This window comes from Mycobacterium sp. 852002-51152_SCH6134967 (assembly GCF_001667105.1).
GTDB classification, from domain to species: Bacteria; Actinomycetota; Actinomycetes; order Mycobacteriales; family Mycobacteriaceae; genus Mycobacterium; species Mycobacterium neumannii_A.
On the sequence record NZ_LZIK01000044.1, the window covers coordinates 56,369 to 101,047 of the forward strand.

Below are 44,679 nucleotides of genomic sequence, written 5' to 3' on the forward strand. Positions count from 1 at the left end.
CCGGTACTGCACGCGAACCAGTCGCCGACCGCCTACTCGAAGGCCGCCGCCGAGGCCGGCTTCGAGGCGCCGCACTACCGCATCGAGGGCCCGCACCGACTGGTCAGCACCTCGGGTGTGCGCGCCTGGGAGATGGCCGACGAGATGCGCAAGCCGATCGAGGACATCTGCCAGAGTGGATTGTTCGGGCCATGGGACAAACCGGATCTGGGGGAGATGCCCGCCGGCCTGAACCCGGCGAAATGCGATCCGTGGGGCCTTGATTCGTTCCAGTTGTTCCCGAACTTCGTGATCTTGTTCTGGGGGCAGGGTTGGTACCTGACCTACCACTACTGGCCGACGTCGTACAACACACACCTGTTCGAGGGCACCGTCTATTTCCCGCAGCCGCGCACTCCCCGGGAGCGCATCGCGCAGGAACTGGCCGCGGTGTCGTTCAAGGAATACGGGTTGCAGGACGCCAACACGCTGGAGGCCACCCAGTCGATGATCGAGTCGCGGGTGCTCGACGACTTCCTGCTCTGCGATCAGGAGGTGCTGATCCGCCACCTGCACAAGGAGACCGCGGCGTGGGTGGAGAACTACGAACGCAAGACGGCGGGTGTGTGAGATGACGACCGCGACGGCCAAGTTGCCACCCGAATTCGCCGACCTGGAACAGTTTTCGGACTGGTGCCTGGGGTCGGAGGCCGAACGCTATGCCAAGCGGCTGTCCTCGACGATGACCGAGATGCAGGCCTTCTACGACGCCATTACCGCGCGCGCCGAAGAGGCCATCGCCTACTGCGACAAGTTCTCCCTGGACGATCTGCCCGAGGACGTGCTCAACCTGATGCACCTGCTGTACTCGATGATTCAGGTGTCCTTCCCGGTCGAGTGCTGGAAGCAGCCGAAGGTGCCCGATTCGGGTGCCACGACGCTCGACTGCGTTTCCGAACCGGTTCCGTGACGGATCGAATCGTCCTGCGCGCTGCGCGCTGGGGCGACGTCGAGGCCGGTGAGGTGCGCTCGCCGGCCGTGGTGGTCGTCGAAGGAAACCGCATAGTCGCGGTCAATCCACCGGAAACACAGGACGATCCGGTGACCGAGATCGACCTCGGAGATGTCACGCTGTTGCCGGGCCTGATGGACATGGAGCTCAACCTCCTCATCGGAGGGCCCGGCGGGCCGGAGGGCTTGCCCAGCCCGATGCACGGTGTGCAGGACGATCCCGTCTATCGCACGCTGCGCGGGGCGGTCAACGCGCGCAAGACGCTGGAGGCCGGCTTCACCAGCGTGCGCAACCTCGGCCTCATGGTCAAGACGGGCGGCTACCTGCTCGACGTCGCGTTGCAGCGGGCGATAGACCAGGGGTGGCACGTCGGCCCACGGATCTACCCCGCCGGGCATGCGGTCACCCCGTACGGCGGCCATCTCGATCCGACGGTGTTCCAGCGGCTGGCTCCGGGGATCATGCCGTTGTCGGTGGCCGAGGGCATCGCCAACGGCGTCGACGACGTGCGCGCGTGCGTGCGCTACCAGGTCCGCCACGGCGCCAAGCTGATCAAGGTGTCGGCCTCCGGCGGGGTGATGTCGCACAGCACCGCTCCTGGCGCGCAGCAGTACTCCGACGCGGAACTCGCCGCCATCGCCGACGAGGCACACCGTGCCGGCGTCCGCGTCGCCGCACATGCGATAGGGGACAGCGCGATCCGTGCGTGCATCAAGGCAGGCATCGATTGCATCGAGCACGGATTCCTCGCCAGCGACGACACGATCCAACTGATGGCCGACACCGGAACCTTCCTCGTCTCGACCACCTACTTGACCCAGGCGATGGCCATCGACCGCATCGCGCCCGAGCTGCGCAAGAAGGCCGAGGAGGTGTTCCCCCGGGCACAGGCCATGCTGCCCAAGGCGATTGCGGCCGGTGTGCGCATCGCCTGCGGCACCGATGCCCCGGCGATCCCGCACGGACAGAACGCCAAAGAACTGTGTGCGCTCGTCGAACGGGGCATGACGCCGATGCAGGCGATCCGCGCCGCCACCGTGACCAGCGCCGAGCTGATCGAGGCCGACGACGAGCTGGGCCGCTTGGCGCCCGGCTACCTCGCCGACATCATCGCGGTGCCCGGGGATCTGACCGACATCGCCGCCACCCTCGATGTGTGCTTCGTGATGAAGGACGGTCACGTCTACAAGCACGAAGAGGGGTGACGGCAGTGGCTGGGGAAACAGACGCAGAACTGGGCATGGAACTCGGTGACAACACCCTGTGGCATCTGAAGCAGGCTTGGTACTTCGCGCTGACCGCCGTCAACGACGCGGTCGGCCAGCACGGCGTCAGCACCGCCCAGATCGGTGTGCTGCGTCAACTGGCCAATGAGCCGGGCCTGTCCGGAGCCGAACTCGCGCGTCGCCTGCTGATCACCCCGCAGGGGGTGCAACTGGCGGTCAAGTCTCTTGAGCAGCGGGGGCTGGTCGAACGTAAACCCGATCCCCAACACGCGCGAATCCTGAAGGCGTACCTGACCTCTGAGGGACGCAAGGTCGCAGGCGCGGTCGTCAGCGATGCCATCGCCGCCCACGAAGCCGTCTTCGGCGTCCTCACCGAAGAAGAGCAGCAGACGCTGCGTGACCTGCTGGCCCGGGTGGTCGTGAAGGGTACCGGGCACACGATGGCCGATGACCACATCGGCGACTGATCGACTCAGCCGTTGCCGAAACCGATGTGGCTGCGAATCAACGGAAGATCCGCCATCGTCGCGAATCCAGCGGGCGCCGCGACGATCGCCGGCACCGCGTTGAGCACCTGCATCGCCGTCGCCACATTCGCCGACCGCACGTGCTCGGGCATGCCCGCATCGCGGCTGAAGCTGGCGAGCGAGAAGAAGTGGGTGCGCATCGAGGGATCACCCTCGATGGTCAGCGTCCAGCCGTGTTGTGGCTTCGGCCAATGCGTGGGGTACTCGTTGCCGACCGTCCACAGCGTCTCGATCTCGACCAACGTCTCACCGTCGCGTCGGCCCGACCAGGTCCACCGTTGGCCCGCCGTCGTTCCCGCGGCCAGCACGCGGTCGAAGATCTGATGGTCGGACGTGGCCGCGACGGCGTCGACCGAGGCGGTCACCTCGTCGATGCCCGCGTTGAGCGCATCGGCGATGAGCCAGACCTGCTCGCTGAAGATCGCGCTGTTGAACGCGAGGAAGTCGGTGCCCGCGGGGCTGATGGTCTCGACGGGTTCTCCGAAGCACATGTTGTCGAAGGTGATCGCCGTGCTGTCGTAGACCGACCAGTCGGCGCGCTCCTGCAGGGTGACCCTGTCGATGGTGCGGCTCATCCCCGACAACGCCAACGGCAGCACGCCGGACAGGTTACCCGGATTCAGGCCGCTTCCGTGCACGGTGCTGTTGCCGGTCTTGCACGCGTCGAGCAACCGATCGCGGTCCGCAGGCCGGGTGCGACGCGGGTGGAACAGGAATGCCGTCGTGGCCACGTTCTTGCCGCTGGCCAGGATCGCGCACACCTCGTCGACATCGGTGTTGCGGGGCGTGTACAGCACGCAGTCGGCGTCGAGGGCGAGTATCTGGTCCACGTCGGTGGTGGCGGCGACGCCGATCGATTCGCGGCCGGCCAGCGTGCCGACGTCGACACCGTCCTTAGCCGCGGAATACACACGCGCCCCGACCAGATCGAACGCCGACCGGTTGTCCAGCACCGCGGTGATCATCTCGACGCCCACGGCGCCGGTGCCCCATGCGATGACACGATGCCGTTGCATCCGGTCACGCTACGTCACCCGCACACGAGGCCGCATCAAGTGCTTGAGATCAATCGCAAGTACTTGATACTGTGGTGACGATGTCCGACGACGAGTTCGCCCCACTGCGCATCAAACGTGTGGTGCACGAAACCAGCGACGCCGTGTCGCTGGTTCTCGATGTTCCGGCGGACTGCTCCGATCGCTTCGTCTACAAGGCGGGTCAGTTCCTGACGCTGCAGGTCAGGGTGGACGGAGACGACCACCGGCGCTGCTACTCGATGTCGTCGTGCCCGCATAACGGCAACGACCTGCAGATCACCGTCAAGCGCGACCCGGGTGGGCTGGTCTCGAACTGGCTCAACGACACCGCGCAGGTCGGCGTCGAGATCCACGCTTCGCCACCCGACGGTCGATTCCTGCTCGGCGACACCGAGCGCGACATCGTCGCATTCGCCGGCGGCAGCGGTATCACCCCGATCTTTTCGCTGATCGGTTCGGCGTTGGTGAGCACCCGCAGGCGCGTCAGGCTGTTCTACGCCAACAGAAGCCGCGATTCGGTGATCTTCGGCGAGCCACTCACAGCGCTGGCCGCCGCCAACACCGAGCGCCTGTCGGTGACCAACCACTTCGACGACGAAGCCGGCGTCGTGCAGGCCGCGGCGGTCGAGGCATTCGCATCGGCGAGCGGTGACGTCGACTACTACATCTGCGGTCCTGGGCCGTTCATGGACACCGTGGAGAACACGGTGTTGGGCATGGGCGTGCCGCGCGAGCGGCTTCACCTCGAACGGTTCACGGTGGCACCGGTTTCCGACGAGGTCACCGCCACCTCGGAGCAGACCGAGGAGGTGGTCATCGAACTCGATCGCAAGACCATCACCGCGCCCTACCGGTCGGGTAACACGCTGCTGCAGACCGCGCGCATGGCGGGGTTGCGTGCGCCCTCGTCATGTGAGACGGGTTCATGCGGAACGTGTATGGCGCGGATCGTGTCCGGAAGCGCCCGCATGCTGAACAACGATGCGCTCGATGACGACGAAGTGGCCGAAGGTTGGGTGCTGACATGCCAGTCGCTGCCGACGAGCCGAACGGTCCACATGATCTATGAGTAGAAGACGAGGTCGACTGATGGGACGGACGCGATGACCCGGGTCGCGGTGGTGACCGGGGGCGCCTCGGGCATGGGGGAGGCGACGTGCCACGAGCTCGGCCGTCGTGGGCACAAGGTGGCCGTACTCGACGTCAACGGTGAAGCGGCCCAACGGGTCGCCGAGAAACTGCGGGCGGACGGCGTGACGGCTCTGGGGGTGGCCGCCGACGTGAGCGATCGTTCGGCGGTCGAGGAGGCCTTCGCGAAAGTGCGGAGCGAGCTGGGGCCGGTGCACATCCTGGTCACCAGCGCCGGTGCCGTGGACTGGGCGCCTTTCACCGACATCACGCCCCAGGCGTGGCAGCGGCTCATCGACGTCAACCTCACCGGAACGTTCCACTGCTGTCAGGTGGCCGTGCCCGACATGCTCGACGCGGGCTGGGGTCGCATCGTGATGATCTCGTCGTCCAGTGCGCAGCGCGGCTCTCCCCGGATGGCGCACTATGCCGCGTCCAAGGGCGCACTGCTCTCGCTGACCAAATCGCTTGCGCGCGAGTACGGCCCGGCCGGGATCACGGTCAACAACATCCCGCCGTCGGCCATCGAGACACCGATGCAGCATGCCGGTCAGCAGTCCGGACACCTGCCGTCGAACGAGCAGATGGCCGCGACGGTCCCGCTCGGCCACCTCGGCACCGGCGACGACATCGCCGCGGCCGTGGGCTTCCTGTGCTCTGAGGAGGCCGGTTTCATCACCGGTCAGATTCTCGGCGTCAACGGCGGGTCGGTGCTGTGATGGCCGCCCCGCTTTCCGCATACCAAACACGACACGGAGGTTTCCATGGCTAAGTGGCCCAAGCCGGCCGAGGGCAGCTGGACTGAGCATTATCCGCAGCTGGGGACCGGACCGATCTCGTTCCGCGACTCGATCTCGCCGGAGTTCTACGAGCTCGAACGCGAAGCGGTCTTCAAACGCGCCTGGCTCAACGTCGCGCGTGTCGAGGAGCTGCCGCGCGTCGGAAGCTACCTGACCAAGGAGATCGACGCCGCCAAGACGTCGGTGATCGTGGTACGGGGCAAGGATCAGCAGATCCGCGCCTTCTACAACATATGCCGTCACCGCGGAAACAAGTTGGTGTGGAACGACTTTCCCCACGAAGAGGTCAAGGGCACCTGTCGACAGTTCACCTGCAAGTATCACGGGTGGCGCTATGACCTCAAGGGCGATCTGACCTTCGTGCAGCAGGAGGGCGAGTTCTTCGGCCTGGACCACCAGCGGCACGGGTTGAAGCCGGTGCAGTGCGATGTCTGGAACGGGTTCATCTTCATCAACTTCGATCCCGAACCGCGGTGGACGCTGCGCGAGTTCCTCGGCCCGATGATCACCGCGCTCGACGACTATCCGTTCGAATTGATGACCGAGCGTTACGAATTCGAGGCGCGCAACAACAGCAACTGGAAGATCTTCGCCGACGCGTTCCAGGAGTACTACCACGTGCCCTCGCTGCACTCGCAGCAGGTGCCCAGCGCGGTGCGCCAGCCGAACGCGACGTTCGAATGCGGTCATTTCCAGATCGACGGACCACACCGCCTGGTGTCGACGGCGGGCACCCGGCGCTGGCTGCTCGACCCGGAGTACATGTATCCGGTCGAACGGGTCACGCGCTCTGGGCTTGTCGGGCCGTGGCGCACCCCCGAGACGCATCAGTCGGCCGGGCTGAACCCCGGTGGCATCGAACCCTGGGGTATCACCAACTTCCAGATCTTCCCGAATCTGGAGATTCTCATCTATCACGGCTGGTATCTGCTGTACCGGTACTGGCCGACGTCGCATAACACCCATAAGTTCGAGGCGTACAACGCATTCCATCCCGCCCGCACCGTGCGCGAGCGCATCGAACACGAGGTCGCTTCGGTGGTGCTCAAAGAGTTCGCGCTGCAGGACGCCGGAATGCTCGGCGGCACCCAGGCGGCGCTGGAGTACGGCCTGGGGGAGCCGATCGTCGACGACTATCCGCTCAGCGATCAGGAGATCCTGGTGCGCCACCTGCACCACGAGGCCGTCAAGTGGGTCGAGGAGTACAAGGCCGAACGCTCACCGGTGGGGGTGTGACCATGACGCGTCTGCCCAGTGCGTTCGCGGAGTTCGAATCGTTCGCCGAGACGTGGTGCCTGCCAACTGAAGCCGAGAGGTGGGCCACCCGGATGGCCACCCCGATGTCGCAGATCCGGGAGTTCTACGACGCGTTCACGCCGCGCTTCGAGGAAGCGATCGACTACTGCGACAAGTTCCCGCTCGACGACCTGCCCGAAGACGTGCTGAACCTGCTGCATCTCATCTACTCGATGATCATGGTGTCGATGGCCGTCGAGGTGTTCGGTACCCAGAAACCCGCCGACTCCGCCGACGCGGTGATGAACCGCGTCAGCGCGCCGGTGCCATGACGAAGGAGACACCATGAGCCTGCTCACCATCAACAAGCTGACCGCATCGGTCGGCGCGGAGGTGACCGACGTCGACTCCGACGCGCTGGCCCACGACGACGCGCTGGGCGCCACGATTCTGGATGCGTTGGAGGACAACGGTGTACTGGTGTTCCCCGGGCTCGGGCTGACGCCGGAGGCTCAGGTGGCGTTCTGCCGGCGCCTCGGCGAGATCGACCACTCGTCGGACGGCCACCATCCGGTCGCCGGCATCTACCCCGTGACGCTCGACAAGTCGAAGAACGCCTCGGCGGACTATCTGCGGGCCACGTTCGACTGGCACATCGACGGATGCACGCCCACCAACGACGAGTGCCCGCAGAAGGCCACCGTGCTCTCCGCCAAGCAGGTCGCCGAGACCGGCGGCGAGACCGAGTTCGCGAACTCGTACGCCGCCTACGAGGCGTTCACCGACGAAGAGAAGGAGCGTTTCGGGGCGTTGCGGGTGGTGCATTCCCTCGAGGCCTCCCAACGCCGGGTCACGCCGGACCCGTCGCCCGAGCTGGTGGCCAAGTGGCGGTCGCGACCCACCCATGAGCACCCGTTGGTGTGGACTCACCGCAGCGGCCGCAAGTCGCTGGTGCTGGGCGCGTCGGCGGATTACGTCGTCGGCATGGACGTCGACGAGGGTCGGGCGCTTCTCGCCGAACTCCTCGACCGCGCCACACAGCCACAGCTGGTGTACAGCCACCGCTGGTCCGTCGGCGACACGGTGATCTGGGACAACAACGGGGTCCTGCACCGCGCCGCGCCGTACGACCCGAACTCACCCCGCGAGATGCTGCGCACCACGGTGCTGGGTGACGAGCCCATCCAGTGAATGGCGTCGGGGCATAGCCGCTGGGCGCCCCGGACTCGCACGCCCACGCGTTGACGCAGGGCGTGCCGCTATGGAAATCTGATACCCAGATATGAGAATCACGTTCTCGTACGTTGAGATCGTCGAAATGGAGGGCGCATGACCGAGGACCTCACCACGGTCGACTTCTTCCGGGACGGGCGCCTGACGGATGACCCGTACCCGTTCTACGAGGCGCTGCGCAACAAGTGCCCGGTCGCCCGTGAGGACCACTACGGCGTGACGATGGTGACCGGCTGGCAAGAGGCCGTGGACGTCTACAACGACGCCGAGACGTTCTCGTCGTGCATCTCCGTGACCGGTCCGTTCCCGGGCTTTCCCGTTCCGCTCGAAGGGGACGACGTCACCGACCTGATCGTCGAACACCGCGACGAGATCCCGTTCAGCGACCAGCTGCCCACGCTCGACCCGCCGACGCACACCAACCACCGCGCCCTGCTGATGCGGCTGATCACGCCGAAGCGCCTCAAGGAGAACGAGGACGCAATGTGGCAGCTCGCCGACGACATCCTCGACGATTTCCTCGCATCCGGCGAGGGCGAATTCATCAGCGGTTTCGCCGCTCCGTTCACCCTGCGGGTGATCGCCGATCTGCTCGGGGTGCCCGACGAGGACCGGCCCGAGTTGCTCGAGCGGTTGGCCCGCGGCACGCACGGCGGCGGGCTGGGCAACGCCGACAAGACCCTGACGAAGACACCGCTGGAGTACCTCTACGAGGTGTTCGCCGAGTACATCGAAGACCGTCGTCGCGAACCGCGCGACGACGTGCTGACGGGTTTGGCGACCGCGACGTTCCCCGACGGCACGGTGCCGGAGGTGGCCGACGTGGTCCGCGTCGCCACCAACGTGTTCTCCGCCGGCCAGGAGACGACGGTGCGGCTGCTCTCGACCGCGCTGAAGGTGCTCGGCGACCGGCCCGACATTCAGCGCAAGCTGCGCGACGATCGCAGCCTGCTGCCGAACTTCATCGAGGAGTGCCTGCGCATCGAGAGTCCGGTCAAGGGTGACTTCCGGTTGTCGCGGGTGCCGACGACGGTGGGCGACCAGGCCCTCGGCGCCGGATGCACCGTAATGGTGATCAACGGTGCGGCCAACCGCGATCCGCGCCGCTTCGAGGATCCGGACAGCTTCGATCCGGAGCGCAAGAACGCCCGCCAGCACCTGGCGTTCGGCCGCGGCATCCACAGCTGTCCGGGCGCGCCGCTGGCCCGGGCCGAGACCCGGGTCGGGCTCGAGCGACTGTTGGACCGCACCACCGACATTCGGATCAGCGAAGCCCATCACGGACCCGCGGGGGAGCGTCGCTACAACTACATCCCGACCTACATCCTGCGTGGGCTGACCGAACTTCATCTGGAGTTCGACGTGGTCTCGGGTGATGCCGAATGAAGGTCACCGTCGACGAGGATCGCTGCGCAGGACACGGCATGTGCCTGACGCTGTGTCCCGAGGTGTTCGAGCTCAACGACGACGGTTGGGCGGTGGCGAATCCGGAGGAGGTTCCCGCCGAGCTGGAATCCGCGGCGCGCGACGCGATCGCAAACTGCCCGGAACGCGCAATCCGCGAGATCGACTGACAAGCACGTCGGCGCGGTGCCGGCATCCAACACGAAGGAGCTCGAATGGCGAAGGCGTACATCCTCATTACCGAGGACGTCAAGGATCCGGACGGTATGGCGGAGTACGGCAAGGTGGCCAGCCAGACGATGGCGAGCGCGACGCTGCTGGCGTTCGATCAGAAGGCCGAGGTGATCGAGGGCAGCTGGCACGGCACGCAGACCGTGCTGCTCGAGTTCGAGTCCGAGGAGGCGGCCAAGGCGTGGTACTACTCCGACGAGTACCAAGCCGCCGCGAAGCTGCGTCAGGCCGCCGCCGACTGCAACGGCGTCATCCTGCACGGGCTGGGCTGATATCGCTGTCGCCCAAACCGACGTTTCGGCGGGAAAATTCGAGCAAAAGCCGCCAAAACGTCGGTCTCGGCGCAACTTCAGGCGGAAACCAGCGGGCCGGCCGGTGTCGTCGTGGTGGCGTGGACCAGTAACTCGGCCAGTTCTCGCGGTCGGCTCAGGAACGGCGAGTGCGAGGCGTCGATGGTCAACTGTTCGACGCCGAGGCGACGGGTCACCGTGTCGGCCAGCCAGCGCGGCATCGACCGGTCCTGCAGACAACGAATGAAGCTGCGGGGAAGATCGGCCTCCCAGAACCGCGGCACGGATACCGGCGTCACCGTCGTGTCGCCGAAGCGTTCGGGACCGAGGCGCTCGAACGCCCAGCGCGCGGTGGCCTCGTCGCAATCGTGGTAAAAGTACCGCCACGCGCCTTCGAAGTCGGCGAACCACATCGCGCCATCGTCGTCGAACTTCAGGTAGCCCAACATCTCTCCGACGTCGGCGTCGAAATCCTCGCCCAGTTCGTCGCCGTCGTCGCGCATCGCCATCGCTTCGGGATAGGTGCGACCCTCTCGCGGCAGGGCCGCGGCGAGGTAGGTGATGTGGCCGACCAATTCGGGCGCAGCGTCGGCCGCCAACGTTGCGTCGAAGCCGCCGCCCGAGTGTCCGACGAGAACGCTGTCAGCCGAACCTGCCGCCCGCAACGCTTCCACGATCGCGTCGCGCCGGTTGGCCAGTGTCGACTCCTCGTCGACGCGTGCACCGTGTCCCGGGAGGTCCACCGCGACCGCGTCGTGGCCCATCGCCGTCAGCTTGTCGATCACGCGCTCCCAGCACCAGGCGGCGTGAAAGCCCCCGTGCACGAAGACGAATCGCATCAACTCAGGGCGCGCACCGGAACGTGCGACCAGCCCGCGACGTTCTGCATCGCCACCCGACGGCAGTCATCCCACAGCACTTCATATCGGGGCATCAGGTCGAGCAGCCGCTCGAGTGCGATCGCCGTCTCCATCCGGGCCAACGCCGCACCAAGGCAGCTGTGAATGCCGTAGCCGAAGCCCAGGTTCTGCGCCTCGGTGCGGTTGCGGTCGATGTCGAAAGTGTCGGCGTCGGTGAATGCCTCGGGATCGCGGTGTGCCGAGGCCTGCAGGAGGAACACCGGCTTGCCCTCGGGGATCGTCACGCCGTGCAGTTCCACATCGCGCATCGAGCGCCGCACGTTGTAGTGCACCGGCGGCTCGTAGCGCAGCAGTTCCTCGACTGCGGCCGGAATCTTGCTGCGGTCATCGAGAAGCTTCTGCCACTGGTCGGGGTGACGGGCGAACGTGACCGCCGCGTTGCCGACCAGCTTGGTGACGGTCTCCGCGCCAGCACCACCGAGAAGGGTTGCGAATCCGGCGATCTCGAAGTCGTCGAGTGATTCCTTCTCGCCATCCTCGCGGGTGATCTCGGCGGCCACCAGGCGGCTGAACATGTCGTCCGTCGGGTTAGCGCGCCGCTCCTGGATCAGTTGGAAGTACAGCCCCATGGCTTCGCCGATGGCCTGCATACCCTCTTCGGACATGTCGACCTGGCCGGGCTCGCGATGCAGCGACGCGTCGACCCATTCGCGGACCTGCTGCCGGTGTTCCTCTGGCACCCCCAGCATCTGGGTGATGACTTCGACCGGGAAGAATGCGGAGAAGTCGCTGACGACGTCGAAGTGGGAGGGATCGGCCTTGGCGATGTACCTGTCGATGGTCTCGGTCACCATCGGCCGCATCGCCTCGATCGCCCGGGGGGTGAACACCTTATTCACCAGGCTGCGCATGTGGCGATGTTCGGGCGGATCCATCAGGATGATCATCTTGGCCGGCATCGGCTCGTCAGAGCGAATGGTCGCCAGATCCAGACCGTATGCCGACGAGTAGGTGGCGAAGTCCTTGTAAGCCGCGGATATGTCTTCATGCCGCGACAAGGCGTAGAAGTCGAGTTCCTCGTTGTAGTAGACCGGTGCTTCTTCGCGCAGGCGCCGGTAGATCTCCCACGGTCCGTCGAAGTACTCCTGCGAGAACGGGTCGAAGACGATTTTCGACGTGGTCATGCGTCTTCGATCGAGATCGCCTGGCGCGGGCACTGTCGCACCGCTTCCCTGACTTGCTCCTCGTTCTCGGGCGTCACTTCTTCCTGAAGCACGTGTAGGTAGTCCTCCTCGTCGAGATCGAACACCTCCGGGATGATGCCCATGCACACTCCGTTGCTCTCACAGAGCCCGAAGTCGACGATGATCTTTTGAGTCACTTCAACACCTTCACCGGGACGTGGTGGTATCCGGCCACATTCTGCATGTGCACGCGTTCGAGGCCGTCGAAGTTCACCTCGTAACGCGGCATGAAATCGAGCAGGTGCTCGAGCGCGATCGTGGTTTCCAGGCGGGCCAGCGCAGCGCCAAGGCAGCTGTGAATGCCGTAGCCCAGTCCGAGGTTCGGCGACTGTGTGCGATCCCGGGTGATGTCGAACGTCTCGGCGTTGTCGAATGCGCGGGAATCGCGGTTGGCCGCCGCCTTCATCAGGAACACGGGCTTGTGCGCGGGAATGGTGCCGCTGGGCACCTCGGCTTCCTTCAGCGTGTAGCGCACGTTGTACTGCACCGGCCCGACGTAGCGCAGCAATTCTTCGACTGCGGCCGGCACCAGGCTGCGGTCGTCGAGCAGCATCTGCCACTGTTCGGGATGGCGGGCGAACTCGACCACCGCGCTGCCGACGAGCTTGGTGACCGTCTCCGCGCCGGCGCCACCGAGAAGTGCTAGGAATCCGGTGATCTCGAGATCGTCGAGCTGACGCATCTCACCGTTCTCACCGGGAATCTCCGCGCGGATGAGCCGGCCGATCATGTCGTCCAGTGGGTTCTGCCGCCGCTCCTGAACGAGGCCGTAGTAGTACATGCCCGAGTCAATGTTGGCCTGCATGTTCTCTTCGGACAGCTCGAGCTGGCCGGGCTTGCGTTGGAGGCTGATGTCGATCCAGCGCCGGACCTGTTGACGAAACTCCTCAGGCACCCCCGCCATCCGGGTGATCACTTCCACCGGGAACGGACCCGAGAAATCCTGCACCACATCGAAGTTGTCGGGATCGACGTTCGAGAGGTACTGCTCGACGAGTTCGGTGATGTTCTCGCGCTGCGATTGGATGGCCCGGGGGGTGAAAGCCTTGTTGAGCAGGCTGCGCATGTGCCGGTGCTCGGGCGGGTCCATGAAGATGATCGACTTGTGCGGGCCCTCCTCCGAGCGCACCATCGCCAGGTCGCAACCACGAGATGAGGAGAACGACTCGTGGTCCTTGAGTGCTGCGGCCACGTCGGCGTGCCGCGTCAGCGCGTAGAAGTCCTGCTCCTCGTCGTAGTAGAGGGGCGCTTCGTCGCGCATCCGTTGGTAGATCTCGTACGGGTTGTCGAAGAACTCCTGCGACACCGGGTCGAACACGAGTTTGGGCTTGGTCATGGTCTCCTCTTTCGCGGCGGGCTGTCGACCGCTTCCGTTACGCGAGGCCGCAATAATGTAACGCCTCTAGTATGCCTCACCGGATGCCTCCTGGTAAGGGGAATCGCCGCTGTTTATGGCCAGGATCCCGGCGTCGATGACCTCGTCGAGCAGGCCAAGGTCACTGCCCAGTTCGCCCGCCGTCCGGCGAACCACCGCGACGTCCTTGCCGATGAACTCGCCGACATCGGTGACGAACCCCTGAACCGAGCCGCGCGCGGCGATGAACTCGCCGACCCGGCTGGTCCCGCTGCCGTGGGTGAGCGAGGTGAGCAGCTCGGCCTCCTGGACGCCGAGTCGGGCGCCGAGGTCGACGGCGGTGCGCAGCAGACCGATCTGGGCGGCGAACAGGCTGTTGTTGACGAGCTTGACGGCCTGGCCCGCGCCGATCTCGCCGACGTGCAGGATCGGGTCGCCGTAGCTGGCCAGCACCGGTCGGACCTTGTCGACCGCAGCGTGCGCGCCGCCGACGAACAGGGTCACCTCGCCGGCCGCGATGTTGTGCGGGCCGCCGCTGACCGGCGCGTCGACGACGTCGATGTCAGTGAACTCGGCCGCCAGCTTTCGCGTGGTGGCCGGGTTGCCCGTCGTGTGGATGATCAGCGCACTGCCCGGTCGCATGGCCGCGGCCAGGCCGTCGTCCAGGCACACCTGGCCGACCTGCTCGTCGGTGAACACGCAGATGACCACGGCGTCGGCCCCGTCGGCGACGTCGGCCGCGCGGGTCACGGGCTGCGCGCCGATATCGCGCAGCGCGGCGCATTTCTCGTCGGTCCTACCGAGTGCGCGGACCTCGTGACCGGCTTCGATAAGGCGGCGCACCATCGGCGCGCCCATGCGCCCCGCCCCGACGAAGCCGACACGCGTCACCGCGGGTGGTCCATGTTCTGCAGCGCCGTGTCGGCTACGGTGAACACCGATCCCTCCGGTGCCGATGCGGTGGCCGCGATGCTGGCCGCGTGCCGAACATCCTTCTGCAGCAACGCGCCTGCGATGGGCGCCAGTGCCTCGACCGTGCCGCCGAACATCGCGATGCTGCCCAACGCCTTGCTGGTGGCCGATCCACCGTTGAGCACCTCGGCAAGGCGCACGCGCGGAATACCCAGGGACTCACCGAGATCGAGAGTGCTCAGCGCGCTACCGAGGTTGGCGGTGAACAGCAGGTTGTTCAGGATCTTGGTGACCTGTCCACTGCCCAGCGGGCCGAGATGCACGATCGGGTCGGCATAGGTCGCGAACACCGGGCGGCAGCGTTCGACGACGTCCTCCTCGCCGCCGACCATCACCAGCAGCTTGCCCTCTTCGACGGCGGGCCCACCGCCGCTCACCGGCGCATCGATGACCGAAACACCCTGTTTGGCAGCGACTTCGGCGATCTCCCTACAGGTGTCGGGATGTACGGTGCTGTGGATGGCAATGGTTGCGCCGGAGGCCAGGCCGGCGAGCACACCGGTCTCACCGTTGAGCACTTCGCGCACGTCGTCGTCGCCGACCACGCACAGGCAGACCAGATCGCTGGCCGCGGCCAACTCAGCAGGCGTGCTCGCGGTCTTGGCTGCCGTGCCGGCATACGGTTCGAGGCTGGCCGCCCGACGCGCCCACAGCGTCGTCTCGAACCCGCCCTCGACGATCTTGCGGGCCATGGGGCCGCCCTGGCTGCCCAGTCCGATGAATCCGACGCGCATCAATCCGCCTCCACTTTCTGCTCGACCTTGTCCTCGGCGCCTTTTCGGGCCGCGACGCATTCCTCGACGAATGACAACACTTTGTCGTGGTAGTCCGCGGCCGCGTAGGACAGCGAAATGTTGTGACCTGCGCCGGCCTGTTCGTTGAGGACGAAGCGGGGCGCGGCGGTGAACACCGCGGCGATGTCGGCCAGCGACTCGGGGTCGGTGCGCCACACCCGCTCGTGTTCGGCGACGGTGAACTGCACGGGCACCTCGACCCGCGCAGCCATCGCCGGAAAGTCCCGCCGCGGCCAGTTTTTCGTCATGTCCGCCTCGTACGGCGCGCCCGTCGACGAGTTCGTGATACCCGAGAGCACCTCGGGCGGATACAGGTCGGCGGGTTCCCACAGCAGGTCGCGAAGCCCCACCGGCCGCCGGGTGGCCGTCGTCGTCTTCAGGATCTCGGCCGCGGAGTCCGCATACCGCAACCCGGTGCCGGCCAGGCCGAGTCCGAGCACCCCCGCCTGTGCGGCACGCTCGTCGGCGGCCATGCGCACCGCCAGTTCACAGCCTGCCGAGTGGCCGAGCAGGAACAGGCCTTCGCCGCGCGGGTTCTGGCCCAACACCTTGTCGACGGCACCATAGGCGAGCGCGACCCGCTGGTCGGGTTCGTGCATCGCCTCGGGATAGGGCGCCGAGCTGCCGTAGCCGGGCCGGTCCAACGCCACCACCGTGATTCCTCGGGCCGGACCGGCGCGCAGCAGCGACAGCTGAGGATGGCCGGGACAGTCGAAATACGCTGCGGTGCTGGCACCTCCGTGGAGGGTGACGATGACGGCGGTCGGGTTCTCGCCCTGTGCGACCAGGCCCGACATGGGAACGCCGTCGACGAGGACGACGCGGGGGCGCGGGCTCACCCGTCGGTCCGCATCAGGATCGCCCCGCTCGGCGTGAGCCCGCCGCTGCTGACCACCGCGACCTTGGCGTCCTTCACCTGGCGCTCGCCCGCGTCGCCGCGAAGCTGGGTGACCGCTTCGTGGATCAGACCCATTCCGTGTGTCCGGCCGTGCGACAGCTGACCGCCGTGGGTGTTCAACGGAATCACCCCGTCGCGAGCGATGGCCTTGCCGCCGTCGAGGAAGTCCTTGGCCTCGCCGATACCGCAGAAACCGAGAGCCTCCAGCCACGACAGGCAGTTGAACGAGAAGCCGTCGTACAGCTCGGCGACATCGACATCCTTGGGCCGCAACGAGGTTCGAGTCCACAGATGGGCGGCCTGACCGAGCACCTGAGGTTCGTGGGTCAGCGTGCTCTGGTCCCAGTCGGTGCGTTCGACGATCTGCGTGCCGACCGCTTCGAACAACACCGGCGTGTGTGGCATGTCTTCTGCGGTTTCGACGGCCGAGACGATGACCGCGACGGCGCCGTCACAGGGAACATCGCAGTCGTACAACCCGAACGGGGTCGTGATCATCCGCGCGTTGAGGTAGTCGTCCATCGTCATGGGCTCGCGGTATATGGCGGTCGGGTTCAGCCCCGCGTTCGCGCGCTGGTTGAGCGCGATCCAACCGAGCGTCTCGCGCGTGGTCCCGTAGCGCTCGAAGTGGCGCTGGGCGTTGAGCGCCAGCGTGTGCGCGGCCGACATCGCACCAAACGGCATCTGCCAGCTCGAGGTTCGAGCGCCACCCGGCGGTGACGCCTTGCCCTCCTTCATCAACTGCTGGAACGTCGCCTCCCACAATGTGCGGAAGCACAGCACGTGCCGGGCCATACCCGTGGCCACCGCCATCATCGCCGCGATGACCGAGCCGCCGGGTCCGAAGGTATCCATGCCGCCGTTGATCCACACCGGGCGTAGACCGAGAGCGCCCTCGAGCGCGGCGACGCCGCCTTCGCCCATGCCCGCGATGTCCAACCCGGGATAGGTCGACAGGCCGTCGATGTCGTCGAACGTCAGACCCGCGTCGGCGACGGCGGCCTCGCACGCTTCGATCGTCAGCGACAGCGGCGGCACCATCAATCGCCGACCGAGCCGCGACGCGCCGATTCCGGTGATCGCCGAATGCTCTTCGAACCGTTGGCGAGTCAGCGGCTGGCTCACGTGACGAGCGAAGTCCTGTGGTGCGATCTCGTCCTCGGCGACCGGGCCACTCTGTTCGTCGGTGCCGGGTGTGAAGACGGGCAGCCAGACAGCTCCGGCCCCATCACCGAGCTGTTGGAACGTCACCTCGACGACTTGACCGAGTTTCAGGTCGTCGGGGTCGCAGTCGACGATGTTGGTGGTCAGTCGAACTCGCGGATCCTCGACGATCGCCACCTGGGCCACCACGTAGGGCGGCGGCAGGTCCGGAAAGCCGAACCGGTGGTTGACGGTGAACGCCGACAGCGTGGCCTTGCCGGAGACGTCGCGAACGCCCATGTTGTGGCTCCGGCAGTACCGGCACACGGGTTGCGGCGGATGGATCAGCGCCGTGCAGTCACGACACTCCTGGATGCGCAGGACACCGTCGGCGCCGGCGGTCCAGAAAAACTCGTTGAGTACCGTCAGCTCGGGTAGTGGTCTTGTCACCGCACGAATCCCGAGATCGCCTCGTTGTCATCGGTTTTGGGTTCGGGCTCGGGCACCTCGTGCGCCTCCTGATGCACCGCGGTGTCGCCGGAGGGCCGGTGTTCGCCCATGTAGATGATCGCGTGCACCGGACAGTCCAATAGTGCGCGCATCACCGCGTCCCTGTCCTCCTCCGGTACCGTGCCGTCACCGATGAGGGAGGCGTAACCCCAGTCGTCTAGGGAGAAGTATCCCGGGGCGTGCTTAGCGCATATCCCGAAGCCGTCGCACAGCGTCCGGTCGAGCCGAATTCGCAAGCCCTCACTCATGATTGAGCCACCGCCTCCACTTCGTAAGGCCGCACGGCGGCGAACGCGTCGGTCCGACAGGCCGTGCAGTCGTCCGCGAGATGTCGAGCCACCACTTGCGGGAACTGTCGCAGCAGGCTCGCGGCGACGTTGGTGGCGCCGTCGAGAGTCCCACAGGCGCCACGGCCGCGAAGTACCACCGACCAACGCTCCAAGCGGGTGACGTCGTCCTGGGTTGCTACGCCGTCGCGCAGCGCCGACGTGACGGCGGCCATCGCGGCGGTGCCGTTGAAGCAGGATCCGCACTGGCCGGCGTTTTCGCGGTCGAAGTACGACATCACCGCGGCCGCGACGGCGACGGGGCAGTCGTCGGTGAGGATCGAGATGGCCCCGCATCCCAGACCACTGCCGAGGCGGCGAACCGACTCGTGGTCGAGCGTCGCGTCGAGGATGTCGGTGTTCACCAGGCCGGCGAAGTAGCCGCCCATCAAGACGCCGGTGACCGCGTCGTTGGTGACCCCGTGCAGGTGTAGCAGATCGGCGAACGATGCGCCGTGCGGGATTTCGTACAGCGCGGCGGGTCGCCCGCCGCCGGTGATGGTCGCGAGAAACGTCCCGGGTGACATCGGCGTGCCGACCGACCGGAACTTCTCGGCGCCGTGCTCGTGGATATAGGGCAGGTTGGCCAGCGTCTCGATATTGCTGACCATGGTGGGGACGCCGGCCACGCCTTCTTCGAAGGGCCGTGGCGGTTTGTCGGTCGGCTTGGCGGGTCCGCCGTTGATGCGCCGGACCGCGGCGGTCTCTTCTCCGGCCACGTATCCGGGTTCGACTGTGACCACGGCGATCTCGGTCGCGCCGAACGTTTCCGGTGGCACTTCGCTGAGCGCGGCGGTGACGGCGTTGGCGGCGGGGGAGTCGGAGACGTAGACGTACGCCCGGCGGGCGCCTGCGACGGCCGTCGCGAGGCGCAGACCGTCGAGCACGAGATGAGGCCGGTTGCGCAGGAGCCAGCGGTCTTTGACCGACGCGGGTTCACCTTCTTCGCCGTTGGCCACGACGACGGTCTCCGACCCGCGCTGGTGGGCGTTGTGCACCGCGCGCAATTTGGTGCCGATCGGGAATGCGGCGCCGCCGCGGCCCAGCAGCCCCGACAGGTCGACCTGCGTCAGCAGCGCATCGGCATCGATCAGCGGCCGGTATCCGCCCGCCCGGGTGTACTCGGCGTAGTCCTCCGTGCCCGCCTCCGACGGGCGCAACAGCCGCGGCGCGCAATCCGGCCAGGCGGCGACGGCGAGATCGGTGGCAGTAGAGGTCATGGCTGGTCCTTCCGGCCCGCGGATAGGCTGACGGACATGAGGACTGCGGTCGTGCGCGTCGGTGTCGACACGGCGGGCGAACTCGGCCCGGCCCAACTCGACGACGGCCTTGCTCGGCTGAGGGAATCGGCGGCTGCGCACGGTATCGAGGTGGTGGCCAACGATCTGGCCGGGTTGCCGCCGAAACGCCGTGAGGTCGAGTTGTTGATCGCCGGCGACGACCAGGACGAACTCCGTCGGCTCGCGGTCGACCTGTGCGACAAGGCATTCGGCACCACACCGGCGCCCGGCGTGGTGACGTTCATCAGCCGCGGCACCGACGACGATGCCCACGGTGTCCTTGCCGGGCTCGGGCTCTCCGGGGAGATCGAACGGGTACCCGGCGACGAAGGCTGGGACGTCATACATGTGACGTTGCGCAGAGCCGACCTCGAACGCGTTCCGGAGAGCCGGGTGCACACCGCGCTGGAGGCCTCACTCAACTGCGAGGTCCACATCCGTACGACGTAGGGCGTCGGTGCGAGCGCACAGTCTCGAACACGAAGCGCCGTAACGGGCGTACGACGATATGCGTCGCCTACTGACGTGTGGGCAAACGCGGTTGCCGGAGATCCGCTCATCAACTGTCCAGGAACTTCAGAATTGCCGGCGCCGCCTGCACCCACGTGTCGAAAAGGCAGAAGTCCTTTCCGCCGCTGGCCGCGAACTTCTCACCGGCACGCTCCCAGGCATCCTCGGGCCAGGGCGGGTCGATCAGCGTTGAACCCTTGATCAGGCAGCTGACCTCCAGCGACGTGCGCTTCGGATGATCCCAGTCGTTCTCACCACCGCGGATGATCAATGTCGGCACCGCGATGTTGTCGAACATCTCGTCTTCGACACCGGGAATCGTCTGACCGGGCTTGGGCACGAAGGCGTTGAGCCAACGCAACATCACCTTCAGAAACTCGTCGACGTCGAGGGCTCTGAACCGCTCCTCGTTGCGAGGATTCTCGGCGATGCGCTCCTTCCACTCGGCGACGTGCAGCAGGCCGTCGATGCCGGCACCGCGGGCGGCCAGGATGCTCGGCACCACGTAGTGTCCGCCCAGTACGAAGGACCCGTATACGCCGCCGACGATGTTCCACACCACCAGCTTTCGGACGATTTCGGGGTAAAGCATCGTCGTCAGCATCGAGTCCCGCGCACCGCCGGAACCGCCCGCGATGACGCACTGCTCGATGCCGAGTCCGGTGATCAGCGCGTGCAGCGTTTCGGCGCGCATGTGAGATTCGCTCTTACCGTAGAACTGCACGTCCGACTTGCCACAGTTCGGCCGATCCCACAGCAGCACGCGGTAACCGCCCGATGCCAGCGCCTCCGCCAGTGGCCGTAGACCGGGAATGTCCTTGCTGAACCGGCCGCCCGGCGTCAGCGCGATAAATTCGCCTTCGTTGCCGAGGATTTCGTAGACGACGTGGCCGCCGTTGATCTCGACGGTCTCTTCGCCCGGTTTGAGAGTGGGGCCCGCGGCCTCCGTGGTGGTCATGCTGAGCCTCCGCGAACGTGCGCAAACTGCTGATTTTTCGCGGCGTGTCGTGTGCAAACACGCACGCTCACGCCAACAAGGGAACCTGTGATCATGCCTGGACCAACACCTCGTTGCCGACCACCCGTACGGGGTAGGTCCGGATGCTCCACTCCGGCTTGACCGCCGTGGTGCCGGTCGCCAGTTCGAAACCCCACTGGTGCCACGGGCAGTAGATGTACTCCATATCGCGGACCATCACCGCATCGCCGGGCACGCTGTCGTCGACGACGGTGCGGCCGCGGGCCCGCCCCGAACACAGCGGACCACCCTCGTGCGGGCAGTAGTTGGCGATCGCGTAGAACGTGCCGTTGACGTTGTACACACCGACGCCGTGGCGTCCGATCGGCACCAGTTTGTGCTTGCCCGGCGGGATCTCGTCGACCGTGGCGACGACGTGCTCACGCCCCTGGGCCAGCCGGGGCGTCTTCTCCTGTTCGCTCAATTCAGAACACCCGCACCTGGCCCTCGAGGGCCGGAACCGTGTCGGGAAGGTGATACGTCGCGATGCCGTTCTTGAACATCACGGCTTCCCGGGCGTGCTCGGGCAGGTGCTTGACCAGCCAGCGTGGGTCGTCGAACGTCCAGTGCGGGTAGTCCGACGAGTAGAGCAGGATCTTCTCGCACTCCATCCACTCGAACGCGCGCGACAGCTCGGTCTTGTCCTCGGGGTAGTCCAGCGGCTGGGTGGTGAACTTGATGTGGTCCTTGACGTATTCGGACGGTTTGCGCTTGATGTCCAACCACGACTTACGGGCCTCGTAGATGGCGTCCATCCGCCACATCAGCGGCAGAATCCAGGTGAAAGCGTGTTCCACCAACACGATTCGCAGCGTCGGGAACCGGTCGAAGAGCCCGTCGAAGACCATGCTCATCACCTGGTTCGCGGCCAGCAGCGAGTAGGTGACCATGAAATCGTGGTTGTAGCTGGGGAATCCGACCGGCGGGATCGGCAGCTCCTCGTGATGGCTGCGCGACAGGTGACAGCTCACCGTGATGTCGTTGCGGGTCGCGGCCTCCCAGATCGGGTTGTACTTGGGATCACCCCACGCCGGGCGGGGTTCGGCCTTGATCAGGATCTGGCCCATGTAGGGGTGGCCGGCCCAGCGCTCGATCTCGCGGGCCGAATCCTCGGGCGCCTCGATCGCCACACAGATCGATCCGCGCCACCGCTCGTGCCAGTTGTTCTTGCTGTCGAGCCAGTGATTGGCCTGCCAGTCGTTGAGCGCGACGCTCATCGCGTGGTTGACCTCGGGGAAGCGCGCGGGGTAGGCGGCGGGCTCCAGGATTGCGATGTCGGCGCCCGCCTCCATGATCAGCTGCTTGAACGCCAGTTCGGGGTCGCTGCCCGCGAAGTTGCCGTCCGAGGGGAAGGTGTCGACCCGCATCGCGTACGCGTGGGCGTAGTCGGGTGCGTCGTAGTAGATCTGGTCGCCGATCCGCCGCGTCAGGAAGTACTTGCTGCGCCACGGCTCCGGGATGTACGGCGTCAGCTCACCCGCCCTCGGCGTCGGGTGAACGTCGGAGTCGACGCAGCGCACCGCGACGCGCTCCGCTGCGGGCTTGCGCTCTGTCACTGTCACCGTCATCGTGGCTCCCTGCCTTTCAACTGCGTCTCACGCCCTATCACTGTGCGCCCACTGCGGCGCCGACGTCTATGCCGTAGAGCTCGGCGGCGTTGCGCCAGCACAGTTTGTCGCGCTGCTCGTCGGAGTACGCGGCGGGCACCGTCAGCTCGTTGAGCTGCCAGTGCGGATAGCTCGACCCGTACATCACCATGTCGTCCTTGCCGGTGAAGCTCAACCACTCACCGGCGTAGTCCACATCGCCGGGCCCGTCCATCGCGCCCTGCACGAAGTAGGTGTGGCCAGGCAGGTAGTCGCTGGGCATCCGCGGCGCCCACGGGGTCTGCTCCAGATGTGGGCGCCCGAAACAGTCCATCCGCCAGATGAACGGCGTCAACAGGTCCGCCGCCCCGTCGGCCCAGACGAATTTCAGCGTCGGCATTCTTTCGAATACCCCTTCGACGATGAGATTCATCAGGTGGTACAGGTAGTTCAGCGCCATGAAGCTGACGTAGTTCTCATACGTCCTGGGCACGCCGGACGGCGTCGGCGCGAACTGGACACCCGCCCCCACTTCGATGTGCACGGCGACCGGCAGGTTGGCCTCGTTGGCGGCCTCCCACAGCGGCCAGAACTGCGGCTTGCCGTACAACTCGCGGGACTGCAGGGGCACACCGATCTGCACGACCCGGGGATGGTCGGCGTATTTGGCGATCTCTCGCAGCGAACCGGAGATGTCGTCGGGGTTGACCCGGATGGTGCCGCGGAACTTCTCGGCGTACGGGTTGTCCTCGAGCCAGCGGCTGACCAGCATCTCGTTGTGCCCCGCCGCGATCGCGGTGCCCAGATGCCGGTCCGGCATGATGCCGCGGGTCATCGGATGCAGTATCGCGACGTCGACGCCGCGCTCGTCGAACAGCTGCCCGCCGACGAACTCGGGGTCCGAACCGGGGTAGCGGCGGTCGCCCTCGGTGCCGGGGGCGTATTCGCCGCCGGGAGCGCCGTACCAGTCCATCTCGTAGTCGGGGAATCCGCGGCTCTTGAAGGGCTCGCGAAGGAAGCTGCGGAAGTCCTTGTTCGACTTGCTGAAGATGTGCACGCTGGCATCGATGACTGGGGTCGTGAAACCAGACGCGGTCCCGTCCTGAATATGCATCACCAAGGCTGTCCTCCGATGTCATCCGGCCGTCGGCAGGCGCAGAAGAGCGCTGCGCGAGCGCCGAACACCTCCCAGTGTAAAGCGTTGTTCTTCAATCGCAAGAATCTAGTTCTCTACAAAACGCTTACTTTTGCGCAGGTCAGGGTGTCTGCTGGTCAACTGCATGACACACGTTATGCGAAACGTGGTAGTCACATCGTGAGAACGGTTACGCCGCGATTGGAGAATGTTATTCTCGCTGCGACGCGTTGCCCATCTTCGAGGCCCCGGGAGGCTTGGTGTTACTGGAGTTCGACGCCGATCAGCGGCTCTGGCAGGAGACCGTGCGCGACGCGGTGACCAAGCAGTGCCCGGCCTCGCTGATCCGCGGTATCGCCGAGAACGGGGTCGACCCGACGCCGCTGTGGAAGACCTACGTCGACGCCGGTTGGACCGAGTTGGCCGACCCGGAGAACGCGGTCGAACTCGCGATCGTGCTCGAGGAGTTGGGCCGGGCCACCGACCCCACGCCGTTTCTGGCGACGCTGACCCAGTTCGCGCCGTTGGCCGGCGACCGTTTCGATGCGCAACAGGCCGGCACGGCGGTGTACGACGGTGTGTCCGCCTACCGGGTCGCCGACGGGTGGGTACTCGACGGCACCGCTCACCACGTGCTCGACGGTGACCGCGCCGAGCGCTTCGCCGTCGTCACCGACGCCGGTGTCTTCGTCGTCGACGCCGATCAGGTCACGTCGAGGCGCAGTCCCATCTTCGACCCGGTGCTGCACGTCGCGGAGGTGTCGTTCGTCGACGTACGCGTGCCGGACACGGTGCGGGTGCCCGCGGACGCCGAGCGGGCCCGTCACGTCGCGCTGACCGGTATGGCGATCTCCACGGTCGGCGCCTGCCAGCGCATCCTGGACCTGGTGCTCGAGCACGTCAAACAGCGCCAGCAGTTCGGGGTCGCAATCGGTTCCTTCCAAGCGGTGCAGCACAAAGCCGTCGACATGCACGTCGCCATCGAACGGGCCAGGGCCCTGGCCTATTTCGCCGCGCTGACCATCGCCGAGGACGATCCGCGCCGACGCCTGGCCGCCGCCATGGCCAAGGCGTCGGCGGGGGAGGCGCAGGCGTTGGTGTTCCGGCACGGCCTGCAACTGTTCGGCGCGATGGGATTCACGTGGGAGAACGACCTGCAATTCGCGCTGAAGCGGGCGAAAGCCGGTGAGCTGCTGCTCGGTGGCGCCGCCGAGCATCGCGCGGTGATCGCCGCGGAGTACAGGACCTTCTGATGCAGCTGACTTTCGATTCCGAGGTCGAACAGTTCCGCGCCGAGTTCGCCGCGTTCCTCGACGAGCATCTGCCGCCCGAGTCGCAGACCCTGGAGCGGCCGAAGTCGGTGTCGCACATGCCGCAATGGGCCCGCGACTGGCAGCGTCTGCTGTTCGACAACGGCTGGCTTCTTCCGGCGCAACCGCCCGAGTTCGGCGGCCGCAATGCCACCGTGGTGCAGCAGTTCGTCCACCTCGACGAGCTGTGTCGGCGGCGGATCTACCACAGCTTCAACCCCCAGGGCGTCAACATCGTTGCCGCTTCGCTGATCACGTTCGGCACCGAGGAGCAGAAGCACCGCTGGGCCGTGCCGGTGCTGAAGGCCGAGATGACCGCGTCACTGGGCATGAGTGAACCGAGCGCCGGGTCCGATCTGGCGTCGCTGCGGACCCGTGCGGTTGCCGACGGCGACCACTTCGTCGTCAACGGCCAGAAGGTCTGGACGTCGGGCGCCCACGACGCCGACTTCCTGTTGACGTTCGTGCGCACCGATCCCGACGCGCCCAAGCACAAGGGCATCAGCGCGTTGATCATCCCCACCGACACACCCGGCGTGGTGTGTCGTCCGTTCGCCGACATGACCGGTGAGGACAACCTCGACTTCAACGAGGTGTTCTTCACTGACGCGCGCGTACCCGCCGAAAACCTCGTCGGCCCGCTCAACGGCGGCTGGGGTGTCGCGAACGGCTCGCTCGGCCATGAGCGCACGATGATGTGGCTCGGCTTCGCCGACCGCATCGACAACATGATCGCCGACTTCCGGCCTCGTACCGAACTCGAACGCGACCAGTACGCCACGACGCTCATGGATTATCAGGCCTTGCGGGCCATGGGCTCGGCGGCGCTGGCGCGGGCCGCGCGCGGCGAGATGGACACCGCCTCGGTGTCGGTGCTCAAACTGTTCGGTTCGGAAGCCGAACGTCAGGCCATGGAGAACGCGTTGGCCGCCGCAGGCGCCGACGGACTGATCCACCCGTCGACCTCGGGACCCTACGAGCACATGAACCTCGACCACTACTTTGCGAGCTGGTTCGAGCGCTATGCGCGCAGTTTCGGCGGCACCATCGCCGGTGGCACGTCGGAGATTCAGCGCAACATCATCGCCACTCAGGTGCTCGGGCTGCCGCGGCGCTGACATGGACGCCTGGATCGTCGACGCGGTACGCACCCCGAGGGGCCGTGGCCGAGCGGATGGCGCGCTACACGGGATCCACCCGCAGGACCTGTTCGCGCAGTGCCTGCAGGCGCTCTGTGCCAGAACGGGTTTCGACCCAGCCGACGTCGACGATGTGATCGCGGGCAACGGGATCCTGGCCGGTGAGCACGGCGACGACATCGCTCGCCTTTCGGTGCTACTCGCCGGCTGGCCCGACACCGTCCCCGGCATGACGCTCAACCGGTTCTGCGGGTCGGGGCAACAGGCCATCACGGTCGCGGCGACCGGTGTCGCGAGCGGTGTGCAGGACCTGGTGATCGCCGGTGGTGTCGAGTCGATGTCGCGCTGGGCCGTCAGCGTCGGAGTGCCGACGATCGACGGTGACAACCCGGCGTTCCGTGAACGCCACCCGACGGTGCCGCAGGGCATTTCGGCGGATCTGATCGCCTCTCTGGCGAAGTTCAGCCGCGACGATGTCGACGGGTACGCCGTCGAAAGCCAGCGGCGCGCCGCAGAAGCGATCGCAGCGGGCCGCTTCGACCGCTCGGTCGTCGCGGTGACCGACGCCGCCGGTGAGGTCGTTCTCGACCGCGACGAACATCCCCGGCCCGGTACGACACTGGAGAAGCTCGCCAAGTTGCCGCCGGCGTTCGCGCGGATGGGCGCGGCGCGTGTCGAAGGCGAGACCGCCACATTCGATGAAATCTGCCTCGACCGGTATCCGGAGGTGACCGCCGTCGACCATGTCCACCATGCGGGCAATAGCTCCGGTGTGGTCGACGGCGCGGCGGTGGCGGCGGTCGCGTCCCGACGATGGTTGGAGGTCAACGGCGTTGCTGCGCGGGCCAGGATCCGCTGCACCGCGGCGATCGGCAGCGAGCCGGTCATCATGCTCACTGCGCCCGGCCCGGCCGCGCAGCGGTGTCTGGACAAGGCCGGCATGCGGGTCGCCGACATCGACCTGTGGGAGATCAACGAGGCGTTCGCGGCGGTGCCGCTGAAGACCATCCGCGACCTCGAGTTGGATCCCGAACGGGTCAACGTCAACGGCGGGGCGATCGCGCTCGGCCACCCGATCGGGGCGACGGGCGCCATGCTGATCGGCACCGTGCTCGACGAACTCGAACGCCGCGACCTCAACACCGGACTGGTCACGATGTGCACCGGCGGCGGTATGGGCACCGCCACCATCATCGAGCGGGTCTGACATGACCGAGACGTTGGTCGTCGACCGGGAGCGCCCGGGCGTCGTTGTCCTGCAACTGAACCGGCCCAAGCAGCTCAACGCGATCAACGAGGTCATGCGCGACGAGCTGTCGCTCACCTTCGCCGAGATCGCCGCCGACACATCCGTCAACGCCGTGGTGCTGACCGGCGCCGGGCGCGGGTTCTGCGCCGGCATCGATGTGCGCAACTTCGGGCCCGAGACGGTGAAGGCGTCGGCTCCGGCGATCGAGCGGATGCGCTTCCAGGAGGCGATGGCCTCGTTGCCGCAGGCGATCCGGGCGCTGCCGCAACCGGTCGTCGCCGCGGTGAACGGACCGTGCGTCGGCGCCGGGCTCGCGCTGTGCCTGGCATCCGACATCCGGATCTGTTCGACCGCGGCGACTTTCGGCAACGCCGCGATCCTGCTCGGGCTCTCGGGCGCCGAGATGGGCATGAGCTACCACTTGCCCAGGATCGTCGGCACCAGCGTCGCTGCGGACTGGATGTTGACCGGCCGCACGGTCAGCGCTGAGGAGGCCGACCGTCGCGGGCTGGTCAGCGAGGTCGTCACGCCGGAGCGGTTGACCGAGCGCGCGTTGGAGATAGCGGCGACCATCGCCGACCTGTCGCCGCTGGGTGTGCAGTTGACGAAGCGGGCACTGCAGACCAACACCGACGCCTCCGGTCTCGACGCCGCGATGGAGCTGGAAAACCGCAACCAGGTGCTCAGCCATGCCACCGAGGAGGCCGCGCAACGACGGCGGAAATGGTCGGATAGCTGAGAAGCGGACGAAAGGACGGACAGTGGCCTGGGATTTCTCGACCGACCCAGAGTGGGCCGAACAGCTGGCGTGGGTGCAGGACTTCGTCCGCAACGAATGCGAGCCCATCGATCTGATCGTCAAGGAATCGCACGATCTCAACGATCCGGTGCGCCAGGCGCTGATTCCGCCGTTGCAGGAGATCGTCAAGGAGCGCGGGCTGTGGGCCACCCACCTGGGCGCACATCTCGGCGGGCCCGGCTTCGGCCAGGTCAAGCTGGCGCTGCTCAACGAGATCCTCGGCCGGTCCGAGTGTGCGCCCATCGTCTTCGGCTCGCAGGCACCGGATTCGGGCAACAGCGAGATCCTCGCCCACTACGGCACGCCTGAGCTCAAACAGCGCTATCTCGAACCGCTGCTGGACAACCGGATCGTGTCGTGTTTCTCGATGACCGAACCCCACGGCGGTGCCGATCCGAAGGTGTTCACCACCACCGCCACCCGCGACGGCGACCACTGGGTGATCAATGGCGAGAAGTGGTACTCGTCGTTCGCGTCGATGGCGTCGTTCATCATCGTGATGGCGATGACCGACCCGGATGCGCCGCCGTACCAGCGCTATTCGATGTTCGTCGTACCCGATGACACGCCCGGCATCAACGTGCTGCGCGACGTGGGCCTGGGCTACCAACCGCTCGGCGGCGGTGGACGCGAGGGATATGTCCGCTACGAGAACGTCCGCGTCCCCGAGGATCACATGCTCGGACCCCGCGGCGGGGCGTTCGTGGTGGCCCAGACCCGGCTCGGCGGCGGGCGGATCCACCACGCCATGCGCACCGTCGGTCTGGTGCGGCGGATCTTCGACATGCTGACCGAGCGGGCGGTGTCGCGCTACACCCAGGGTTCGGCGTTGGCCGACAAGCAGATGGTCCAGGAGATGATCGCTGACTCGTGGATGGAGATCGAGGCGTTCCGGCTGATGACCCTGCAGACGGCATGGAAGATCGACCAGTACAACGACTACAAGGCGGTGCGCGCGGACATCTCCGCGGTCAAAGCGATGATGCAGAAAGTGCTGCACGACGTTTCGGCGCGGGCGCTGCAGCTGCACGGCTCGCTGGGCACTTCCCATGAGATGCCGTTCGTGCAATACCTGACCGAGTCGTTCGTGCTGGGACTGGCCGACGGTCCCACCGAGGTGCACAAGGTCACGCTGGCGCGGCTGCTGCTCAAGGACGTCGAACCCGCGCCCGACGTTTTCCCGTCCGAACACCTGTTGCGGCTGCGCGAAGCCGCCGAGGCCAAGTTCGCCGACAAACTCGCGGGGATTCCGCGGGGCTGATTCCAGGAGGTTCACACAATGTCGTGTGAGGGCAAGGTCGCCTTGGTGACCGGCAGCAGCCGCGGCCTCGGTAAGGCCATCGCGCAGCGGTTGGCGCGCGAGGGTGCGACGGTCGCGCTGACCGCGCGCACGCTCGAGCCGGACCCCAAATACCAAGGTTCACTACGTCAGACGCTCGAGGAGATCGAAGCCGCAGGCGGATCGGCGATCGCGGTGGCGGCGGACCTGTCCGACAGCGGGGAGCGCACCCGGTTGTTCGCCGAGGTGGTCGACAAGGCCGGTGCGCCCGACATCCTGGTCAACAACGCCGCCGTCACGTTCTTGCGGCCGCTCGACGAATTCCCCGAGCGCCGCGTTCGGCTGATGATGGAGATGCACGTCATGGCACCGCTGCACCTCACGCAGATGGCCATCCCCGCGATGCGCGAACGCGGCCGCGGATGGGTGCTCAACGTGACCTCTGTGGGCGGCGACCTGCCCGACGGGCCACCCTTCTCGGACTTCGACCGTACCGCCGGCTTCGGCGTGTACGGCACGGTCAAGGCCGCGCTGAACCGGCTGACGAAAAGCCTTGCGGCCGAACTGTACGACGACGGCATCGCCGTCAACGCCGCCGCTCCCACCAACCCGGTCGCCACCGAGGGTGCGGGTGCCCTCGACCTGGCCAAGACCGACACCGAGGACATCTCGCTGATCACCGAGACGGCGTTTCGCTTGTGCACCGGTGATCCGAAGACCTTGACCGGTCGCATCGCCCACACGCAGTCCTTCCTGGGTGAGACGGGCCGGCCGTGACGCGCGAGCGTGGGATTGTGTCACGCGAATTGGCGGTTCGGTGTGACGGTAACCCACGTTCGGCGCAGGAAGGGGGCACCGGACAGTGAGGGTTCGGCCCGCCGCGTACCTGCGCACCACGCTGCCGCTGGACCTGTCGGTGCTCAGCGAGCTCGACAGCGGCCGCTATCACTCCATCTGGATGCCCGACCACATGGTCAGCTTCTGGCCCGACTCGATCTGGACCCCCGAGTTCACCGATCTGGCAACGGTTTCACCGTCACCGCACCGCCACCTGGACGGTATGGCGGTCGCCGCGGCCGCCGCAGTCCTGACCACGAACGTGCCGCTGGTGACCAGCGTCGTCGACACCGTGCGTCGCCACCCGTCGCTGCTGGCCCAGAGCGCGCTGACGATCGACCACCTCGCCGCCGGACGGTTCATCCTCGGCCTGGGCAGCGGAGAGACCGAGAACACCGTGCCCTACGGCTTCGACTTCACGGCGCCGGTCAGCCGCTTCGAAGAGGCGCTCAAAGTGATCCGGCTGCTGTGGGACAGCGACGGACCCGTCGACTTCGACGGCCGGTTCTACCGGTTGCGCCACGCCCGCCTCGACACCGAACCCTACGAGGGACGCCTCCCGCCGATCTGGATCGGCGGCAGCGGTCCACGCACACTCGACATCGTGGGCCGCTACGCCGACGGGTGGTGGCCGACCGGCGCGTGGTCGCCCGAGGACTATGCCGAAAAGCTCTCCGCCGTCCGCCGTTCGGCAGACAAGGCCGGGCGCGACCCCTCGGCGATCACGCCGTGCTTCATCCAGGTGTGCCTGGTGGGGCGCGACGACGCCGCGCTCGCCGAGATCCTCGAAGCGCCGCTGGTGAAGTCGTTTCTGCTGCAGGTGTCCGCGGAGGTGCTGAGCAAGGCGGGTTTCAAGCATCCGATGGGGGAGAACTGGCGCGGGTACCAGGACATCGATCCCGCGGTGCTCACCCGCGAACGGATCGTCGAGTTCCTCGATCGGGTCGAACCGGAGATGATCCTGGCGATGGTTCCGCACGGCACCCCGCACCACGTCGCCCGCATCGTCAAGGACTACGTCGACGCCGGCTTGCGCGTTCCCAAGATCATGGATTACGGCGCCATGGCCGGACTGCGGTACACCGCCCAATCGGCGCAGAACGTGCGCGACGTCGAGGACGAGCTGATGACACTGTGCGGAGACGTCTCGTGACCTCGCGGCTGGTGGCCCAGGACATGCTCGCCCGCGCCGAAGCCGAGACCGGCTTGCGTGACTACGGCGACCCCACTCTGCCGCAACGGTTCTCATTGGTGGTCGACCACCTGAACACGCTCGGCATGGACGTCGACGGCATTCGGCGCGCCGCCGAGGTGTGCCACTGGCTGCTCACCTCCCGCCTGGAGTTCTTCGAGGACCGCCGACGTCACCCAGTGGGCGATGAAGTCATCGAACGGCCGATGTTCGTCACCGGTGAGCCGCGGTCGGGCACCACGCTGATGCACGCGCTGATGTCGGTGGACCCGGACTCTCGCGCCCTGCGGTTCTGGGAGGTGATGTACCCGTCACCGCCGCCGGGCAGCATCGACGACGACGACCCGCGTCGCCTGCGCGCCGACGCCGACTGGCGCGAGATCAATACGAAACTGCCGAAATGGCTGCACAGCCACCCCTACAACGACATGTTGGGCGATGGACTGCCGGAGGACGAACGGACCTGGGCCTTCGATTTCCGGGTATTGACCCCGACGGCGTGGTGGCGCGTGCCGATGCAGACCGTCGTCGGAGGCCTACCCGTCGACCCCGCCGCGCAGTACCGCATCCACAAGGCGATGTTGCAGCAGTTCCAGTACCGTCGGCCGCGTAAACACTGGGTCCTCAAGGGCTTTCACGGGTTCCGGTTGCGGGAGCTTTTCGACGCCTACCCCGACGCGACGCTGATGTGGCTGCACCGTGACCCGGTTCAGGTCGCGGCGTCGCGCACGATGATGATGGCCGACATTCTCGACGGCATCATCGGACCCGTAGATGTGCACGCCGCTGCGAAGATGCACCTGGCGCTGACCCGCGAGAGCATCGCCAACACCATGACCAACCCGATGGTCGACGATCCGCGGATCCTGCATGTGCGCTACACCGACTTCATCGCCGACCAGATCGGCACCGTGCGCCGCTACTACGAGTTCCGCGGTCGGCGGTTGAGCGCCGAGGCGGAGACCGCCATGCGCTCCTACCTGGTCGACAATCCGGGAGACCGGCACGGCAAGTTCCGCTACTCCACCACGCTGCTCACCGATATCGGCGAGAACCTCGACCGGCTACACGACGAATTCCGGCCCTTCCGTGAACGTTTCGGCGTTGCGATCGAGAACCGGGGCTGACGTGACCGACGAGCGGCTGTCGGTACACAGCGTGACGTTCTACGGAGCGCCGCTGAGCGATCTGACGTCGCACTGGCGTGCGCTCGGGGTGCGGCGGCTCAGCCTGATCGACTCGCAGCTGTCCGAACCCGAACTGCCGACGGTGATTGCCGGCGAGGGATATTCGGTGGAAACCGTGTACCACCTGTTCTCCACCCCGGAGTCGCTGCTGCGGGTGATCGACGCGGCTCATACCGTCGGTGCGCGGGTGATCTACATGCTGACCGGCGGGCGCGGCGACCTCACCTCAGAACACGCCGCGGACCGATTCGGCCAGGCGGTGACACCGTGCGTGCGGGTGGCCGAACAGGCGGGCGTGGCCCTGGCGATCGAGAATGCGTCAAGCCTGTACGCCGACATCCACATCGCCCACACCCTGCGCGACACGATCGCCCTCGCCGAAGCGACCGGACTCGGCATCTGCATCGACCTGTTCCACTGCTGGGCGGAGGCGGACCTGACCGCACTGGTGCAGCGGGCCCTGCCCCGCACCGAGATGATCCAGTTGAGCGACTACGTCCTCGGCGACCGGGCACTGCCCGCGCGAGCCGTACCCGGCGACGGCGTTATCCCCATCGCTCCGTTTCTCACGACGGTGCTGGACTCGGGCTATGCGCACGGCTTCGACCTGGAACTGATCGGGCCGCGCATCGAGGCGGAAGGCCCCTTCGAGGCGGCACACCGCGCGTGTGACGTGGTGTCGACGATGCTGGAAGAACTCGACGGCTAGGGGAACCGAATGGCGTTCGGAGACGGCCCGGATGACGTCGCGCTGAAGTCCGCGTGGGACACCTTCTGCGATCGGCTGAAGGAGGCGGGGGACCGGGTCTTCAAGGACCACAACGGCACCTCGGGACTCCACCGCGCGGACGGCTTCCGCTTCCTCACGCAGAACCTCGGGCAGGCGTTCGACCTGGCGTTGGAGACCCGAAACACCCGGTATCCCGAGATCCACACCTTCTGCCACCCGACCAGAAAGCTCGGCGGGGACTGTGCGGACTTCCTGTATCAACAGGCGTGGATCGACGGCACGTCGACGTATCGGATCACCGGGGAGCGCGGCACCGCGCCGTTCTTCAACATCACGGTTCAGGGCCCGCGCACCGCAGGCGCCGGTGTCCTGCACGAACCGTTCGGCGACATCCCCGAAACGAGCCTGACTGGTGCACAGTTGAAGACCGACCCCGACGGTACCTTCGAGATCTACGTTGGCGGATCCCGGCGAGAGCCCAACTGGCTACCGACCACACCCGGGTCGCGCAAGCTGTTCATCCGCCAGGGATTCGACCGCTGGGACGAGCGGCCGGCCCGGATGCGCATCGAACGCGTCGACATGGCCGAGCCCAGGCCGGTGCCGACGCCCGCGGATATGGTCAGCGCCCTCGGGTGGGCGGGTGACTTCCTCACTCAGATGATGTCGGACTGGCCCGAATTTCCGTTCACACATGGCGGTGTCGACGCCGAGCACCCCAACCGGTTCCCCGACATGACCGCGACCGGCGATGACTCCCGACGCGGTCGCGCGGCGGTGAACATGCACTGGCGCCTGGCGCCCGAGGACTCGCTGATCGTCGAATTCGACGCCCACGACGGATTGTGGATGCTCACCAACATGGGGCCGTTCTTCACCAGCATGGATTACCTCTACCGCCCGGTCAGCTACACGCCGAGCCGCACGACGGTCGATGCGGACGGCAAGGTGCGTCTGGTGTTGTCACACGACGACCCCGGCTACCACAACTGGCTGGACACACAGGGTTTCGAGCGAGGAAACCTCACCTACCGGCACATGCTCGACGGCCGCCCCGTTCCGGTGCGCACCCGAGTGGTCAAGCGCGTCGACCTCGGCGACGCGCTGCCGGCCGACACCGCGACGGTGACACCGGCCGAGCGCGTTGCACAGATGTGGGTCCGCTTCAACGGGATTCGTCAGCGCTACGGTTGGTAGAAGCGGTGCCTAGAGCCTCTGCAGCTTGAACGTCCAGAACTGCATACCCGGTGGACCGTTGAAACAGCCGACGTTGTAATGGGACTCGATGGTGCCGACCAGAGATATCTCATCCCATGAGTACGTCTCGCGAGTGGGGAGCCGTTGACCTGGACAGATCAAGCCGTCTGGGACGTCGACGGTCATGGTGTACCGGCCGTTGACAAGCTGCGCCTCTCCACCGTAGTAGGCGTAGAACTTCAACCGCGGAGCTGCGCTGACTTTGACGCAGTCCGGCTGCTTGTCCGGCCAGCAGTTGCTGACGAACCAGTACCACGACGCTTGCGTGTAACGGTTGGTCTGCAGATCGTAGTTGCCCAGCGGCATCATGGCATGGGCCTGCTGTGGAGCGACGATGCTCACCGAGGCCATGAGCGCAGCCGCTGCGACTAAGATCCTGAATCGGGTCACCGGTTTCCTCCCATGTCCCCGCCCGCTGCCCATCAAAGCACCTTCGCGCCCATCGCGAGCGCAGTTAGGTGATGACGGCGGCTTCCTTACGTTCGGTGATCGGCCGGGCGAGCTCCTGTTCGTCGCAGATGCGCTGAAGCTTCTCCAACGTCTCGTCAAGGCCCGGGCCCAGCGGCTTGCTTTTAGTGAAGGTGGCGGGCAGATTCCGCATGCCCTGGATCACCCCGATCGTGTCGTAATGAACCGTGCCCTCCGGATCGCACACGTAGTCGGGCATCCGGTCCAACACGGCGGTCAGCATCGACTTGAAGACGGTGCGCGCCACGTTGGATCCCACGCAGCGGTGTACACCGATGCCGAAACTGAAGTGCCGGTTGCCCTTCCGATCGAGCATCACCTCGTTCGGCTTCTCGAAGACGGCGGGATCACGGTTGGCCATCGCCCACGACAACCACAGCCGCTCGTACTTCTTGAACTGCTGGCCCTCGACCTCGACGTCGTCGGAGAAGGTCCGGCCGTCACCGGGCGCGGGGGTGAAGAAGCGCAGAAACTCCTCGGTCGCCGGGTGCAACAGCGTGTCGCGCTCGCGGCTGAGGCGCTCCCGCTCATCGGGGTGCTCGCCGAGCCACTCCAGGGCGTGCGCGGTCAGGGCGGTGGTGGTGTCGAAACCGCCGCCGATGATCAACCCCAGGTTGCCCAGAATCTCCATGTCCGGGGCCGGTTCACCGTCGATGCGCAACTGCAGCAACGCGTTCACCAGGCCGGGCCGCGGGTTCTCCCGGATCTCCATCATGTTGTTGATGAGGTCGATCCCCATCTCGCGGTGCTGTTCGTTGATCTTCTCCCGCTCGGGAGCGTGTTCGGGCGTGTACACCGAGGCGTGTGTCGGCTCGCTGTAGACGTTCCACTTCTTGAGGTCGATGCCCATCATCGCCAGCGTGAACACCGCGGGCACGACGTTGGCGAGGTGCTCGACGAAATCGATACGGCCGGACTCGATGTGCTCATCGAGTGCGGCGCGGGTGATCTCGTCGACGAACGGCTCCCAGCGTTTGATCGCCGCCGGCGACAGATACGGATTCAGCGCACCGCGGTAGGCGCTGTGTTCGGGCTCGTCCATCTCCAGGATGCCGCCGCGAACCACGGTGGCACGACTGGCTTTCGGGATCGTGATGCCCTGGAACGGGGTCTCACCGGTGATGTCGTGATGGTTGGACACCGCGGGGCACCGGGCCAGTTCGAACACGTGCTTGCTGTCCGCGGCGACCCAGTGCCCGTTGTAGGTGTCGGTCCACGCCATCGGGCACCGGGACTGCATCTCCTCGGTGATCTTCTCGAACTGCAACCGGTATTCGGGGGTGTGCCGGTCGAAGTGGTACCGGTTCTTCTTGCGGTCCCCGTCGTCTTCTCCGTTGGCTCTTCGCGCCAGCGGCTCATCGCTGTGGACAGTCACGGCGTGTCTCCTATTGCGTGTGGGCGACGTAGGCGGCCCACGTCATTCGATGACGATGGCTTGTTCCGGGCATGAGTGGGCGGCCTCTCGCACCAGGTCCTCCTGGTCGGGGGGAACAACTTCGTTCACCGCCGACGCATGGCCGTCGACGTCGTCGAGCTCGAACGAGTCGGGTGCGATCATCGCGCACAGGGTGTGCCCCTGGCAGCGTGTTCCGTCAACCGAAACCTTCACTGTCGCGACTCCTTTCGCTCAGTTGTGGTAGTCGTACCACTTCAGGTAGCCGCCGGCGTCGACCCGCAGTTGCGCACCGGTGACGAAGCGGGCTTCGTCGGAGGCCAGCCAGAGCACCGCGTTGCTGATGTCTTCCGGCTCGACCCACGGCACCTTCATGGCCTGCTGCACGTAGAAGACGGGCTCGGCGTCCTTGAGTTCCGGCTTCTCGAGATCCGGGCGGAACGACCGGTACATCGGCTCGCTCTGCAGCATGTTGGTGTTGCAGTTGGTGGGATGCACGACGTTGGCGCGGATGCCCCGCGCCGCGAGCTCGGTGGCCAGATCGTGGACGTAGGCCGAGAGCGCCCGCTTGGAATGCACGTAGGCCATGCCGCCGGGGTCGTTGCCCGGATCGTTCTTCTGATGGGTGTCCATCAGCGCCGCGGTGGAGCCGGTCGCGATGATCGACGCGCCCTCCTTGAGGTGCAGCAGCGACACCTGGATGGCGTTGATGGTCCCGATGAGGTTGGTGTTGATGACATCGATCCACGCCTGCAGGGGCGGTTGACCTTTCATGCCCGCGACACCGGCCTGCGCGACGACGATGTCGAGCCCGCCGAGTTGGGCGATGCCCTCCTCGAGCGCGGCCTTCAGCTGTGCGGCCTCGCGCACGTCGGCCTTGGCCGTGAACACACGCTGGCCGGTCTTCTCGATGAACGCCGCGGTCTCCTCGAGATCCTCCGGTGTGGCCATCGGATAACCGATGGTGTCGATGTTCTCGCAGAGGTCGACCGCGATGATGTCGGCGCCCTCCTCAGCCAGCCGTACCGCATGGCTGCGTCCCTGCCCACGAGCCGCACCCGTGACGAATGCGACCTTTCCCTGTACGCGTCCCACTGAGAATCCCTTCCTTATTACTTGTCGCCGCTACGTGTTTCGGCCGCCGTTGACGCCCAAGATCTGTCCGGTGATATATCCGGCCTCGTCGGAGACCAGGAATGCGCAGGCGGCCGCGATGTCCTCGGGCTTGCCGATGCGGCGCACCGGTGTCGAGTCGATGTTCTGCTGCACCACCAGATAGCCGCGCTCTTCGGACTTGCGGAGCATCGGGGTATCGATGAAGCCGGGCGGCACTGCGTTGACGGTGACCCCGCTGGGGCCGTACTCCAGCGCCAGCGACTTGGTGAGCCCGTTGACCGCGGACTTGGCCGCCACATACGGCGCCATATAGGGCTGACCGGAGTGGGTGCTGGACGACGAGATGTTCACGATGCGCCCCCACCCGGCTTCGATCATGTCGGGAAGGACCGTCTGGACGCAGTGGAAGACGCCGTTGAGGTTCACGTCGATGACGCGCTGCCAGTCTTCGAACTTCAGATCCGTGAACCGCTTGAACTTCTCCAGCCCCGCGGCGTTGACGAGGACTGTGATCGGGCCAAGTTGGGCGCGTACGGCGTTGAACGCTTCATCGACCTGGGCGCGGTCGGTGACGTCTGCGGTGTAGGCGAAGTCGGCGTCCGACGGGTTGATGTCGATGGTGGCGACGTGCATGCCGTCGGCGCGCAGACGCTGCGCGACGGCCAACCCGATCCCCGAACCGCCTCCGGTCACGACGGCGTTCTTCATGCCTCCGCCCGTGCCTTGCTCATCATGCTCTCCCCCTGCCCTACGGGCGGGCGGTACCCCCACACGTGTGTGCGCGACGCCATCAAGAATCGTCCTTTCGATTATGAGAACCGTACTCTCGCCTCTTGCGACTCCGCAAGACACGAGGGCTTACCGATTCGCACAGGTGAGACGTTCGACGGAAGATTGTCGCATCGCTCTTCGCAGGCAGTGGCGATTCCTATCATATTCTTGAGTTCTCCTCGTACGAATGTATGATTCGCCGGTGATGAGAATGAAGTTTCCATCACACCACCAAAACCCACGACTGAGGAGGACGATGCAGGAAGCGACCCTCGTCTCGAGCTCCGGACCTGCCGCCGGAACCGTCGGCGTCGACCGCCGGTTATTGATCGGCGGGCAGCTGCTCGAGACCTCCCGGACGTTTCCTTCCATCAACCCCGCGACCGGTGAAGTGCTCGGGCACGCACCGGATGCCACCGTGGCCGATGCCGAAGCGGCCGTGGCCGCCGCGCGCCGCGCCTTCGACAAGACCGAGTGGTCGACCGATGTGGATCTGCGCATCCGGTGCCTCGAGCAGTTCCACCGTGCGCTCGTCGAGCACCGTGAGGAGCTCGCCGCCCTGACCATCGCCGAGGTCGGCGCGACCGAAGCGCTCTGTCAGGGTGCGCAGCTGAACCAGCCGATCGAGATCGTGCGGTACTACGCCGAGCTGCTCAAGTCCTATCCGATGACCGAGGACCTCGGAAACATCGAAAGCCGCGGTATGCAGCACCACCGGTGGGTGGAGAAGGAAGCCGCCGGCGTGGTGGCCGCGATCATCGCCTACAACTACCCCAATCAGCTCGCGCTGGCGAAGCTGGCGCCGGCGCTGGCCGCCGGCTGCACGGTGGTTCTGAAATCCGCGCCGGACACTCCGTTGGTCACGCTCGCACTCGGCGAGCTGATCGCCAACCACACCGACATCCCCGCCGGGGTAGTGAACGTTCTCAGCGGCGCCGATCCCGAGGTGGGCGCCGCGCTGACCACCAGTCCGGACGTCGACATGGTGACGTTCACCGGGTCGACTCCGACCGGGCGCCGGATCATGGCCGCCGCGAGCGAGACTTTGAAGAAGGTCTTCCTGGAGCTAGGCGGCAAGTCGGCCGCGATCGTGCTCGACGACGCCGACTTCAACATGGCCGCGTTGTTCAGCGCGTTCAGCATGGTCACCCACGCTGGTCAGGGCTGCGCGCTGACGTCGCGGCTGCTGGTGCCGCGCACGCATCACGACGAGATCGTCGAGTTGGTCAAGGCCAACTTCGGGCTGGTGCGCTACGGCAACCCCGCCGAACAGGGCACCTACATGGGGCCGCTGATCAGCGAGAAGCAGCGCGACAAGGTCGACGGGATGGTCAAGCGCGCTGTAGAGGCCGGGGCGAAGCTGGTGACGGGCGGCGAGAAGGTCGACCCAGGCTACTTCTATACGCCGACGCTGCTGACCGACGTCGACCCCGACAGCGAGATCGCCCAGGAGGAGGTGTTCGGGCCTGTGCTCGTCGTCATCGCCTACGACGACGACGATGACGCGGTCCGCATCGCCAACAATTCCATCTACGGCTTGTCTGGAGCCGTCTTCGGCAGTGAGGAGCGCGCGCTCGCGGTCGCACGGCGCATCCGCACGGGAACGTTCTCCATCAACGGTGGCAATTACTTCAGCCCCGACAGCCCCTTCGGGGGATACAAGCAGTCCGGCATCGGCCGCGAGATGGGCAGGGCCGGCCTCGAAGAGTTCCTGGAATCGAAGACGTTCGCAACGGTGGTGACTGGTGGTTGATGAGCGCTTGCGCGAAGAAAAGACAGCGATGAGTCAACCGTTGGACGGCATCCGCGTCCTGGAAGTCGCGATGTACGGGTTCGTCCCTTCCGCGGGCGCGGTGCTGCGGGAGTGGGGCGCCGACGTGGTCAAGGTCGAACACGCGGTGACCGGCGATCCGCAGCGCGGGCTGCGGCAGACCGGGCTCCTTCGCGTGGAGGGCGACCCCAATCCGAACATCGAGCACGCCAACCGGGGCAAGCGCAGCATCGGCCTCGACATGTCGGTGCCCGAAGGCAAAGAGGTACTGCTGGAGCTGGCCCGACGGGCTGACGTCTTCCTGACCAGCTTCCTGCCGGGACACCGGCAGCGGTTCGGCATCGACGTCGACGACATCCGCGCGGTGAACCCGAACATCATCTACGCCAGGGGCAGCGCACTCGGTCCGCGCGGCGAGGAGTCCGTCAAGGGCGGCTACGACATGACGGCATTCTGGTGCCGTGCGGGCACCGCGGCCACCATCACCCCGCCCGGGACGCCGGGCATGGTCGGCCCGCCGGGACCCGCGTACGGGGACACGATCTCGGGCACGAACCTTGCCGGCGGCATCGCGGCGGCTCTGCTCAAACGCGAACGCACCGGGGAGCCGTCGGTGGTCGACGTGTCCCTTCTCGGAAGTGGCCTTTGGTCGCTCGGGCACACGGTTGCGCTGACCAAACACCTCGGCCAGCGCATGGAAGCCTTTCCTCCGGGTGTGCACGGGTCGCCGATCAACCCGCTCGTCGGGCTGTACCCGACGGCTGACGACCGCTACATCTCGTTCGTGATGATGCAGCCCACGAAGTTCTGGGCCGACGTCTGCAAGCACATGGGTCTTGACGAACTCGCCGACGACCCGCGCTTCGCCACCGTGGAATCCATCGCCGAGAACACCGAGGCGGCGGCGGAGATCCTGAAGGAGACGATGTCGAAGCGTCCGCTCGCGGAGTGGAGCGAGCGCTTTGCGACGCTGCTCGGGCCGTGGGCGCCGGTGCAGGACACGCTGCAGGCCGTCGAGGATTCGCAGATCCGCGCCAACGAGTATCTGGTGCAGGCCGGCGAGCTCGAACTGGTTGCCAACCCGGTCCAGTTCGATGTCAGCGCACCCCAGAGCGGGCCCGCCCCAGGGTTCGCCGAGCAAACCGACGAAATATTGCTGGAACTCGGCTTGGATTGGGACCGCATCATCGAACTGAAGACGGCCGGCGCCGTCACTTAGAACCCGAAAGACAGCCCATGCCCTACGTCGCCTCGATCGGCACATACCTGCCGTGCTGGGGTGCGCCGCTACACCGTGAGCCCGGTGACGACGAGGACGCGATAACCCTCGCCGTCGAAGCGGGACGGGCCGCGCTGCTCGCCAGCGGGGCCGTCGAGCGGGTGGTGTTGGTCAGCCGCGATCTGCCCCTGCTCGACAGCAGCAATGCGGCGGTGCTGCTGGCCGGGCTCGGGCTGGACCCGGAACTCGAGGTCGACGAGCGCCTCGGCGGTGCGCCCGCGACGCTTGACGCCGTCAGTTCGGCGCGGCCGCGGACATTGATCATCGGCACCGACCTCGAGCCAGCCGGAGCGGCGGCGATTATCACCGCCGAGCGGGGGCTGCAGGTGCGCACCGCGGCCCGCGTGGCGCGCAGCCTTCCGGTGCGAACCCGCAAGGCAACTGGTGATGTGCACGACTACGGCGACCCTCGGCTCCTGCACGAGCGTGGGCTCATCGCCTCTCTGGAGGCGGCGTGGCTGGACACGCCGGCCGCTGTCGCGGGTGTCGACCATTCGTGGGCAGCCGAACTGACGATCGGCGATCCGCCTCCGCTGCCGACCACCGGTGCGAGCGCCGGCTTGTTCGCGTTGGCCGGTATGGCCGAACGGAATTCGACGGGCCCGCTGGTCGCCGTTGAACAGGCCAGCCTGTCCGGGATCACGGTCACCGGCGGCGTCGCAGAGCTGACCCGACGCGAGCCGGCCGCGCGTCCCCAACCCGAGGGCACGATCGTCGGCGACGCCCAGATCCCCATCTCCCTCGCCGCTTACGAGCGGGCGTTCGAGGCCAAGGTGCGCTGGGAGGCCGGCCGTCACCCGGGTTCGGAGGACCTCGACTTCCCGCCCCGGTACCGGCTGGCCGACAACGCCACGCTCTCGACCGGGTACGAGCTGATTCCGTTGCCGCGCACGGGAACCGTCTACACCGAGACCACCGTGCACATCCCGGTGCCCGGTCTGCGCTCGCCCTACTCGCTGGTGATCGTCGAACTCGACGGCGTCGGCGTGCGCGCTTTGGTGAAGGTCACCGGTGCCGAACCGGGGTCCGTGGACATCGGCACCCGCGGCCGACTCGCGTTGCGCCGCGTCGCCGTTCGCTCCGGAGTGCCGGACTACGGGTACATGTTCGAGCCGGAAGCAGTGGCGGCATGAAACGGGTTGCGATCGTCGGCGCCGGAATGACCGCCTTCGGTGAACATTTCGCGCTCGGACTCAAGGATCTTCTGCCGATGGCCTTCGCCGAGTGCGCGGCCAGTGTCGACAAGGGCCTGCGGAAGTCGGACCTGCAGGCGGCGTGGTTCGGTGCGATGGGCACCGCCGACGGTTTCCCGGCCGGAATCCTCGCCGACACGCTCGGTCTGCCCGATCTTCCCGTGACTCGCGTCGAAAACTCCTGCGCCACAGGCAACGACGCGATCCGCAACGCGTTATTCGGCGTCGCATCGGGGGCCTTCGACGTCGCGCTGGTGATGGGTGCCGACAAGCTGCGTGACACCACATCGCGAGACATGTTGTGGGAGTGGGAGGCGATGGCCCGTGACATGGCGTGGGACTACCCGCTCGGTGTGGTCTCGCCCGCCGGATTCGCGTTGCACGTCCGGCGGTATCTGCACGAGTCGCCGGCCACCGAGGAGCACCTGGCGATGGTGGCGGTGAAGAACCACCGGCACGGGGTCACCAATCCCAAGGCGCGACTGCGATTCGAGATCACCGTCGAACAGGCGATGGCGGCGCCGATCGTCGTCACGCCCTTTCGGCTCTACGACTGCGCGCCACAGAGCGACGGTGCGGCCGCCCTCGTGCTCGCCTCCGAAGACGTGGTCGACCGATTCACAAACCGCCCGGTATGGATTCGCGGAGTCGGCCTCGGCCTCGACTCGGTGATGCACCAACACAAGGCGGATATGACGACGATGCCCGCGACGGTGCGCGCCGCCAAACAGGCTTTTGAGATGGCCAGTCTTGTTCCTAGCGATGTTCATGTGGCTGAAGTTCACGATTTCTTCACGGGCATCGAATTGATCAGCTATGAAGATCTGGGATTCGCCGAGAGGTTCGGGGGCCACAAACTCGTCGAAGCGGAAGTGACGACTATCGGCGGGGGGTTGCCCGTGAACCCGAGCGGAGGGCTGAAGGCCAAGGGGCATCCGCCCGGCGCGACAGGCGTCGCGCAGTGCGTTGAGCTTTTCACGCAGCTTCGCGGCGAAGCCGTGAACCAGGTGGACGGTGCTCGGATCGGCCTTGCCCATAACATTGGCGGGCCAACGGCGGTGGCGGCGGTGACCATCCTGGAAGGAGACGGCAATGGCGCAGGGTAGTGGACCGGAACGGTGGTCTGCCGGTCTACCGCCGTTGCGGAACCTGGCCGGGCCGATGCAGGCGGTCGGGGCGTTGTTCGCGATGTCGGCTGATGCGGTGCGGTTCGTGTTCCGACGGCCGTTTCAGTGGCGGGAGTTCTTGGAGCAGTGTTGGTTCATTGCTCGGGTGTCGTTGGCGCCGACGTTGTTGGTGGCGATTCCGTTCACGGTCCTGGTGTCGTTCACGTTGAACATCTTGTTGCGGGAGTTGGGTGCGGCTGACCTGTCGGGTGCCGGTGCGGCGTTTGGCGCGGTGACCCAGGTGGGTCCGATCGTGACGGTGTTGATTGTGGCCGGTGCCGGTGCGACGGCGATGTGTGCCGATCTGGGGTCGCGCACGATCCGCGAGGAGATCGATGCGATGGAGGTGCTGGGCATCAACCCGGTCCAGCGTTTGGTGACCCCGCGCATGTTGGCCTCGGGACTGGTCGCACTGCTGCTCAACAGTTTGGTGGTGATCATCGGGATCCTGGGTGGTTACACGTTTTCGGTGTTCATCCAGGATGTGAACCCGGGTGCGTTCGCGGCCGGGATCACGCTGTTGACCGGGGTGCCTGAGGTGATCATTTCGTGTGTGAAGGCGGCGTTGTTTGGTCTGATCGCCGGGTTGGTGGCGTGTTTTCGCGGGTTGACGATCACCGGTGGTGGCGCCAAGGCGGTCGGTAACGCGGTCAACGAGACGGTGGTGTATGCGTTCATGGCGTTGTTCGTGATCAACGTGGTCGTGACCGCGATCGGTATTCGGATGACGACGGGCTGATCGGGAGCTATCGATGGGAACCGTACAAGTTCTGCGCAGCACCTATCCGCGCCTGACTCGGGGGGCGCGAA

At 66.3% G+C, this 44,679-nt stretch carries 48 protein-coding genes (1 of these 48 running past the window's edge); 28 read left to right on the plus strand and 20 right to left on the minus strand.

The features are described from left to right. The 4 genes in view from A5790_RS14470 to A5790_RS14485 are tightly spaced (at most 35 nt apart) and all read left to right on the plus strand, a layout consistent with a single transcriptional unit that may run on beyond the window. Positions 1-609: the 3' end of an aromatic ring-hydroxylating dioxygenase subunit alpha gene (locus A5790_RS14470; RefSeq protein WP_066845336.1), read on the plus strand. It extends 657 nt beyond the left edge of the window; the window shows 609 of its 1,266 coding nt (coding positions 658-1,266); its start codon lies off the left edge, out of view; its stop codon occupies positions 607-609. A gap of 1 nt (position 610) precedes the next feature. Next, a complete protein-coding gene (locus A5790_RS14475) occupies positions 611-949 on the plus strand; it encodes a hypothetical protein (RefSeq protein WP_066845339.1) in 339 nt (112 codons plus the stop codon). Continuing rightward, a complete protein-coding gene (locus A5790_RS14480) occupies positions 946-2,196 on the plus strand; it encodes an amidohydrolase family protein (RefSeq protein WP_066845344.1) in 1,251 nt (416 codons plus the stop codon). Before A5790_RS14475 ends, A5790_RS14480 begins: the two co-directional genes overlap by 4 nt. Before the next feature lie 35 nt (positions 2,197-2,231). Next, positions 2,232-2,684 (plus strand): MarR family winged helix-turn-helix transcriptional regulator, encoded by a 453-nt coding sequence (locus A5790_RS14485; protein WP_066845347.1) that lies wholly within the window; start codon positions 2,232-2,234, stop codon positions 2,682-2,684. Positions 2,685-2,689: 5 nt separating this feature from the next. On the opposite strand, the gene A5790_RS14490 is transcribed toward A5790_RS14485, so the two are convergent. Next, positions 2,690-3,760, minus strand: coding sequence for a dihydrodipicolinate reductase (locus tag A5790_RS14490; protein WP_066845349.1), 1,071 nt, complete (start codon positions 3,758-3,760; stop codon positions 2,690-2,692). An 80-nt stretch (positions 3,761-3,840) separates the two neighbouring features. Here A5790_RS14490 and A5790_RS14495 point away from each other — a divergent pair, with 80 nt between their 5' ends. The 8 genes from A5790_RS14495 to A5790_RS14530 all read left to right on the plus strand — a co-directional run bounded on the left by A5790_RS14495 (position 3,841) and on the right by A5790_RS14530 (position 10,085). Then, the gene (locus tag A5790_RS14495; protein WP_066845456.1) at positions 3,841-4,854 is read left to right on the plus strand and encodes a ferredoxin--NADP reductase; all 1,014 of its coding nucleotides are present in this window, start codon (positions 3,841-3,843) and stop codon (positions 4,852-4,854) included. 30 nt (positions 4,855-4,884) lie between these two features. Then, complete coding sequence (locus A5790_RS14500) at positions 4,885-5,628, plus strand: SDR family NAD(P)-dependent oxidoreductase (RefSeq protein ID WP_066845353.1); 744 nt, start codon at positions 4,885-4,887, stop codon at positions 5,626-5,628. 45 nt (positions 5,629-5,673) lie between these two features. Further along, positions 5,674-6,945: an aromatic ring-hydroxylating dioxygenase subunit alpha gene (locus A5790_RS14505; RefSeq protein WP_064417420.1), complete on the plus strand. Its 1,272-nt coding sequence runs from the start codon at positions 5,674-5,676 to the stop codon at positions 6,943-6,945. A gap of 2 nt (positions 6,946-6,947) precedes the next feature. Further along, a complete protein-coding gene (locus A5790_RS14510) occupies positions 6,948-7,277 on the plus strand; it encodes a hypothetical protein (RefSeq protein ID WP_066845356.1) in 330 nt (109 codons plus the stop codon). 13 nt (positions 7,278-7,290) lie between these two features. After that, positions 7,291-8,136 (plus strand): TauD/TfdA family dioxygenase, encoded by an 846-nt coding sequence (locus tag A5790_RS14515; protein WP_064397085.1) that lies wholly within the window; start codon positions 7,291-7,293, stop codon positions 8,134-8,136. A 138-nt stretch (positions 8,137-8,274) separates the two neighbouring features. Further along, positions 8,275-9,564, plus strand: a complete 1,290-nt coding sequence (locus A5790_RS14520) for a cytochrome P450 (protein WP_066845358.1) — start codon at positions 8,275-8,277, stop codon at positions 9,562-9,564. Continuing rightward, a complete protein-coding gene (locus A5790_RS14525) occupies positions 9,561-9,752 on the plus strand; it encodes a ferredoxin (RefSeq protein ID WP_064350274.1) in 192 nt (63 codons plus the stop codon). Before A5790_RS14520 ends, A5790_RS14525 begins: the two co-directional genes overlap by 4 nt. Before the next feature lie 45 nt (positions 9,753-9,797). After that, entirely contained in the window at positions 9,798-10,085 is a 288-nt protein-coding gene (locus tag A5790_RS14530; protein WP_066845360.1) for a DUF1330 domain-containing protein, read from the plus strand. Positions 10,086-10,162: 77 nt separating this feature from the next. On the opposite strand, the gene A5790_RS14535 is transcribed toward A5790_RS14530, so the two are convergent. From A5790_RS14535 to A5790_RS14580, 10 genes are all read right to left on the minus strand, one after another. After that, positions 10,163-10,942, minus strand: coding sequence for an alpha/beta fold hydrolase (locus A5790_RS14535; protein WP_066845362.1), 780 nt, complete (start codon positions 10,940-10,942; stop codon positions 10,163-10,165). After that, entirely contained in the window at positions 10,942-12,147 is a 1,206-nt protein-coding gene (locus A5790_RS14540; RefSeq protein WP_066845364.1) for a cytochrome P450, read from the minus strand. Before A5790_RS14540 ends, A5790_RS14535 begins: the two co-directional genes overlap by 1 nt. Further along, positions 12,144-12,344, minus strand: a complete 201-nt coding sequence (locus A5790_RS14545; protein ID WP_064397072.1) for a ferredoxin — start codon at positions 12,342-12,344, stop codon at positions 12,144-12,146. Before A5790_RS14545 ends, A5790_RS14540 begins: the two co-directional genes overlap by 4 nt. Next, positions 12,341-13,543, minus strand: a complete 1,203-nt coding sequence (locus A5790_RS14550; protein WP_066845367.1) for a cytochrome P450 — start codon at positions 13,541-13,543, stop codon at positions 12,341-12,343. Before A5790_RS14550 ends, A5790_RS14545 begins: the two co-directional genes overlap by 4 nt. Positions 13,544-13,609: 66 nt before the next feature. After that, the gene (locus A5790_RS14555; RefSeq protein ID WP_066845369.1) at positions 13,610-14,452 is read right to left on the minus strand and encodes an NAD(P)-dependent oxidoreductase; all 843 of its coding nucleotides are present in this window, start codon (positions 14,450-14,452) and stop codon (positions 13,610-13,612) included. Next, positions 14,449-15,267 carry an NAD(P)-dependent oxidoreductase gene (locus tag A5790_RS14560; protein ID WP_066845371.1) on the minus strand — a complete coding sequence of 273 codons (819 nt, stop codon included), beginning with the start codon at positions 15,265-15,267 and terminating at the stop codon, positions 14,449-14,451. Before A5790_RS14560 ends, A5790_RS14555 begins: the two co-directional genes overlap by 4 nt. Next, positions 15,267-16,124, minus strand: a complete 858-nt coding sequence (locus tag A5790_RS14565) for an alpha/beta hydrolase (protein ID WP_066845459.1) — start codon at positions 16,122-16,124, stop codon at positions 15,267-15,269. Before A5790_RS14565 ends, A5790_RS14560 begins: the two co-directional genes overlap by 1 nt. 38 nt (positions 16,125-16,162) lie before the next feature. Beyond that, positions 16,163-17,818 carry an OB-fold domain-containing protein gene (locus A5790_RS14570; RefSeq protein WP_066845373.1) on the minus strand — a complete coding sequence of 552 codons (1,656 nt, stop codon included), beginning with the start codon at positions 17,816-17,818 and terminating at the stop codon, positions 16,163-16,165. Further along, positions 17,815-18,114 carry a ferredoxin gene (locus tag A5790_RS14575; RefSeq protein WP_231987792.1) on the minus strand — a complete coding sequence of 100 codons (300 nt, stop codon included), beginning with the start codon at positions 18,112-18,114 and terminating at the stop codon, positions 17,815-17,817. Before A5790_RS14575 ends, A5790_RS14570 begins: the two co-directional genes overlap by 4 nt. A gap of 8 nt (positions 18,115-18,122) precedes the next feature. Continuing rightward, the gene (locus tag A5790_RS14580) at positions 18,123-19,424 is read right to left on the minus strand and encodes an NADH-ubiquinone oxidoreductase-F iron-sulfur binding region domain-containing protein (protein WP_066845386.1); all 1,302 of its coding nucleotides are present in this window, start codon (positions 19,422-19,424) and stop codon (positions 18,123-18,125) included. A 36-nt stretch (positions 19,425-19,460) separates the two neighbouring features. Here A5790_RS14580 and A5790_RS14585 point away from each other — a divergent pair, with 36 nt between their 5' ends. After that, complete coding sequence (locus tag A5790_RS14585; RefSeq protein ID WP_066845389.1) at positions 19,461-19,934, plus strand: hypothetical protein; 474 nt, start codon at positions 19,461-19,463, stop codon at positions 19,932-19,934. Between the two features lie 109 nt (positions 19,935-20,043). Here the strand turns inward: A5790_RS14585 and A5790_RS14590 are convergent, their stop codons facing one another. The 4 genes from A5790_RS14590 to A5790_RS14605 all read right to left on the minus strand — a co-directional run bounded on the left by A5790_RS14590 (position 20,044) and on the right by A5790_RS14605 (position 23,712). Beyond that, positions 20,044-20,952: an alpha/beta fold hydrolase gene (locus A5790_RS14590; RefSeq protein WP_066845392.1), complete on the minus strand. Its 909-nt coding sequence runs from the start codon at positions 20,950-20,952 to the stop codon at positions 20,044-20,046. A gap of 91 nt (positions 20,953-21,043) precedes the next feature. Beyond that, the gene (locus tag A5790_RS14595) at positions 21,044-21,436 is read right to left on the minus strand and encodes a Rieske 2Fe-2S domain-containing protein (protein WP_066845395.1); all 393 of its coding nucleotides are present in this window, start codon (positions 21,434-21,436) and stop codon (positions 21,044-21,046) included. Between the two features lies 1 nt (position 21,437). After that, positions 21,438-22,580 (minus strand): amidohydrolase family protein, encoded by a 1,143-nt coding sequence (locus A5790_RS14600; protein WP_064426250.1) that lies wholly within the window; start codon positions 22,578-22,580, stop codon positions 21,438-21,440. Between the two features lie 37 nt (positions 22,581-22,617). Further along, entirely contained in the window at positions 22,618-23,712 is a 1,095-nt protein-coding gene (locus tag A5790_RS14605) for an amidohydrolase family protein (protein ID WP_066845398.1), read from the minus strand. Positions 23,713-23,993: 281 nt separating this feature from the next. Here A5790_RS14605 and A5790_RS14610 point away from each other — a divergent pair, with 281 nt between their 5' ends. From A5790_RS14610 to A5790_RS14655, 10 genes are all read left to right on the plus strand, one after another. Next, positions 23,994-24,986, plus strand: a complete 993-nt coding sequence (locus tag A5790_RS14610) for an acyl-CoA dehydrogenase family protein (RefSeq protein ID WP_066845460.1) — start codon at positions 23,994-23,996, stop codon at positions 24,984-24,986. Beyond that, a complete protein-coding gene (locus A5790_RS14615; protein ID WP_066845401.1) occupies positions 24,986-26,161 on the plus strand; it encodes an acyl-CoA dehydrogenase family protein in 1,176 nt (391 codons plus the stop codon). Before A5790_RS14610 ends, A5790_RS14615 begins: the two co-directional genes overlap by 1 nt. 1 nt (position 26,162) lies before the next feature. Continuing rightward, positions 26,163-27,389 carry an acetyl-CoA C-acetyltransferase gene (locus tag A5790_RS14620; RefSeq protein WP_082961725.1) on the plus strand — a complete coding sequence of 409 codons (1,227 nt, stop codon included), beginning with the start codon at positions 26,163-26,165 and terminating at the stop codon, positions 27,387-27,389. Between the two features lies 1 nt (position 27,390). Beyond that, positions 27,391-28,170, plus strand: a complete 780-nt coding sequence (locus A5790_RS14625; RefSeq protein WP_066845404.1) for an enoyl-CoA hydratase/isomerase family protein — start codon at positions 27,391-27,393, stop codon at positions 28,168-28,170. A gap of 22 nt (positions 28,171-28,192) precedes the next feature. After that, positions 28,193-29,491, plus strand: a complete 1,299-nt coding sequence (locus tag A5790_RS14630; protein WP_066845408.1) for an acyl-CoA dehydrogenase family protein — start codon at positions 28,193-28,195, stop codon at positions 29,489-29,491. 18 nt (positions 29,492-29,509) lie between these two features. Further along, entirely contained in the window at positions 29,510-30,286 is a 777-nt protein-coding gene (locus A5790_RS14635; RefSeq protein WP_066845411.1) for an SDR family NAD(P)-dependent oxidoreductase, read from the plus strand. A gap of 85 nt (positions 30,287-30,371) precedes the next feature. Then, positions 30,372-31,499, plus strand: coding sequence for an LLM class flavin-dependent oxidoreductase (locus tag A5790_RS14640; RefSeq protein ID WP_066845414.1), 1,128 nt, complete (start codon positions 30,372-30,374; stop codon positions 31,497-31,499). A gap of 23 nt (positions 31,500-31,522) precedes the next feature. After that, positions 31,523-32,665 (plus strand): sulfotransferase, encoded by a 1,143-nt coding sequence (locus tag A5790_RS14645; protein WP_369829788.1) that lies wholly within the window; start codon positions 31,523-31,525, stop codon positions 32,663-32,665. Between the two features lies 1 nt (position 32,666). Beyond that, positions 32,667-33,434: a sugar phosphate isomerase/epimerase gene (locus A5790_RS14650; protein WP_156656401.1), complete on the plus strand. Its 768-nt coding sequence runs from the start codon at positions 32,667-32,669 to the stop codon at positions 33,432-33,434. Positions 33,435-33,443: 9 nt separating this feature from the next. Continuing rightward, complete coding sequence (locus tag A5790_RS14655) at positions 33,444-34,652, plus strand: DUF1214 domain-containing protein (protein ID WP_066845419.1); 1,209 nt, start codon at positions 33,444-33,446, stop codon at positions 34,650-34,652. 9 nt (positions 34,653-34,661) lie between these two features. On the opposite strand, the gene A5790_RS14660 is transcribed toward A5790_RS14655, so the two are convergent. From A5790_RS14660 to A5790_RS14680, 5 genes are all read right to left on the minus strand, one after another. Beyond that, positions 34,662-35,063 (minus strand): hypothetical protein, encoded by a 402-nt coding sequence (locus A5790_RS14660; protein ID WP_231987789.1) that lies wholly within the window; start codon positions 35,061-35,063, stop codon positions 34,662-34,664. A gap of 103 nt (positions 35,064-35,166) precedes the next feature. Beyond that, entirely contained in the window at positions 35,167-36,555 is a 1,389-nt protein-coding gene (locus A5790_RS14665) for a cytochrome P450 (RefSeq protein ID WP_231987790.1), read from the minus strand. 42 nt (positions 36,556-36,597) lie between these two features. Continuing rightward, positions 36,598-36,789 (minus strand): ferredoxin, encoded by a 192-nt coding sequence (locus A5790_RS14670; RefSeq protein WP_064397030.1) that lies wholly within the window; start codon positions 36,787-36,789, stop codon positions 36,598-36,600. An 18-nt stretch (positions 36,790-36,807) separates the two neighbouring features. After that, positions 36,808-37,668: a mycofactocin-coupled SDR family oxidoreductase gene (locus tag A5790_RS14675; RefSeq protein WP_064397029.1), complete on the minus strand. Its 861-nt coding sequence runs from the start codon at positions 37,666-37,668 to the stop codon at positions 36,808-36,810. 30 nt (positions 37,669-37,698) lie between these two features. Next, complete coding sequence (locus A5790_RS14680; protein ID WP_066845424.1) at positions 37,699-38,397, minus strand: SDR family NAD(P)-dependent oxidoreductase; 699 nt, start codon at positions 38,395-38,397, stop codon at positions 37,699-37,701. Positions 38,398-38,716: 319 nt separating this feature from the next. On the opposite strand from A5790_RS14680, the gene A5790_RS14685 reads away from it, so the two are divergent. The 5 genes from A5790_RS14685 to A5790_RS14705 are packed head-to-tail and all read left to right on the plus strand — an operon-like array spanning position 38,717 to position 44,608. Then, positions 38,717-40,213, plus strand: coding sequence for an aldehyde dehydrogenase family protein (locus A5790_RS14685; RefSeq protein ID WP_066845426.1), 1,497 nt, complete (start codon positions 38,717-38,719; stop codon positions 40,211-40,213). Positions 40,214-40,241: 28 nt separating this feature from the next. Next, positions 40,242-41,450 carry a CaiB/BaiF CoA-transferase family protein gene (locus tag A5790_RS14690; RefSeq protein ID WP_066845471.1) on the plus strand — a complete coding sequence of 403 codons (1,209 nt, stop codon included), beginning with the start codon at positions 40,242-40,244 and terminating at the stop codon, positions 41,448-41,450. A 17-nt stretch (positions 41,451-41,467) separates the two neighbouring features. After that, complete coding sequence (locus tag A5790_RS14695; RefSeq protein WP_066845429.1) at positions 41,468-42,643, plus strand: OB-fold domain-containing protein; 1,176 nt, start codon at positions 41,468-41,470, stop codon at positions 42,641-42,643. After that, a complete protein-coding gene (locus A5790_RS14700; protein WP_066845432.1) occupies positions 42,640-43,809 on the plus strand; it encodes a thiolase in 1,170 nt (389 codons plus the stop codon). Before A5790_RS14695 ends, A5790_RS14700 begins: the two co-directional genes overlap by 4 nt. Then, the gene (locus A5790_RS14705) at positions 43,796-44,608 is read left to right on the plus strand and encodes an ABC transporter permease (protein WP_059101923.1); all 813 of its coding nucleotides are present in this window, start codon (positions 43,796-43,798) and stop codon (positions 44,606-44,608) included. Before A5790_RS14700 ends, A5790_RS14705 begins: the two co-directional genes overlap by 14 nt. The last annotated feature ends 71 nt before the right edge of the window (positions 44,609-44,679 follow it).

What these genes read in the sequence shown, in the direction of transcription:
- A5790_RS14475 (WP_066845339.1), top strand. Translation starts at nt 611, where the DNA reads ATGACGACCGCGACGGCCAAGTTGCCACCCGAATTCGCCGACCTGGAA.
- A5790_RS14485 (WP_066845347.1), top strand. Translation starts at nt 2,232, where the DNA reads ATGGAACTCGGTGACAACACCCTGTGGCATCTGAAGCAGGCTTGGTAC.
- A5790_RS14490 (WP_066845349.1), bottom strand. Translation starts at nt 3,760, where the DNA reads ATGCAACGGCATCGTGTCATCGCATGGGGCACCGGCGCCGTGGGCGTC.
- A5790_RS14495 (WP_066845456.1), top strand. Translation starts at nt 3,841, where the DNA reads ATGTCCGACGACGAGTTCGCCCCACTGCGCATCAAACGTGTGGTGCAC.
- A5790_RS14500 (WP_066845353.1), top strand. Translation starts at nt 4,885, where the DNA reads ATGACCCGGGTCGCGGTGGTGACCGGGGGCGCCTCGGGCATGGGGGAG.
- A5790_RS14505 (WP_064417420.1), top strand. Translation starts at nt 5,674, where the DNA reads ATGGCTAAGTGGCCCAAGCCGGCCGAGGGCAGCTGGACTGAGCATTAT.
- A5790_RS14510 (WP_066845356.1), top strand. Translation starts at nt 6,948, where the DNA reads ATGACGCGTCTGCCCAGTGCGTTCGCGGAGTTCGAATCGTTCGCCGAG.
- A5790_RS14515 (WP_064397085.1), top strand. Translation starts at nt 7,291, where the DNA reads ATGAGCCTGCTCACCATCAACAAGCTGACCGCATCGGTCGGCGCGGAG.
- A5790_RS14520 (WP_066845358.1), top strand. Translation starts at nt 8,275, where the DNA reads ATGACCGAGGACCTCACCACGGTCGACTTCTTCCGGGACGGGCGCCTG.
- A5790_RS14525 (WP_064350274.1), top strand. Translation starts at nt 9,561, where the DNA reads ATGAAGGTCACCGTCGACGAGGATCGCTGCGCAGGACACGGCATGTGC.
- A5790_RS14530 (WP_066845360.1), top strand. Translation starts at nt 9,798, where the DNA reads ATGGCGAAGGCGTACATCCTCATTACCGAGGACGTCAAGGATCCGGAC.
- A5790_RS14535 (WP_066845362.1), bottom strand. Translation starts at nt 10,942, where the DNA reads ATGCGATTCGTCTTCGTGCACGGGGGCTTTCACGCCGCCTGGTGCTGG.
- A5790_RS14540 (WP_066845364.1), bottom strand. Translation starts at nt 12,147, where the DNA reads ATGACCACGTCGAAAATCGTCTTCGACCCGTTCTCGCAGGAGTACTTC.
- A5790_RS14550 (WP_066845367.1), bottom strand. Translation starts at nt 13,543, where the DNA reads ATGACCAAGCCCAAACTCGTGTTCGACCCGGTGTCGCAGGAGTTCTTC.
- A5790_RS14560 (WP_066845371.1), bottom strand. Translation starts at nt 15,267, where the DNA reads ATGCGCGTCGGATTCATCGGACTGGGCAGCCAGGGCGGCCCCATGGCC.
- A5790_RS14565 (WP_066845459.1), bottom strand. Translation starts at nt 16,124, where the DNA reads ATGTCGGGCCTGGTCGCACAGGGCGAGAACCCGACCGCCGTCATCGTC.
- A5790_RS14580 (WP_066845386.1), bottom strand. Translation starts at nt 19,424, where the DNA reads ATGACCTCTACTGCCACCGATCTCGCCGTCGCCGCCTGGCCGGATTGC.
- A5790_RS14585 (WP_066845389.1), top strand. Translation starts at nt 19,461, where the DNA reads ATGAGGACTGCGGTCGTGCGCGTCGGTGTCGACACGGCGGGCGAACTC.
- A5790_RS14590 (WP_066845392.1), bottom strand. Translation starts at nt 20,952, where the DNA reads ATGACCACCACGGAGGCCGCGGGCCCCACTCTCAAACCGGGCGAAGAG.
- A5790_RS14600 (WP_064426250.1), bottom strand. Translation starts at nt 22,580, where the DNA reads ATGACGGTGACAGTGACAGAGCGCAAGCCCGCAGCGGAGCGCGTCGCG.
- A5790_RS14605 (WP_066845398.1), bottom strand. Translation starts at nt 23,712, where the DNA reads ATGCATATTCAGGACGGGACCGCGTCTGGTTTCACGACCCCAGTCATC.
- A5790_RS14615 (WP_066845401.1), top strand. Translation starts at nt 24,986, where the DNA reads ATGCAGCTGACTTTCGATTCCGAGGTCGAACAGTTCCGCGCCGAGTTC.
- A5790_RS14620 (WP_082961725.1), top strand. Translation starts at nt 26,163, where the DNA reads ATGGACGCCTGGATCGTCGACGCGGTACGCACCCCGAGGGGCCGTGGC.
- A5790_RS14625 (WP_066845404.1), top strand. Translation starts at nt 27,391, where the DNA reads ATGACCGAGACGTTGGTCGTCGACCGGGAGCGCCCGGGCGTCGTTGTC.
- A5790_RS14635 (WP_066845411.1), top strand. Translation starts at nt 29,510, where the DNA reads ATGTCGTGTGAGGGCAAGGTCGCCTTGGTGACCGGCAGCAGCCGCGGC.
- A5790_RS14645 (WP_369829788.1), top strand. Translation starts at nt 31,523, where the DNA reads ATGCTCGCCCGCGCCGAAGCCGAGACCGGCTTGCGTGACTACGGCGAC.
- A5790_RS14655 (WP_066845419.1), top strand. Translation starts at nt 33,444, where the DNA reads ATGGCGTTCGGAGACGGCCCGGATGACGTCGCGCTGAAGTCCGCGTGG.
- A5790_RS14660 (WP_231987789.1), bottom strand. Translation starts at nt 35,063, where the DNA reads ATGGCCTCGGTGAGCATCGTCGCTCCACAGCAGGCCCATGCCATGATG.
- A5790_RS14680 (WP_066845424.1), bottom strand. Translation starts at nt 38,397, where the DNA reads ATGAAGAACGCCGTCGTGACCGGAGGCGGTTCGGGGATCGGGTTGGCC.
- A5790_RS14685 (WP_066845426.1), top strand. Translation starts at nt 38,717, where the DNA reads ATGCAGGAAGCGACCCTCGTCTCGAGCTCCGGACCTGCCGCCGGAACC.
- A5790_RS14690 (WP_066845471.1), top strand. Translation starts at nt 40,242, where the DNA reads ATGAGTCAACCGTTGGACGGCATCCGCGTCCTGGAAGTCGCGATGTAC.
- A5790_RS14695 (WP_066845429.1), top strand. Translation starts at nt 41,468, where the DNA reads ATGCCCTACGTCGCCTCGATCGGCACATACCTGCCGTGCTGGGGTGCG.
- A5790_RS14700 (WP_066845432.1), top strand. Translation starts at nt 42,640, where the DNA reads ATGAAACGGGTTGCGATCGTCGGCGCCGGAATGACCGCCTTCGGTGAA.
- A5790_RS14705 (WP_059101923.1), top strand. Translation starts at nt 43,796, where the DNA reads ATGGCGCAGGGTAGTGGACCGGAACGGTGGTCTGCCGGTCTACCGCCG.